Raw genomic sequence first — 55,977 nt, forward strand, 5'->3', positions numbered from 1 at the left:
GGGTCGAAATCGCGCGATTCGACCCAGCAAGTCCGGACTCGATCGCGGGAGGGCCCGGATGCGGCGGCGGTTAGCGCGGCTCGAACGGGAACACGCCCTGCGGGTCCCAATCGGAGCGCACCCGGGCGAGACGGTCGAACACGGCCGGCGGCCAGGTCTTCTCGAATGCGGCCTTGTCGGCGAGCCCTGCCGACCAGTTGACGTTGGTGACGGTCGAGATCCGGTCGGACACCACCTCGGCGATCTGCGCGGCGCGTGCCGGTGCGAGCTCGGCGAACGTTCCGGGATCCGCGGCGAGCGTGGACAGCGTGTGCGTGCTGTCCCGGCCGCCGACCGCGGTGCCGTCGGCGGTGTCGCGCGTGGTCGCACCGCCGAGCTGGCGGATCTCCACCGCGAGGAAGGGTGAATCGGAGCCGGGCTTGATCAGGTCGAACAGGGCGTCTCCCGCCTGCTGGTCGAACGAGTCGAGCATCAGGCCGCGGATCCAGCTCGGGGCGCCCTGCTCGGGGTCGTTGTGGATCGTCGCGACGGCCGTGGCCGGCATCTCGCCGACGAAGTCGAGGTACACCGGCGCCGCTGCTCGCACCGGCGCGAACAGACGCTCGCCCTCCGCGGCGGCTCCCGGATACGCGAAGCGCACGCTGAACACGAAGCGTCCGCGCAGTGGCGGCGGCGGACCCTCCATGTCGGGAATCTGGAGGAACACGGCCGAGGTGGTCGCCTCATCCGGAAGCGCGGCCGACCAGTCGATCCACGCCTGAAAGGCCGGCTCGACCGCATCGCCCTCGAAGAAGACGCTGCCGGCGTAGAGCGTGCGGAGCGGCACGAGCTCGAGCGTCATCTCCGTGACGACACCCAGCCCGCCCTTGCCGCCGCGAAGCGCCCAGAACAGCTCCGGGTTGGTCGTGTCGTCGGCGGTGACGAGCTCGCCGTCGGCCGTGACCACGCGGAAGCCGCGCACCCAGTCGGCGGTGAAGCCGTGACTGCGCGCGAGCGGCCCGAGGCCACCGCCGAGCGTGTAGCCGACGGCCCCGACGCTGGTGGACGATCCGGTGATCGGTGCGAGGCCGAACTCAGCGGCGGCGGCGATGACCGGAGCCCAGCGCACGCCGGCGCCGATGCGGGCGAGCCGGGCATCCGGGTCGATCTCGAGCGAATCGAGAGCACGAGTCGAGATGATGAGTCCGTCGGTGATCGGCGTCTCGGAGCCGTGTCCGGTGGCCTGGATGCGCACGCCGAGCCCGTTCTCGCGGGCGAAACGCAGCGCCTCGGCGACGTCGGCTTCGGACGCGACCGCGACAACGACCTCCGGATCGTGCCGGATGGCCGGATTGAAGCAGGCCACTTCGGCCGCGAGCCCTTCGTCTCCCCGCAGGTAGACCGTGCCCCCGATGGCGTCGCGCACAGGCGCGACCGATTCTTCTGTCAGTGATTTCCCCATGGGGCGAGAGTAGAGGAGGCGACCGACATGGGGAAGAGGTCGGGGGATGCACGGCGGCCTGACGTAGCATTCCAGCATGACCACCGCGACGCCGCCTGCTTCCGGCCTGCGGGCGACGGACGCTCAGCGTGCTCCGGCTGCTCCGGCTGCTCCGGCTGCGTCCACCGTCTACGCGCCGAGCGAGCCGGTGGACGTGCGGGCGACGCTCGGCATCCTCGGTCGCGGTCCCTACGATCCGACGACCGTCTGGGACGCGACGGGCGTGTGGCGCACGTTCCGCACGCCGGCGGGATCGGCGACGGTGCGCATCCGGCACCCCGCAGCCGACGGTTCCATCGCGGCTGCCGCGTGGGGCGACGGCGCGGAGTGGGCGATCGAGGCGGTCCCGGGGCTGCTCGGCCGCGGCGACGACTGGGGCACGCTCGACGTGCGCGGCACCCCGCTGCTGCACGACAGCCGGCGACGCAACCCCGGCCTGCGGCTCACCCGGACCGGACGGCTGCTGGAGGCGCTCATCCCGGCGATCATCGAGCAGCGCGTGACCAGCCTCGAGGCGTACAACTCGTGGGCGCGGCTGATCCGCTGGTACGGGGAGGGGGCGCCCGGCCCCGGCCCCGTGGAGTTGCGCGTGGTGCCGACCGTGGAGCAGTGGCGGGGCATCCCGTCGTGGGAATGGCATCGAGCCGGCGTCGACCCGGGCCGCGCGCGAACGGTCAGGTCGGCGCTCGCCGTGGCGGGTTCCCTGGAGCGTGCGACGGATCGCGCCGAGACGCTGACGGATGCCGCCCGCGCGCTCCGAACGGTGACCGGGATCGGGGTGTGGACGGCCGCCGAGACGCTGCAGCGCTCCCACGCGGACTCGGATGCGGTGAGCGTCGGCGACTACCACCTCGCGCACTATGTGGGGGAGGCACTCATCGGCCGACGCGTCGACGACGACGGGATGCTCGAACTGCTCGAGCCCTGGAGGGGGCAGCGGCAGCGGGTGATCCGGCTGATCCTCGCGAGCGGGCACCGCTTCCAGCGGCGCGGCCCCCGGCTTGCCGTGCAGGATCACCGCTGGCACTGACGCCGAGGAAGCGGGTCAGCCCGTGGTGCCGTTGCCTCGGTCGACGGCGTGCACGGCAGCCTGCTCGGCGCGGAGGTCGTGGTTGACTTCGCGGCAGAGGTTCTCGTAGTGCTCGAGCATCGCCGGGTAGTAGTCGTTCCAGTCGGGCATCGGCCGCCCGGCCCGAGCGGCGATCAAGCGGTCGAGGTAGTAGTCCCAGCCGACGCCGACGTCGGCCTCCTCGGTCAGGGAGCGCAGCCGCTGGGCGAAGGTGAGCGTCGTGTGGCCGCTGGACTCGGTGAGATGCCAGTACATCCGCCAGGAGTCGCCGGCGGGACCGACGTCGGCGGCGAACTTGTGCGGCGCCACGCATTCGAGGATGGAGACGTTCTCCCAGGGGGCGTCGTCGCCTTCGGCGGTCATCCGGAATCTCACAGCGCCCGTCTCGGGGCGTCCCGTGTACTCGCCGACCCATTCGGCGAGCCGGGGCGATCGTGAGAAATACGCCCAGACGTCTTCGATCGGAGCCTTGAAGATCCTGTCGAGGACCACGTAGACCCCGTCGTCTTTGCGAACGAGTCGACCTGTCGGTTGCGGCATCATGTTGAACCTCCCGCTGAATCCTCACACTAGTCACGTCGCCGTCATTCCGGCAGAGGCGGGCGTGCGATTCCTCTCAGATCGGCTCGGAGGCGCTCACCGGGGATTCAGGATTCGAGCACGGCCATGGCCGCGTTGTGACCGCCCAGCCCGCTGACCGCGCCGCCCCGGCGTGCCCCGGCTCCGCAGAGCAGGATGCGCGGGTGCCGGGTGGCGACACCCCAGCGCTGGGCGGGCGTGGCGAGCTCGTCGTCGTCTTCGGCGAACGGCCATGACAGCGGGCCGTGGAAGATGTTGCCGCCGGGCATGTTGAGCGCCCGCTCGAGGTCGCGTGTCGTCTTCGTCTCGATGCACGGGTCGCCGTTGGCGTCGGTGAGGAGGAGGTCTTCGATCGGTTCGGCGAGCACCGAGTTGAGCGAGGCGAGCACGGCGGCCTGCAGGCGGTCGCGGGTGGCGTCGTTGTTCTCGTCGTTGAGCCAGCGGTCGGGGGTGTGCAGGCCGAAGACGGTGATCGTCTGGGCGCCGGTGGCGGCGAGCTCGGGGTCCAGGATGCTCGGATCGGTGAGCGAGTGGCAGTAGATCTCGCACGGGATGAGCTCCGGCATCACGCCGCGCACGGCGCCCGCGTACGCCTCCTCGAGTTGCGTGTACGTCTCGTTGATGTGGAAGGTGCCGCCGAAGGCCGCGGCAGGATCGACGGTGGAGTCGCGCAGGCGGGGGAGCCGCTTCAGCAGGAGGTTGACCTTGACCTGGGCGCCCTCGGCCCGCGGGCGGCCGGGTTCGAGCGCGTCGCCGATCAGGCCGTCGAGGACGTCGGGGGCGACATTGGCGAGCACATGCCGGCCGACGACGCGGCGGTCGTGCTTCTTGCGGCGGTAGTCGACGGTGCCGTCAGGGAAGACGGAGGTGACCTCGGCGCCGGTCACGATGCGGGCGCCGGCCTCCCGTGCGACACGGGCGAGCTCGGTGGTGACGGAGCCCATGCCTCCGACCGGCACGTCCCAGTCGCCGGTCCCGCCACCGATCACGTGGTAGAGGAAGCAGCGGTTCTGCGCCAGACCGGGGTCGTCGAGGCTCGCGAACGTGCCGATCAGAGCATCCGTCGCCGCCACACCGCGGACGAGGTCGTCGGCGAGCCGGGTCTCGATGAACTCGCCGATGGGACGCTCGATGATCGCATCCCACAGCTCGTCGTCGCCGATGAGGGCCCTCGCCTCGCTGCGGGTGAGGAGGGGCTCCGTGACCGTCGGCCAGAGGGCGCTTGCCAGCTCGCCCGTCGACTCGTAGAAGGCGGTGAACGCGTCCGCGTCGTCGGCCGCGCCGATGCGGGCGAAGGATGCGGCCGTGGCGTCGGCGTCGTTGTTGTCGATGAGGAGCGCGGCGGCGTCGGCGGCTCCCGGCACCGGCGTATAGGAGGAGTAGCGCCGGCGGGCGAGGGAGAGGCGCAGCCCCAGGTCGTCGATGATGCGCTGCGGCAGCAGGCTCACCAGGTAGGAGTAGCGCGAGAGCCAGGCGTCGACGCCGTCGAAGGCCTGGGCGCTGACGGCGGCCCCACCCACGACGGACAGTCTCTCGAGGACGATCACGCTGAGCCCGGCCTTGGCCAGATAGGCGGCGGCGGTCAGTCCGTTGTGGCCGCCTCCCACGATGACCACGTCGTGCGTGGGCTCCGGAGCGGCCTCGTCGGTGAGGGGAGCTGTGGCGTCGTTCATGCCTCAGAGCCTAGTAGCGCGGGGAGGTGCGCTTCGGTCCGCGGTCTCGTCCGCGCTCCCGCCCGCGCTCAGAGGAGGGGGACGGCCCGGGACAGCGCGTCACGGCACGCGACCACGCCCGGACGGCTCGCCGACGAGCGCCGGGCCGAGGTGAAGACGGTGCGCCGCGGGGAGCCCGGCAGCTCGATCAGCCGCACGCTCGGCTGCTCGCCCGCCCACACGAGGTCGGGCAGGAGACCCACGGCGTTACCGGACCGGATGAGACGGATGTGCGCGATCAGGTCGGCCGTCTCGTAGCGGACATCCGGTTCGAAGCCGGCCTCGCGGCAGCGCTGCACGGCCCAGGTGCGGGCGGCGGTGCCCTGCGGCTCCATGACCCACGGGAGGCCGGCGGTCTCGGCCAGCGAGGTCGCGCGCACCCGGGCATCCGGAGCCTCAGGGGTGGCGAGCCGGATGGCGTCGGTGGCGAGCTCGACCCGGTCGAGGCCGGCGCGCAGGCCCCGTGTGCTGCCCGGGTACTGCTCGGCGATGACCAGGTCGAAGTCGCGGGCGGCCACTTCGAACAGGCCGCGCTCCGGCTCGCGCTCGGTGATCTCGACGCGGAGGTCGGGGTATTCGCCGGCCAGGATGCTCAGCGCGCGTGGCACGATGGCGTGCGCGGCCGACTGGAAGACGGCGACGCGGACCACTCCCGTCACGGTGGTCGGCGAGGCGGCGAGATCGGACTCGGCCAGATCGAGCAGGTCGAGGATGTCGGCGGTGTGCCGCACGAGGATCTCGGCCTGCGACGTGAGCTGGACGCGTCGCCCGACCTTCTGGAGGAGCTGGACGCCGGTCTCCTTCTCGAGCGCGGCGAGCTGCTGCGAGACGGAGGACGGACTGTAGGAGAGCGCCTGGGCGACTCCGGTCACGGTGCCGCGTGCCTGGAGCTCGAGGAGGAGGCGGAGTTTGCGCACGTCGAGCATCCGGACCTCTTTCATTCGGTTGTGCCGAACGATATCGTTCGGAAACATTCGCTTCTGCTTATTCGACTTTAGCCGCACACTGTTCTCCACAGGCCGAGTTCTCCCCATATCCGGCCGCCCCCAGGCATCCCCGAAGAGCGAGGAATACAGTCGTGAGCATGGTCAATCCCACGGATGGCGTCGAGACGCGCCCGTCGCAGGTCGCGGCAGAGGCAGTCGAGCTGGTTCGCACCTGGCTGGCAGAGAGCACCTCGCCGAACGCAGACGGCTCGAAGCCGCGGCAGGACCCGGCGGCCGAGCGGCTCGCCGGCGTGCTGAAAGACCCGAACGGCCTCGACTTCGCGGTGGGGTTCGTCGACGGCGTCGCTCGCCCGCAAGACCTCTTCGTGGCCGGCTACAACCTGCAGCGGGTCGCCAAGAAGATCCCCGGCTTCCTGCCCTGGTACATGCGCTTCGCGATCTGGCTCGGTGGGGTGTTCGGCCCGGTGCTCCCGTGGATCGTCATCCCCGTCGCGCGTCGCGTGCTGCGCGGCATGGTCGGGCACCTCGTCGTCGACGCGACGCCTCAGAAGCTCGGACCTGCCATCGAGCACCTGCGACGTCCGACCGACACCCAGGGGCAGGGAGCACGGCTCAATCTCAACCTCCTGGGCGAGGCCGTGCTCGGCGAGAAGGAGGCCGCACGGCGGCTGGAAGGCACCCGCAGCCTGCTCGCCCGGGATGACGTGGACTACGTCTCGATCAAGGTGTCGTCCATCGCGTCCCAGCTGTCGATGTGGTCGTTCGACGAGACCGTGGCGCGGGTCGTCGAGCGACTGACCCCGCTCTACGAGCTCGCCGCGTCGTCGCCCAAGCCGAAGTTCATCAACCTCGACATGGAGGAGTACCGCGACCTCAACCTGACGATGGCGGTGTTCGCGGGCATCCTGAACAAGCCGCAGTTCGCCGGCCTCGAGGCGGGAATCGTGCTGCAGGCCTACCTCCCGGATGCACTGGACGCGCTCCAGACGCTCACCGAGTGGGCGACGGCACGGCGCATGCAGGGCGGAGCGCCGATCAAGGTGCGCGTCGTGAAGGGCGCGAACCTGGCCATGGAGCGGGTGGATGCGGCGATCCACGACTGGCCGCTGGCCACCTACGGGAGCAAGCAGGACTCCGACACCAACTACAAGCGCGTGCTCGACTGGGCGCTGACGCCCGAGCACACCGACGCCGTGAAGATCGGTGTCGCCGGTCACAACCTCTTCGACGTGGCCTACGCGTGGCTGCTCGCGTCGCGCCGTGGGGTCACGGGGCGCGTCGACTTCGAGGTGCTCCTGGGCATGGCGACGGCCCAGGCCGAAGCCGTCAAGAAGACCGTCGGCAGCCTGCTCCTCTACACGCCGGTCGTGAACCCCGCCGAGTTCGACGTGGCGATCTCGTACCTGATCCGCCGGCTCGAAGAGAACGCGAGCGAAGAGAACTTCATGTCGGCGGTCTTCGAGCTCGAGTCGAACCCCGCGCTGTTCGAGCGCGAGAAGCAGCGTTTCCTCGCGTCGATCGCGGCCCTCGAGGCCGAACAGGGTCCGCGCGGAGCCGCTCCGTTGCCGAACCGGCGTCAGGATCGCGCGCGTGAGTGGGAAGACCTCGACGCTGAGGCCCTCGCACACCCGGAGGTCCCGTCGGAGCCTGTGAGCGTCGACGTCGAAGGCCTGACGAGTGCGGTTCTTGGCCTAAAGCGCGGGTCCAGCGGAGACGGCGAGGTCGACGACTCCGCTGAGCATGCCGCGTCGGCGCCGTTCCACAACGCGGCGGACACTGATCCCTCGCTCGCCGCGAACCGAGCCTGGGGTCGCAAGATCCTTGCGCGATCGGCGACCTCCGAACTCGGAAACACCACGATCGCGCGAGCCTCCGTGACCGACACCGCTCAGCTCGAATTGGTCATCAGCACGGTTCGGGCGAACGGCGAGGCGTGGGGGCGACGCAGCGGATTCGAGCGTGCGGCGGTCCTCGACCGCGCCGGGCTCGCCCTCGCGGCCAACCGCGATCGGCTCATCGAGATCATGGCGGCCGAGACGGGCAAGACGATCGCCGAGGCCGACCCGGAGGTGAGTGAGGCGATCGACTTCGCCCACTACTACGCGGCTCGTGCGCGCGAGCTCGACTCGGTGCAGGGAGCGCGCTTCGTGCCCTCGTCCCTGACGGTCGTGACACCGCCGTGGAACTTCCCGGTGGCCATCCCGGCCGGTTCGGTGCTGTCGGCGCTCGCCGCCGGTAGCGGAGTGATCATCAAGCCGGCACCGCAGGCGAAACGATCCGGCGCGGTCATGGTGGAGGCGCTCTGGGAGGCGGGGATCCCGCGCGAACTCCTGGCGCTCGTCGACGTCGCCGAGAACGACCTCGGTCAGCGCCTCGTCTCCGACCCGCGCGTCGACCGGGTGATCCTCACGGGCGCGTACGAGACCGCCAAGCTGTTCCGTTCCTGGCGGCCCGACCTGCCATTGCTCGCAGAGACCAGCGGCAAGAACGCGATCATCGTCACGCCGAGCGCCGACTACGACCTCGCGGTCGCTGACATCGTCAAGAGCGCGTTCGGCCATGCCGGGCAGAAATGCTCCGCGGCGAGCCTGGTGATCCTGGTCGGTTCGGTCGCCCGATCCGATCGCTTCCGCCACCAGCTGGTCGACGCGGTCGCCAGCATGCGGGTGGGCTACCCCGTCGACCCGACGAGCCAGATGGGTCCGCTGATCGAACCCGCCGGAGGCAAGCTCCTCCATGCGCTCACCACGCTGGGAGCATCCGAGGAATGGCTGGTGCAGCCGAAGCAGCTCGATGACACCGGACGCCTCTGGTCGGCGGGCGTGCGAACCGGTGTGCAGCCCGGATCGTACTTCCACCTCACCGAGTTCTTCGGCCCGGTGCTCGGCATCATGACCGCCAAGAACCTCGAAGAGGCCATCCGGTTCCAGAACGCGATCGAGTACGGGCTCACGTCCGGTCTCCACTCGCTCGACGCCGGCGAGCTCGCGCACTGGCTCGACACGGTCGAGGCGGGCAACCTCTACGTGAACCGCGGGATCACCGGCGCCATCGTACAGCGCCAGCCGTTCGGCGGCTGGAAGCGCTCGTCCGTGGGGGCCGGCACGAAGGCCGGCGGCCCCAACTACCTGATGGGGCTGGGCTCCTGGCAGCCCGAGACCGGCAGTTCCAGCGCCAGCCTGCACTTGCGCGGGCTCGACCCCCGGGTGTCCGACCTGATCGAGTCGGGCCAGCCGGCGATGGACCACACGGCCTTCGACCTGGTGCGGCGGTCGGCGCTCAGCGACGCGATCGCGGCAGCGACCGAGTACGGCCTCGTCAAAGACGTCTCCGGCGTCGGCGTCGAGCGCAACCTGTTCCGGTACCGGCCGGTCCCGGTGACCATCCGCCTCAACGAGGGCGCGGAACTGCCGGCTCTGCTGCGCATACTCGCCGCCGCCACGGTCGCGCGTTCGCCGTTCGCCGTCAGCACCTCGATCAAGCTGCCGCGACCGATGCACCAGCTCCTGCGCGAGCGCGAGGTGGAGATCGTCGTGGAGAGCGACGCGCAGTGGCTTGCGCGGGCGGCCTCCGGCGCTCTGCACGCCCACCGCATCAGGCTGATCGGCGGCGACGCATCCGCACTCGCGGCCGCGCTGGGAGGCACGCCCGACGTGGCGATCTACGCCAACCCGGTCACCGCCTCCGGACGTGTCGAGGTGCTACCGTTCGTTCACGAACAGGCCATCTCGATCACGGCCCACCGGTTCGGCAACCCGTCGCGACTCTCGGAAGGCGTCATCTGATGCAGCCAGTGCCCACAGTGATCCCGTCGATCCCGCTCGGCTCCGGAGGCAGCATCCCGCAGCTCGGACTCGGAACCTGGCCGCTCGACGACGCCGAGGTCGAGAAGGCGATCGTGCGGGCCGTCGAACTCGGGTACCGGCATGTCGACACCGCCGCGAAATACGGAAACGAGGTCGGCGTGGGGCGGGGCGTGCGACACAGCGGCATCCCGCGCGAGCAGCTCTTCGTGACCACCAAGCTCGACGGCACCTACCAAGGCGACGATCGCGCCCTCGACGGACTCGGCGACTCGCTCGAGCGGCTCGGCCTCGACTACGTCGACCTGCTCCTGATCCACTGGCCGCTGCCCGGGCGCGACGAATACGTCTCCACCTGGAAGACCTACGAGAAGCTGCTCGCGGCGGGCAAGGCGCGGGCGATCGGCGTCTCCAACTTCAAGCCCGCGCACATCGACCGGCTGATCGCCGAGACGGGCACCACTCCAGCCGTCAATCAGATCCAGCTCAACCCGGCCGTCACCCGCCGTGAGCAGCGCCGCTACGACACCGAGCACGGCATCGTCACCGAGTCGTGGAGCCCGCTCGGCGCCGGCAGCGACCTGCTGCAGTCGCCGGTGCTCGCCCGGATCGCCGAGAAGCACCAGAAGACGCCCGGCCAGGTCGTGCTGCGATGGCACCTCGACAACGGCCTGGTCGCGATCCCCAAGAGCAAGACTCCGGAGCGCCTCGCAGAGAACATCGACGTCTTCGACTTCGCGCTCGACGCCGACGACCACGCCGCGATCGACACCCTCGACCAGGGCCCCGACGCGGGAGTCGACTCCGACCGCTCCGGGCACTGACGGCCCGGTCGGCCGCGCCAACCCGGTCGACCGCGCCAACCCGGTCGGCCGCGCCAACCCGGTCGGCCTACGGTAGGCGCGACTCCAACGCGGCCCGCACCAGCCCGAGCGCCTCCGAAGCGGACAGCCCCAGCGTCGCGGCGCGGTCGGCGAACACGGCCGCGGCCTCGGCGCCCGCGCGCTCCGCATCGGTCGCCGCCGACACGAACGTCCCCGCCCTCCCACGCGTCTCCAGCACGCCCTCGTGCTCCAGTTCCCGGTAGGCACGCGCCACGGTGTTCGCAGCCAGCCCCAGAGCGTCCGCCAGGGAGCGGACCGGCGGCAGACGCATCCCGACCGGCAACGAGCCGTCGCGCACCCCCGCCACGATGCGTCGCTTCAACTGCTCGAAAGGCGGCACCGACGACGACTCGTCGAGGGCAGCACCCAGTTCGTCGGTCATCCGCTCTCTCCAACCTGAGACTCCACCAACGGGAGCACCACGGAGACGATCAGACCCCCGCCTCCGGCGGCGCCGTCCCCATTGCTCAACACCACCGCACCCCCCGCCGACCCCGCCAGCGCGCCGACGATCGCAAGCCCGAGACCGCCGCCGGTCCGCCCGGTGCGCGACGCCTCCGCCCTCGTGAAACGGTCGAGCGCGACGGGGATGAACTCGGCGGGCATACCGGGGCCACTGTCGCGCACGGTGAGCACGACCTCCGACGGCGTGGCCGTCAGCTCGGCCGTGATCGACCCCACGAGCTGTTCGCCCGGCCCCCCGGCTTCGACGATGGCTGTGATCGCGTTGCCGAGCAGGTTGTCGAGGATCCGGCCCACATCGGTCGGCGAGAGGGCGACCAGCACGTCGGCCGCCGTGCGCTCGCGCGGCCGGTAGTCGAAGTCGATCGAGATGTCGCGCTGCTCATCGTCGTCACCGGCGCGTGAGGCGATCAGCCGTGCGCGGTCGATGGCGTCGGCGAGCTCGTCGGTCATCGTCCGCCAATCAGTGCGACCGTTCGACGGACCGGCCTCGATGCGGGACAGCTCGAGCAGATTGCTGGCGAGCTGGCCGAGGCGGAGAGCGGTCGAATGCGACGACCGGATGTCGGCGAGCAGGGCGTTCGCGTCGCCGGCGTCGAGCTCGGCGAGCTCCAGCTGCCCGCGGAGGACGGCCAGCGGCGTACGCAGCTCGTGACTCGCATCCGACACCATCTGGCGCTCGCGGTCGGCCGACGCGCGCAGGCGCCGGATGAGCTCGTTGAGCGTGTTCGCCAGCGCCGCCAGTTCGTCGCGCGCCGGCCCGACAGGGAGAAGCCCGGTCGAGGAGACGTCGGCGATGCGCTCGGCCTGCTCGCGCATCCGGCTCACCGGACGCAGCGCGGCGCGGGTCAGAAGCCACGATGCGGCGCCGAACCCGATCACGAGCACCCCGGCGCCGACCAGCAGGGCGGCGGTGAGGCGGTCGAGGATGAGGTTCGTCGTCTCGGCGTTCCGCGCGGCGATCACGTGGATGTCTCCGGCGGTCGTCGGAACGGTCCGTACCAGAACCAGATACTGGTCGTCGCCGATCTGAACGGTCTTCGGATCGTCGCCGAGCCTCACCAGCCGGGCGATCCTGGCGTCGAGGGACTTCGGCAGCGTCGAGTCGAGCACGACTCCGTCCGCGCCCACGATCGCGAGCTCCTGACCACCGCCCGGCAGCTCGAACGGCCCGGCCGGGTTGTTCTTCAGAGCGGCCGCAGGGGCGGCGACGTCGTTGTTCAGCAGGGTGACGGTGGCGTTGTGGAGGATCGACGCCACGCCCAGTCGCACGACCTCGACGGCGGCCAGCCCGAACAGCGTGGCCACGATGAGGCTGCCGATCGTGATGCGGGCAGTGATCGACAGCCGCCGCAGCCACCTCATCCGGGCATCCGGGACAGGCCGGGCACTGTCGTGCGCGTCCTGGCCGGCCTCGGCCCGCCGGGGCTCACGAGGTCGCAGCCTCGGCGTTCTTGGCGTCGAGCCGGTAGCCGCGACCGCGCTCCGTGACGATGGCGAGCCCGGCACCGGCCAGTTCGAGCTTCTTTCGCAAGTACGACACGTACTGGTCGATCACATTCGTGCCGATGTTCTCGCTCGTTCCCCACACGGTCTCGAGGATGTCGGAGCGGGCGAGCGTCTTGTCGGGATTGGTGGCGAACAGTCGCAGCAGCGTGAACTCGCGACGGCTCAGCGGCATCTCGTGGCCGGCGACCAGGGCGCGGTGCTCGTGCGAGTCGATGGTGAGGCGTCCGACCGTGACCTGGGGGCGGATCCCGCTGGGCTCGCGCCGAAGCAGGGCCCGGATGCGCGCAGCGAGCTCGGCGAAGGCGAACGGCTTGGTCAGGTAGTCGTCGGCGCCGGAGTCGAGCCCGTGCACGCGGTCCTCGATCGCATCCCGTGCCGTCAGCAGCAGGATGGGCATCGGGTTGGCTGCCTCGCGGATGTGACGGCAGAGCTCGAAGCCGCTCATCCCGGGCAGCATCACGTCGATCGCGGCCGCCGAGAAGCTGTCGCCGCGCAAGGCGATGAGCGCATCGACGCCGTTGGTGACCAGGGTCACCTCGTAGCTTTCGGCCGTGAGCCCGCGCTCGACGAGGCCTCCCATGTCCGGATCGTCTTCAACAACGAGCAGCTTCATGGGTTCATCGTGCCACCGTTTGCCGTGCCCGCGCTTGAAAGGCGTGGGCGTCCGCTGAACGGCCGCTGTACGTTCTCGCAGGCTCGGCCTACCGACCGGCTTCGACGACCCCTCGGAGCCCTTCGAGCGTCATCGTCCAGTTGCCGCTCATCCGTTCGGCCTCGGCTCGGTCGGCGCAGCCGTCCTGGGTGATCGTCACGCGGGTTCCCGTGCCGTCCGCGGCCAGCGAGTAGGCGACGTTCTGGTAGCTGGCCGGCTCGTCGGGCTTGCCGCTGAGCGGGCTGTAGTAGCTCGTCACCAGGCGCGTGGGGGGCTCGATCTCGAGGATCACGCCTTTGTCTTCGTAGGGCTTCCCCTCCCATTCGCCGCGGTAGACGATGGGGCTGCCCTGCTTCCAGTCGGTGTCGACCTGGGTTCCGTACAGGTACCGGGCGATGGCGGCCGGGTCGGTGACGGCGTGCCAGACCGCCTCCGGCGTCGCGTCGACGTGGATGCTCGCTTCTGCTGTCTCGGTCATAGGACCATGCTGCGCGCATCCGCCGCCCGCGGCTTGAACAAAAGCGACGCTCAGTCGTGGCCGCGGTGGATGAGACGGGAGAGCACGATGGCGCTGCGCGTGTGGTCGACGTTGGGGGCGAGCCGCACTCTCTCGAGCGCGGCTTCGAGGCTCGGGATGTCGCGGGAGCGGATGTGGACGATGGCGTCGGCGCTTCCGGTGACGGTTCCGGCGTCGACCACCTCGGGCACGGCGGAGAGGATGCGGAGAAGCTCGTCCGGCGCGACGGTCCCGCGGCAGAAGAGCTCGACGTAGGCTTCGGTGCTCATCCCGTCGATGGTCGGATCGACCTGGATCGTGAAGCCGCGGATCACGCCGTCGGCCACGAGCCGGTCGACGCGGCGCTTGACGGCCGAGGCCGACAGGCCCACGACGGAGCCGATGTCGCCGTAGCCCGCACGCGCGTTCTGGCGGAGCAGGTCGAGGATGCTGCGATCGAGGTTGTCCACGCGCGCAAGCATACGGCGGATCATTGCGTCGCCGCGCTGCATTACGCAGAATTCCTGCGTGATGTTTCCGTGCGCCCGTTGAGTAGTGGCGCAGTGCCGCCGTTCTCGGGCTCGCCGGATGCACGCAAGAAATCACCCGCGAAATGACCGGCAGCGACGGAATCGTGCGCGAATCGACGGACATCTGCTGACATTCGTGTGTGACACTATCCCCATGTCGATGATTCACGAGGACGAGGAGTCCCGGCTCGCCCGCCCGGTCCGCACCGCGACTACGCGGTCAGTGCTGATGTGTCGGCCCGAGCACTTCACCGTGGTCTACCGGATCAACCCGTGGATGGACCCGCAACTCCCCACCGACACGAGCCTCGCCGTGCGCCAGTGGGAGGAGCTCTACCGCACCTACCTCGGGCTCGGGTTCGAGGTGCAGCTCATCGATCCCATCGAGGGACTGCCCGACATGGTCTACGCCGCCAACGGCGGATTCGTGATCGACAACATCGCCTACGGTGCGAGCTTCACCTACCCCGAACGTCAGCCGGAAGGCCCCGCCTACATGGGGTGGTTCGGTGACCACGGGTTCGACGTCGCGGTGCCCGAGAGCGTCAACGAGGGAGAGGGCGACTTCCTGCTCGTGGGCGAGACCATCCTCGCCGGCACGGGCTTTCGCAGCACGAGCACCAGCCACGGCGAGCTCGGCCGTCTCTACGGTCGTGAGGTGATCTCCCTCAACCTCGTCGACCCGAGCTTCTACCACCTCGACACCGCCCTCGCCGTGCTCGACAGCACCCCCGGCCAGGAGCACATCGCCTACCTGCCCGGCGCCTTCGACGCCGCGGGCCTCGTCATCCTGCGCGAGCGCTACCCCGACGCCATCATCGTGAACGACGAGGACGCCGCCGTCCTGGGCCTCAACTCGTTCTCCGACGGGCTCAACGTGGTGATCGCCTCACGTGCCGCCGACTTCGGCCGGCAGCTGCGCGAACACGGTTACAACCCGATCGGCGTCGACCTCTCCGAGCTCCTGCTCGGCGGCGGCGGCGTCAAATGCTGCACCCTCGAACTCCGGCGCTGAAAGGACCGCGCATGACGAACGAGACCCTCGACACCGCCGAGACGACGGCGAGCGAGACCGACGCAGAGACCGTCGCCCACCACATCCACCCCCAGCCGGCGGTGACGACGACGCGCCAGTCCGAGCTCATCGAGCGCGAAGAGGAGCACACGGCGCACAACTACCATCCGCTTCCCGTCGTGGTCGCGGAGGGCGACGGCGCCTGGGTCACCGACATCGACGGCCGCCGCTACCTGGACTGCCTCGCCGCGTACTCCGCGGTGAACTTCGGCCACTCCAACCCGGTGCTACTGGATGCGGCGCGCGCACAGCTCGATCGCATCACCCTCACCAGCCGCGCGTTCCACAACGACCAGCTGGGCCCGTTCGTGGAGGCGCTCGCCGCACTGTCCGGCAAAGACATGGTGCTCCCGATGAACACGGGCGCCGAGGCGGTGGAGTCGGGCATCAAGGTCGCGCGGGCCTGGGGCTACCGGGTGAAGGGTGTCGCCGACGACCAGGCCAACATCATCGTGATGGCCGGCAACTTCCACGGCCGGACCACCACCATCGTGAGCTTCTCCGACGACCCGACCGCGCGCGACGGCTTCGGGCCGTTCACTCCCGGCTTCCGCACCGTGCCCTACGGGGATGCGGAGGCACTCGCGGCCGCGATCGACGCGAACACCGTGGCCGTGCTGGTCGAGCCGATCCAGGGCGAATCCGGAATCGTCGTGCCGCCGGCCGACTTCCTCCCGGCGGTGCGGGCGCTCTGCGACGCGAATCGGGTGCTGTTCATCGCCGACGAGATCCAGTCGGGTCTCGGGCGCACCGGCGCGACCTTCGCCTGCGACCTGGTCGGCGTCGTTCCCGACCTCTACCTGCTCGGCAAGGCGCTCGGCGGCGGCATCGTGCCCGTCTCGGCCGTCGTCGGCAACGCGGACGTGCTCGGGGTGCTGCAGCCCGGCGAGCACGGCTCGACCTTCGGCGGCAACCCGCTGGCGGCGGCCGTCGGCCGTGCGGTCGTCGGGATGCTCGCCACAGGGGAGCCGCAGGAGCGTGCCGCCCTGCTGGGCAAGCGCCTGCACACGGGACTCCTGCGCCTGGTCGGCCACGGCGTTCTGGCTGTGCGTGGTGCGGGGCTCTGGGCCGGCATCGACATCGATCCGCAGCTGGCGACCGGTCGCGAGGTGTGCGAACTGCTCATGGAGCGCGGCCTGCTGGCCAAGGACACGCACGGGTCGACCATCCGGCTGGCACCGCCGATCGTGGTCGATCCCGCCGATCTGGATTGGGCGGTCGACCAGTTGGAGGCCGTTCTGCAAGACCTGTCCGCCCGGCTCTGACGCCCGGCGGACAGGGAGCGGATGCGCGGGCCACCCGAAGGCCGCGCATCCGCTGATCTCCTGCCTCGCGCGACCCGGGATCGCATCCGGTCCTTCCCCTGCGGCCGGGCGAGTGGAAGCATGAAGCGCATGAGCAACGCGACGACGCGTGAAAAGGAGTCTCAGCCGCCGGAGAAGGGAAGGACGTTCTTCGGTCAGCCGCGGCCGCTGGCCAGCATCTTCGGCGTCGAGATGTGGGAGCGGTTCTCGTTCTACGGGATGCAGGGCATCCTCCTCATCTACCTCTACTACTCCGCGGCGCGCGGCGGCCTCGGCATCGACCAGGCGACGGCCGCAGGCATCGTCGGCGCCTACGGCGGCGCGGTCTACCTTTCGACGATCGTCGGCGCCTGGCTGGCCGACCGGATGTTCGGGTCGGAACAGGTGCTGTTCTGGAGCGCCGTCGTCATCATGGCGGGGCACCTGGCTCTGGCATTGCTGCCGGGCGTCTCCGGTGTGATCGCGGGCCTGCTGTTCGTCGCGCTCGGCAGCGGCGGCCTCAAGGCGAACGCCACCCGCATCGTCGGCTCCCTCTACGACGAGCACGACAGTCGTCGAGATGCCGGCTTCTCGATCTTCTACCTCGGCATCAATCTCGGCGCCTTCCTCGGGCCTCTCCTCACCGGGCTGCTGCAGACCACCCTCGGCTTCCACTGGGGCTTCGCGCTCGCCGCGGTCGGGATGGCGATCGGACTCATCCAGTACTCGTTCGGACGTAAGCGCCTGCCGGCCGAAGCCCGCGAGGTCCCCAACCCGCTGCCCGCCTCGCGCCGGCCGTTGCTGATCGTGATCGCGCTCGTCGGCGTCGCGCTCGTGGTCGTGCTGGTGCTGCTGCGCGTGATCACGGCGCAGAACCTCGCCCTCATCGTGATCGGCCTCGTCATCGTGGCGGCCATCGCGTACTTCGCCGTCATCCTGAGCTCGAAGCTCCTGAGTGCCGTCGAGCGCAGCCGCATCATCGCGTTCATCCCGTTGTTCATCACGAACGCCGCCTTCTGGTCGCTCTACCAGCAGCAGTTCACGGTGGTCACGATCTACTCGGACGAGCGCCTCGACCGCAATCTCTTCGGCTGGGAGTTCCCGGTCTCGTGGGTGCAGTCGATCAACCCGATCTTCATCATCATCCTGTCGGGCGTCTTCGCGGCGATCTGGACGAAGTGGGGCGACAAGCAGCCGTCCACGCCGCTGAAATTCGCTGCGGGCACGGTCGTGATGGGCCTCGCCTTCTTCCTGTTCCTGTTCTGGGCGGGCGGCGGCAAGAACAGCACGCCGCTGCTGGCGATGGTGGGCATCCTGCTCGTGTTCACGATCGCGGAACTGCTGATCTCACCGGTGGGACTGTCGGCGTCGACCAAGCTCGCGCCGCACGCGTTCGAGGCCCAGATGGTGGCGCTGTACTTCCTGTCGGTGGCCCTGGGCACTGCGATGGCCGGACAGCTCGCGAAGCTGTACACGCCCGAGACGGAGGGCGTCTACTTCGGGATCATCGGCGGTGTGGCGGTCGCGATCGGCGTCGTGCTCGCCCTCATCAGCCCGTGGGTGCTCCGGATGATGCGGGGCGTGCGCTGAGCGGAGGCCGGCGCGCCGAGTTCGGCCCTCGCGTGCATCCGGGGCCCCACGCACGGCAGGATGGGACGCATGGGTGAGCTGCTGGCGGTGTGCCGTGTCGACAAACTGATCCCGGATGCCGGCAACGTCGGTGTGACGGCGATCGACAAGCAGCCCTCCGCCGTGCCGCTGCGCGTTCGGCCGTACGGGGTGCACGGCGATGTGCAGGCCGACCGCAGACATCACGGCGGCCTCACGAAGGCTGTCTACGCCTACGCCGAGGAGGACGCGGGATTCTGGGCGGAGAGCCTCGGCAGGAGCATCCCGCCCGGGCTGTTCGGCGAGAACCTGCGCACGGCAGGGCTCGACGTCAACGGGGCGGAGATCGGCGAACGGTGGCGGGTCGGCGACGGCCTCGTGCTGGAGGTGACCTGTCCGCGGATGCCGTGCGCCGTCTTCCAGCGGCGCATGGGCGAGGCGCACTGGGTCAAGCGGTTCACCGAGGCCGGACTGCCCGGCGCCTACCTGAGGGTCGTGCACTCCGGCTCGATCACGGCGGGGGATCCCATCGAGGTGCTGTCGCGTCCGGGGCACGGGGTCACGATCGCGTCGTGGTTCACGGCTGCCGACAGCGACCAGGCGGATGCCCTGGAGGCGGCCGAGCAACACGGCAGTGTCAGCCTCGTTCCGGAGATGCACGTGGCGATCCGGGACCTGCGTGTGAGGATCGCGTCAGCATCCGGGGCGGTGGCGTCCGAGAATCGTTAGGCCCGCTGCGGGGGCATCCGGACGGGCGTAAGCCTGAGGTCGTGACACTCACACATCTCCTTCCCACTCTCCGACTCACGATGCCCGACCCCCTCGACCGCGACAGCTGGCCCGAGTTCACCACCGCCACCACGACCGATGTCGTCGTCGCCGGTGTCTCCCTGATCCGCCTCGCCGAATGGTGCGGGACGCCGTGCGTGCACACCGCGGCGGCCGTCGTGCCGGGAACCGGCGGCAAGCCGAGCGACTCCGAGCTGGCCGCGGTCGTGGTGCTGCGGGTGGTCGGCGTGACCCCGCGGCACGGCGGCGGGCTCGACGTGCGCCTCGACGGCGAGCTCCACCTGGTCGCGGCGCTGACGGCGCAGGCGCGCCTGATCGGCCGGGCCTCCACGATTCGCGACACCCAGGCTCATGTCGGCGCCTCCGTGATCGACCTTCCCGGCGACCTGCGGGTCGGCGACCTGCTGGCGGTCCCGGTGCGGGGCGTCGCCCGGCTGCACGATGTCGACCCGCGGCGGCGACCGGCCGCCGAAGGGGAGACGCCGCTCGGGTACTGCGGGCGCTGACGGCGGGGGTATCGACAGGGCTGCACAACGGGGTCTCCATTCAGTTGTACCATTGCTGAATGGAACTCCGGCAGCTCGAGCATTTCGTCACCGTCGCAGAAGAGCGGCATTTCACCCGCGCAGCCGAACTGCTGCAGATCTCGCAGTCGGGGCTGTCGGCGTCGATCCGCTCGCTCGAACAGGAGCTCGGAACGTCGCTGTTCATCCGGAGCACCCGGCGCGTCGAACTGACGACGGCCGGGCAGGCGCTGCTCGGCGACTCCGTCCGCACGCTCGCCAGCGCCGCCGCGGCCCGCAATGCCGTGGCCGCGGTGCGCGGGCTGGTGCGCGGCCGCCTCACGATCGGGGCGGAGCCGTGCCTCGGATCCGTCGACCTGCCGTCCGAGCTCGCCTCGTTCCGCACGGCGAACCCGGGAGTCGAAGTGCGCTTGCGGTACTCGGGCTCCCTCGAACTGGTGGAGGCCGTGGCCGGCGGCCGGGTGGACGTCGCGCTCGTCGTCGACACCGGGCACACTCCGGCCGGAGTGCAACTGCGCCGGCTGAGCACTCAGGAGATGCTCGTGCTGTGCCACCCGGAGCACCGGTTCGCGCCGGAGCGGAGCATCCCGCTCGAAGAGTTGCGCGGTGAGCCGCTCATCGGTTTCCAGGAGGGCTGGGGCGCCCAGGCGCTCGCTCGCCGTGCCTTCGCATCGGCCGGGTTCGACTACCGCGCCGCGATGGAGGTGAACGACGTGCATCCGCTGCTCGACCTCGTCGGGTACAACCTGGGCGTTGCGATCGTCCCGGCCAGTTTTGCGAAGAAGCGCCCGGACAAGCTCACGGCGGTCGGGCTGAGCGGCGATGTGCCCGCCTGGAATGTGGCGGTCGCCGTCTCCGACGAGCCGAGCCCGGCGGCGGGCGCCTTCCTGCGCCAGCTGCAGACGGCCTGACGGCGCTGAGCCCGCTCCTGAATTCAGGAGTCTGCGCCAGACGGCGACCGCCCGCTCCTGAATTCAGGAGCGGGCGGTCGGGCGGGCACGGTTTCTCCTGAGAACAGGAGAGGTGCGGCCTGCAGGAGAGGCGCGGCAGGTCAGGCCGCGTCGAGAGCCGCGAACTCCTCCGGGGTGAGCTCGAGATCGACGGCGGTCGCCGAGTCGCGGATCGACTCCGGCCGTGAGGCGCCGGGGATCGGGATGACCCACGGGCTCTTGGCCAGATGCCAGGCGAGGGCCACGACCTGAGGGCTGACTCCGCGAGCATCCGCCACCAGCTGGAACGGCGCGAAACGGTCTCCCAGAGCGCCCGCCGACCGGATGCCGCCGAGCGGGCTCCACGGCAGGAACGCCAGACCGAGCTGGTCGGCGAGCACCAGTTCGGGTTCGCTCGAGCGGAACGCCGGCGAGAACTGGTTCTGCACCGACGCGAGCCGGCCGCCGAGGATCTCCTGCGCCTGCCGGATCTGCTCGGGGTCGGCGTTCGAGATGCCTGCCATGCGGATCACGCCCTCGTCGAGCAGGTCCCGGATGGCGCCGACCGAATCCTCGTACGGAACCGCCGGGTCGGGCCGGTGGAACTGGTAGAGGCCGATCGCGTCGCCGCCGAGACGGGCGAGCGACGCCTTCGCGGCCTCCTTCAGGTATTCGGGACGGCCGTCGACGTACCAGGTGCCGTCGCCGGGGCGGAGGTGCCCGCCCTTGGTGGCGATGAGCACATTCGAGGTGTCGCCGCCCCAGCTGCGAACGGCGCCCGCGATGAGCGACTCGTTGTGGCCGACCTCGTCGGCGTGCAGGTGGTAGGCGTCGGCGGTGTCGAAGAAGGTGATCCCGGCATCCAGGGCGGCGTGGATCGTGGCGATCGAGCGGGCCTCGTCGGGGCGGCCCTCGATCGACATGGGCATACCGCCCAGGCCGATCGCGCTCACCTGGACATCAGCGATCTTGCGTGTCTTCATGTGTGTTGCGTTGTTCCTTTCGGGTTACCAGGCGTAGTCCTCGGGCGCAGTCTTGTGCCCGGGGAAGATCTCGTCGAGTCGGGCGAGGGCCGCGTCGTCGAGGGTGACGTCGAGGGCGCGCACCGCTGCGTCCAACTGCTCGCGCGTGCGCGGGCCGATGATCGGTGCGGTGACGGCCGGCTGGGCGAGCAGCCAGGCCAGCGCGATATCGCCCGGCTCGTGGCCGAGCTCATCGGCGAACGCTTCGTACGCCTCGATGGCGTCGCGGTGGGTGGCGAGCGTCTCGGCCGAGCGCCCCTCGAGGCGGCGCTTGCCCTCGTTCTGCTTGCGGATGACGCCGCCGAGCAGTCCGCCGTGCAGCGGCGACCACGCGATGATTCCGACGCCGTTCGCCTGCGCGGCCGGCAGCACCTCGAGCTCGACCTGGCGGGTGAGCAGGTTGTAGATCGACTGCTCGCTCACCAGACCGGTGTAGTTGCGTCGGCGAGCTTCGGCCTGCGCGGTTGCGATGTGCCAGCCGGCGAAATTGCTCGAGCCCGCGTACAGGATCTTGCCCTGGGTGACCGCGGTCTCCATGGCCTGCCAGATCTCGTCCCACGGCGTCCCGCGGTCGACGTGGTGGAACTGGTAGATGTCGATGTAGTCGGTCTTGAGACGCGTGAGGCTCGCATCCAGGGCACGCCGGATGTTCAGAGCCGACAGCCTGCCCTCGTTGGCCCAGTCGCCCATGTCGCCGTAGAGCTTGGTGGCGAGCACGGTGCGCTCACGCCGCCCCTCGCCTTTCGCGAACCAGTCGCCGACGATCGATTCGGTCGCGCCCTTGCCGCGGTGCTGGCCGTACACGTTGGCCGTGTCGAAATAGTTGATGCCGTAGTCGTGGGCGGCATCCATGATCGCGTGCGAATCCTCGTCGCTGGTCTGGGGGCCGAAGTTCATCGTGCCGAGCGCCAGACGTGAGACTTTGAGGCCGGACCGGCCCAGGTGTGTGTACTCCATGACGCCAGCCTCCGCTCGGACGAGTCAGATGTCCAACAGGAGATGTGAATGCAATTGTGCAGCCGAAGTGCTGAATTGCCGGATGCCCGCGACCTGACGCCTCTGGCGAACTGGGGCCTCCGAATGGTCTGAGAGCAATCTCAGCGTCTGCGAAGCTCTCTCTATGACTGACACGACCACGACGCCGCCCGGCAAGTTCGTCGTCGCGCCCGACCCGGCCCTCGGGGCGGACGAGCTCTACAAGGGAGCGAGCGCGACAGGCAATCTCGTGCTCGCCATTCCGGCCGACGGGAAGGGCCTCATCCGTGTGACCCCGGGCATCTTGGCCAAGGACGTATTCATCGCGACAAACTAGTGAGGCGGATGCGCCGCGAAGCGGACGCCGAGCTCGGTCACGCGGTGCGATCGGTGTTCAGGGCGCATGCGGTCGGTGCGTTCCAGGAGGCTGATGCCGTGCAAGGCGCCCCAGAAGACTTCGGTCGCCGTGCCGTCGCCATCGTCACCGATCGCATCCGACAGCACATCGAACCCGGCCCGAATGTCGGATTCGGTTTCGTCACTCGCGAAGTGCGCAGCGATGGGCTGCTGGAACATTGCTTCGTAAACAGCAGGATGCTCGCTGCCGAAGTCCAGGTAGGCGGACGCCACGGCCTCGATTGCACTGCGGCCGCGCTTTCGGCCGAGCGCAGCGCGACACTGTTGCGCCAGGTCGACGAAGCCCTCGAGTGCGACCGCCAGCATGATCTCCGACTTGCCTCCGGGAAAGTGGCCGTAGAGCACGGGCTGGGTGTAACCGATCGTGTCGGCGAGATGACGCGTCGTCACGGCTGCCCACCCAGCGGCGTCGGCGCGCTCGCGCGCGGCCGCGAGGATGCGACGGCGACGCTCATCGTTTCGCTGCTGACGTGCCGTCTGATCTGCCATCAGTTCTCCTCTTGTGGTCTGTTCCGCCAGGAACTATGGTAGCACTGCTAGTTTTTCTAGCGCCGCTAACTACGAGAGGAACTCTCCATGGCATCCGTTCTCGCGGTCATCACCGCCACCGTCGTCGGCCTCATGGTCGGCGTCGAGTTCTCCGTCGCCTTCGTCATCAACCCCATCATGTTGCGCCTGCCTGCGGCCGCATCACTGATGGGACGAGCCGAAGGCGGGCGCATGCTGGGGCGCGCAATGCCGTTCTGGTACGTCGGGTCCCTCATCCTCACCGCCGCTCTGACGGCTGTCGCATGGGGCACCCCGGCTGCCACGTCGGCACTGATCGCTGGAGTATTGCTGGCCATCAGCGTCATCATGTCCATCGTCCTGCTGGTACCGATCAACAACCGCTCGACGACGTGGACGCCCGAAAATCACCCCGACGACTGGAAGGAGCAACAGCAGCGCTGGGACCGGCTGCACTACGCCCGCGTCGCGATCATCGTTGCCGCCTTCGTGCTCGTCCTGGTCGCGGCCACGACGTTCCAGCTGTGATCGCCCTCCGGCGCGCGAACAACCGCATCTTCCCCCAGCGTCAGCACTCCCTGCCGAATCGGCCCGAGGGCCGGGGTCTTCTGCATTCTGCCGCTCGGCGCCGATCTGGTGGCATCCTGGAGGGACGATGCACCAGCTCACGGATAACGTGTACCAGCTCGACAGGGCGACGGGCGCCAACGCGTACCTTGTCGTCGGCGTTCCGGATGCCGGCGGCTCGGGCGTCGACGGCTCGGATGTCGACGGCTCGGGCGTCGATGGCGGCAACGGCGCCGGCGTCGCGCGGAGCGTGCTGATCGACACCGGACTGGGGTTCGGCGCCGAGGCGGTGCGCGCGGAGCTCGAGGCCGCGCGGGATCTCCCGCCGGTGACGGACATCGTCCTCACGCACTACGACCCCGATCACGCGGGCGCGGCCGCCGCCCTGCAGAAGACACTGGGCGCACGCGTGTGGATCGGCCGGGCGGATGCGCCCATCCTGCGCCAGAAGACGGCGCCGCCGACGCGGTCCCGGCGGATGATGAACCTCTTCGGTCGGCCGCGGCCCCCGGCCGACCTGCTCGAGATCGGGGAGGAGCGCGAGATCATTCCTGGGCTCCTCGCGATCCCGGCACCGGGTCACACGCCCGGTCACACGATCTACACGTGGCGTGGAGTGGTGTTCTGCGGCGATGCGGCGCGGCTCAAGGACGGCCGGCTCATGCAATTCCCGTCGTTCCTGATCAGCGACAAAGCCGAGGCGGTCGAGTCGGAGCTGCTCATTGCGAGCCTGCGGCCGAGGCTCGTCTGCCCGGGTCACGGCAAGCCGGGCATCCTGGCCCGCTGACGCCCTCGCGGCGGTCGTCCTCCGATGGGCGCCGACGCAATCGACTCCGGACTTGCTGGGTCGAATCGCGCGATTTCGACCCAGCAACTCAGGACTCGAGTGCTGCACGCGATTGGGGGCGGCGGCGCGAGGCGGTGCAGACCTAGGCTGAACGGGGACCGAAGGAGGCCGCATGGCTGTCACATCATTGCTCGAGATGCGTTTCGCGCCGGATCACCTCGTCGACGGGCCGGTCGCCCTCCGCGAGATCCTGATGCAGACGCGGGCGCGCGAAGGATGCCTCGGAGTCGAAATCGTCACAGACGTCGCCGACCCCGCCCACACCATCGCCATCGAGCGCTGGGAGTCGATCGAGCACGACGACGCCTATCGCGCGTGGCGGAAGGGGCCCGGCGCCTCGAACCTCTCGGACTACCTGGTCGCGCCGGCGACGCTCACCCGGTGCGAGGACGTGGCCGCGCTCTAGCGGCTGAGCGCTGCCTCGAGCTCCGGATCCGTCGGCTCCACCAGGTGCGAGCCGTCGGGGAAGACCACCACGGGGATGCTGGTGCGTCCGCTGATCGCGAGCGCGCGGTCTGCGGCATCGGGGGTCGCGACCAGGTCGATGTAGTCGTATTCGGCGCCGAGGCGGTCGAGGAGGGCCTTCGAGCGGATGCAGTCCCGGCACCAGTCGGCGCCGAACATCGTGACCTTGTCGAAGGCTGCGGGAGAAGTCGTCATGCTTCGATCGTAGGGCGGCCGGCTGAGAGGTCCGTGCGCCCGTCGACGACGAGGGTCGCCCGGGGGCGCGTCGCCTCGATGAGGAGGGCGTTCGCGCCGTCGACGTTCTGCGCCCAGGCGCGAGCATCCGGAGCAGTGCGGCCGTGCCGCTGGTGCCGTTCGACCAGCCGGCGCATCCGCTCGGTGTCGGAGGTCTCGACGAACCAGCTCTCGTCGAGCAGGTCCCGGATGCCCGCCCAGGGTTCCTGCCCCGCCAGCAGGTAGTTGCCTTCGACGACGACGAGGCGTGCGTGCGACGGCACCGCGATCGCGCCGGCCACTGGCTCGTCGACGGCGCGGTCGAAGCCGGGTGCGTAGACGGTGTGGTCGTCTTCGATGAGGAGCCGGCGCAGGAGCGCGACGAAACCCCAGCCGTCGAAGGTGTCGATCGCACCCTTGCGGTCGTGGCGGCCCAGCTGGTCGAGGGTGGCGTTCGCGAGGTGGAAGCCGTCCATCGGGAGGGCGACGGCGAACGGCTCGTCCCGGCCGTCGAGCGCGTTGACCCGGGCGACCACCTCCGCCGCGAAGGTGGTCTTGCCCGAGCCGGGGCTGCCGGCGATGCCGAGAAGCGCCCGCTCGCCGTCGCGGGAGAGGGCCTGCGCGCGCCGCGCCAGCACCTCGATGTCGCCGTGCAGGCCTGTGCGGTTCACTCTTCCATTCTGGACGGTGCGGCGTCAGAGCGTCGACGTCACCGACCCGGCCGCGAACTCCTCCTCGCTGCCGTCGGTGTGCACGAGGATCCCGGGAAGCGGGCTCTCGATCGCAACAGTCCCTCCCTCGACGCGCACCCGGACCGACCCGTGCGGCGTCGGAACGGAGCCTTCCGCGAACCCGAGCGGGCCGAGAGACGGGGCGACACGCACCGCCGTGAACCCCGCTGCGCCCGGCGTGACGCCGAGCACGTACTGCACCAGGTCCTTGGTGGGCGTGCTGCTCCAGCCGTGCACCGGCGTGCCCCAGCCCCAGCATTCGCCGAAGGTGTCGTAGCCGTCGACGAGGAACTGCGACCAGCGGCGCATGAGCGTGACCAGGTCGCCTGCGCGGCCGGCGGCGGCCACCGCGTCGTGGACCAGGTAGCTGTAAAACGGCTCGGCGATGACCACTTCGCGTTCCGGATCCCAGTCGATGCGCTGGATGCCGTGCATCTGGTCGGCGATCTTCACCTCATCGTACGAGCCGTCCTCGCCGCCGATCCACGAACGCACTACGAGCGTGCCGGGGTCGGTGATCGCCGTGACGATCCGGTCCCAGCGCGCACGCGGGGCGAGCCCGGAGACGATCGCCGTCGCTCCGGCCGCCTGCGAGGCGGCCGGCTGCGCGACGCCGTCGAGGATGTGGTCGATGTACGTTCCGCGGGTCTCGTCCCAGAAGTCCTCGTAGCCGTCGGCGGCCTGGGCGTGCAGCTCGTCCGCCCAGGCGGCGGCGCCGGGGTTTCCGGCGAAGCGGCTGAGCTCGGCGAACTCCCGGAGCCCTCGCGCCCAGAGGGCGGTGAGGAGGCTGCTGCGTCCGGTTACGAACACGCTCGACCAGTCGACGAGGTTCCATTCGGGCACCTCGGCGAGGGTCCCGCGGTCGTCGAGGTACGGCAGGTACCAGCGCAGCACGCGCTCGACCGTCGGCAGCAGTGCGCGGATCTCCTGCTCGTCGCCGAGGTAGCGGTAGAGGTTGTGCACGCCGTGCACCCAGTGCAGCGACCAGTCGGGGATCGTGAAGCCGCCCGAGGACTCGATCTCGCCCACGACGCTCATCGGCAGGATGCCGTCGGGGCGGGGCGAGTTGCCGAGCGCCACGTAGGCGCGGGCGAGCCGCCAGTCGGCGTTGGTGGTGAGGTGCACCAGCTGGTGCACGACACCGTCGCCGACCCAGGCGCGCTGTTCGCGGGTGGGGCAGTCGGTGAAGGCGTCTTGCGCGTTGCACTGCACGGTCCGGATGCCGGCGGCGTAGAGCGCGTCGATCTCGGCGTCGTCCGAGCGGAAGAAGGCTTCGCCCGTGTGCGGGTACAGCCGTTCCTGCACCTCGACGCCGGTGATGACGGCCGAGGCGTCGCCGCCGCTGACCAGCAGGTGCGCGTAGCGGAGCCCGTTGACCTCGATCGCGTCGAACCGGTCGTTCTCGCCGCGGGCGATGTAGCGCGCACCGGTGATCGGGATGGAGAAGCTTTCGCTCTCCTCTTTCGAGTGCGGTCGCTCGCGGTACAGGATGTCGAGCGTCGTCCCGGCGGCCGCCTCGAGCGAGATGTGCACCGTGCCGACGACGACCCGGCCGAAGTCGAGGCTGATGAGCGTCGCGCTGCCGGACCGCGACGGAACGGCGACCGGGAACGCGGTCTCCAGGTCGCCCGAGACGTCGTGCCCGTCGAGCGCGGCCCGCACACGCGGCACCGGATGCTCTCCCGGCTCGAGTGCGAACGGCAGCTCGCTGCTCACCCGCACGATCGCCGGCGCGACGCGCTCCCCGCCGACGGCCGCCGTTCCTCGCGGAAGCAGCGCCCCGTAGGGATCGGTCGGGGGCTGGGTGCGACCGAAACCGCCGATGTGGTTGGCCGGGCGCCGGTGGGCGGTCGGCCAACCGGTGTCGTCGAAGCCGGGGTCGGCCCATCCGTCCGGGAGCTCGCGGGCGTCGACCCGCTCCACCGGGACCCCCTCGAGGCCTTCGAGGGCGGGAGCGGTCCACGCCGAAGCGCGGTGCACCTTCCAGTCGGCGTCGGTGACCAGCCAGTCGTCCCCGAGGCGTGCCTCCAACGCGAGCACGGCATCCAGCCCCAGACCGCCGTTGGCGGCTGCCGGCTGCCAGAACGCCGTCGGGTTGCCGTAGTAGGTGACCAGCACGGCGATCGTGTTGCGGCCCGCCCGCAGGAAAGGCGCGAGATCGTACTCGTCGAAGCGCAGCCGGCGCGGCTGCGAGCGGGCGGGACCGCGCCCGGCCTCGACGCCGTTGACGATCAGGACGTAGCGCGAATCGGCGGTCAGGCGGGCCGGGACCACGGCCGGTATCGCGTCGAGGTCGACCGTGGTCCGGAAGATCGTGCGGTGGAACGGCTCACGTGCCTCCGTGGCGCCGAGGGAGGCGGGGGAGCCACCGGACGGCGCCTCCGCGCCGATCCAGTGCGCGTGCCACCCGATCCCGTCGAACGCGGAGGCGGCGGAAGCGGTGATCGCAGCGTTCCCGCCCGTCGGTTCGATGGTCATGAGGCGTCTGCTTTCAGTTCGGAGAGACCGCGAGCGGTGTTCAGCCCGGCGAGCGACGTCGCGATGTCCGCCCTCACCGAGGGTGAGAGCTGCCGGAAGGTGTCGTCGAGGGGGCGGCCCGCGGTCCAGCGGGTGTGGGTGCGGAACACCCGGGCGAGGTGCTCGTCGTGCACCGCGATCGCCGACCAGACCGCCTCGTACGCGGCCGGGTCGTCGATGATGTCGCTGAGGGGGGTGTCCACGGTGACCGCCCGCGCCGAGCGGATGTCGACCGACGCCGCCACCGTCCACTCGTACGAGCCGGATCCCACCTCGAACGTCTCGTCGGAGCCGGGCAGGGTCACGACCGCGGTGGTGTTGGCGGGGATCTCGGCAGTCACGGTCACGACATCGCCCTCCCGGCGCCAGCCCGCGCTCGCGCGTCCGTACGGCGTCTCGTGCGCCGCCGCGGCGTGGTCGAACCCGGTCAGAGGCTGCGGGGCGATCGCGATCACGCGGTAGCCGGGAGCGGCCGGAGCGAGGCCCGCCACCGTGCGGTGCAGCCAGTCGGCCACCGCGCCCAGGGCGTAGTGGTTGAACGACGTCATCTCGCCCGGGTTGATCGACCCGTCTTCGAGCATGCTGTCCCAGCGTTCCCAGATGGTCGTCGCCCCCATCGTGACGGGGTAGAGCCAGGAGGGGTTCTCGGTCTGCGTCAGCAGGCGCGTGGCCACGTCGAGATGCCCGGTCACGGTCAGCGCGTCGGTGATGAGCGGGGTGCCGACGAAGCCCGTGCCGATGTGGTAGCCGGATGCCCGCACGAGATCGGCGAGGCGGTTGCCCATCGCCTGGCGCTGGTCGTCGTCGGTGGCCAGGTCGAACATGATGGCGGTCGCGTAACCGGTCTGCGCATCCGACATCATGCGGCCGGAGTCGGTGATGTACTCGGCCACGAAGGCGTCGCGGATGGCGTCGGCCTCGGCCTCGTAGCGCGCGGCGTCGTCGGCGTGGCCGAGGAGGGCGGCAGCCCGAGCGGTGAGGTCGACGGACCGGTAGAGGTACGCGCTGGCGACGATGTCGGGGTCGGTCTTCGCGTCGGCGGGGAACTCCGGCGGAGCCGCCGGGTCGAGCCAGTCGCCGAATTGGAAGTGGTCCTCCCAGAGGTGGCGGTCGCCCGCGAGCGCGAGCAGTGCATCCGACCACGCCTTCATGCTCTCGAACTGGTCGCGGAGCACTCCGAGGTCGCCGAACCGCTCGTGGAGGACCCAGGGCACGACCGTGGCCGCGTCGCCCCAGGCGGCGGCCACCATCGGGTGCTCTTCGAGGACCGACGGGATGACGAAGGGGACCGTTCCGCCGGCGTGAGCCTGTTCGCGGGCGAGGTCGATCAGCCAGCCGGTGAGGAACCCGTCGGCGTCGTACAGGAAGCTCGCGGTGGGCGAGAAGACCTGGATGTCGCCGGTCCAGCCGAGTCGTTCGTCGCGCTGCGGGCAGTCGGTCGGCAGGTAGAGGAAGTTGCCGCGCATGCCCCAGACGACGTTCTCGTGCAGGCGGTCGACGAGCTCGTTCGAGCTCTCGAACCAGCCGGTCCGCTCCATGTCGCTGTGGATGACCACGGCCGTGACAGCGGTCGGGTCGAGGTCGCCGGGCAGGCCGTCGATCTGGGCGTAGCGGAAGCCGTGGAACGTGAAGCGCGGCTCCCAGGTCTCCGCCCCGCCGCCGGCGAGCGTGTAATGGTCGGTCGCCGCCGCATTGCGCAGGGGCCGGATGCCGAGCTCGCCGTTCTCGAGGACCTCGGCGTGCCGCAGGGTGATCGTCGTTCCGACGTCGCCGCTCACCGTCACGCGGAGCCGCCCGACGAGGTTCTGCCCGAAGTCGAGGATGGTCCTGCCGCTCGGCGACGTGATGACCGCCTGCACGGGGAGCTCCTCGATCGCACGCACGGCGGGAGAGATGCGCGCCTCGGGCACCGGGTACGGCTCGGTGTCGACCGCGACGGCCGACCAGCCGGCGTCGTCGAAGTCGGGGGAGGACCAGCTCTCGATCACGCGGCGGGCGTCGTAGGACTCGCCCGCGTAGATGCCGCTCGCGGTGATCGGGCCGTCGCCGGTCGCGCGCCAGGAGGCGTCGGTGAGGATGGTCTCGCTCGTCCCGTCGTCGTACTCGATCACGAGCTGGGCCGCGACGGCGGGCTGGTCGCCGTAGATGCGCTCTGCGTTCTCCCGGAAGCCGAAGTTCTCCGTGTACCAGGCGCCGGCGAGGTTCAGGCCGATGGCGTTGCGTCCGGTGCGGAGCAGCTCGGTGACGTCGCTCGTCTCGTGCACGAGGTGGAACTGGTAGCTCGTCCAGCCGGGCTTCAGGATCTGGTCGTCGACCTCGGTGCCGTTGATCTCGGCCTGGTAGGCGCCGTGCGCCGTGGCGTGCAACGTGGCGCGGGAGACCGGCCGGGTGATGTCGAACGTCGTGCGGACCAGCGCCGGCTGAGCATCCGTCGCCGGATCGGCGAGCCCGATCATCGACGCCGCCCACTCGCCATCGCCGAGGAAGCCGGCCACGATCTCGGCGGGCTCGCTCCACTCGGACGCCGAGCCGTCCACCCCGGTCACCCGCACGCGCACGTGGTGGGTGGTGCGCGGCGCCAACGGCTCGAAGGGCCACTCGACCAGGGCCGAGTCGCGGCCATCGACGACAGCGCGGGCATCCCGGTCCAGCTCGATCTCCGCCGACGCCTGGCGCCAGTCCGGCTCGGTGGCGGCGGACTTCCAGGTCAGCCGTGGCGTCGGCGTCGGGACGACCGAGCTGTCGGAACGCAGTTCGGCGCGAACGGAGACGACCCGGACGTTCGCGGGGTGGGCGGTGCTCATGTCTTGCTCCTCATCAGTTGGACTCATCGGTGGCGCGGAGCGCCGGAGGTCAGGAGTATTCGGGGGTCTTGGTGCGGTAGCGCCAGGCGAGCTCGTTGTCGAGCACGAAGGTCGACAGCGTCTCGTCCTTTGGGAGGAGCGCGCCGGTGAACGACTCGAGGCTCGCCAGCAGCGCGTCCGCGGTCGGGGGGCTCGGGTCGGCGAGGACCGCGGCGAGGAGCGCGTCGAAGTCGTCGGGCTTGCGGTCGAGCCCGGCCACCAGCTTCGACAAGTACTTCGGGCCGGGGAAGAGCACGTGGTTCAGGGCGAGCAGCGCGCGCGCCGCCGACGTCGCGAGATGGACCGACGCGTGCCGCAGCAGCAGCTCGTCGCCGCTCTCGGAGGCCTGCTGGAGGAAGTAGCCGCCGTGCAGGCGCGCCTGGGCGAGGAACGATGCGACCCGCGCGTTCCAGTCCTCATCGGCGGGGTCGCCGATCCGGGCGATCCGGGCGGCCAGGTCGTCGACCCGGCTGAAGACGATCCGTGAGGACGCGAATGAGTCGCGCACCGGGTCGTCCCCGCGCTCGGCCGCATCGTCCAGGTAGGAGAGGGTGGCGAGCTTGATGTCGAAGTAGCCTCCGGCGTACCCGATGCCGTCGTCTTCGGTGTACATCAGGCGGCGGCGAGCGAACGCATCCTGCCAGCGGTCCTCGGTGACGACGACGTAGAGATCGACGTCGGAGTCGGGCCGTTCCGTGCCGCGGGCCAGCGATCCGGTCACGACGACGGCGAGGCAGGAGGGCTCCGCCGACTCCCGTTCGACGAACCGGGCGATCGCCGCGTCATGGTGTTTCATCCGGACTCCTCCTGCATCATTGCGCCCTCAACATAACGCAGATCGGCTGAGATTTGAATCGCTTCAATCACAATTGCCGGGAGTCCGGGTGAAATTCACTGTCCGCCGGGGCCCGCTGGGCGTGGGGGATTCACCGGCTCCGAGCATCCGGAGCGGTCGTCGGCCAGGCGGACGACGCCACCGGAATTGATTCGTTTCTACGGGTGCGGCGACGTACCCGCGAGCAGGGAGGCCCGGGCTACGAGGCGCTGCTCGCCCGCACGACGAGCTCCGGCTGATAGCGGATCTGCCGGGGCTCGAGCTCCGGATCGTCGGCCTCCTCGAGGAGGAGCCGCACCGCCGTCTCGCCGATCAGGCGGCTGGGCTGCCGGATGGACGTGAGCGGGACGACCGAGGCACTGGCGAACAGGATGTCGTCGTAGCCGACGAGCGCGATCTCTTCGGGGATCGCGATGTTCCCTTGCATGAAAAGCGTCTGCAGGAGCCCGATGGCGAGCAGATCGTTCGCCGCGAAGATCGCGTCGGGCCGGCTCGCCGCAGGCCGCTCGACGATGGCCTCTCCCGCTCGCCTCCCCTCCTGCACGGTCAACGCGTTGAGCGTGATCGCCTCGAGCGTGACGCCGGGGTGGCCGGCCACGGCCTGACGCGCACCGCGCAGGCGATCGCTCACCTGGCGGATCTCGGACGGCCCGCCGACGAAGGCAATCCGGCGCCGGCCGGATTCGATCAGGTGGGTGACGGCGAGCGACCCGCCTGCGATGTCGTCGACCGAGACCGAGCTGAACGAGAGGTCGTTGCTCACCCGGTCGACCAGGACGGACGGGATGCCGCGGTCGCGCATGCGCCGGAGGCGGGGAACGATGTTGCCGACGGGCGAGATCAGGACGCCCCTCACGCGCAGTTCCTCGAAGAGGTTGAGGTAGCCGGACTCCCGGTCCTTCTTCTCGTCGCTGTTGCCCGCGATCACGGAATAGCCGGCCAGCGTCGCGCCGTCCTCGGCCGCCGTCGTCAGATCGGTGAAGAACGGGTTGCTCCCGCTGAGGGTGATCAGGCCCAGGGCGTGACTGTGCCCCACGCGCAGCTGTCGTGCCGCCTCGTTGCGCACGTACGACAGCTTCTCCATCGCCAGCGTCACGCGCTCGACGGTCTCGGGGGACACGATCTCGGGGCGGTTCAGGACGTTGGAGACGGTGCCGATCGAGACGCGCGCCAGTGCGGCCACATCCTTGACACTCGACGAAACCATGATCGCCCTCTCCGATTCGCATTCTAGGGTGCGGAGCCATTGAATCGATAACTTCCGGCTCAGTCATTTGTGGGGTCGGCCCACATTCGGCTGAAGGCGAATTGAACGATATCCCGCGGGGTGCCCCGCTCAATACCGCAGAAGGACGGGCGAATTCCCGCTGATGCTGAATCGTTACAATTCAGCATTGACGCACGCGCCCGACCCACCTATCTTCAAATGAAGCGTTTCAATGCAAACCCGTATTCCCGGCGGGAGCTGCGGCGCCAATACAAGGAGGTATTCATGTTCTCTCGGAAGACGACGGTTCGCGCCGCCGCCATTCTCGGTGGGGCGGCCTTGATGGGCCTCACCCTCGTCGGATGCTCGACGAGCAGCAGCTCGGGCGGGGCGTCCACGATCCGGCTGATGGCCGGCGGCAACGACCCCGTGGCCACGAAGTTCGCCAACACCCTCGCCGAAGGGTTCCACAAAGCGAACCCGTCGATCACCGTCAAGGTCGACACCCGGCCCACAGGCACCGACGGCGACAACCTGATCAAGACCAAGCTGTCCACCGGAACCATGGACGACGTGTTCCTGTACAACTCGGGCTCGCTCCTGCAGGCGCTCCACCCGGACAGCCAGCTCCAGCCGCTCACCGACGAGGCCTGGGTCAAGGACATCACCCCGGACTTCAAGGCTGCGGTCAGCACCGACAAGGCGACGTACGGAGCTCCGTGGGGCACCACGTTCGACGGCGGCATCATGTACAACAAGAAGGTCTACGAGAAGCTCGGGCTGAGCGTTCCCAAGACCTGGGACGAGTTCATCAGCAACAGCGAGAAGATCAAGGCCGCAGGCATCACCCCGGTGCTCGTCTCCTACGGTGACACCTGGACGAGTCAGCTGTTCGTGCTCGCCGACTTCGCCAACGTGAGTGCGCAGGACTCGCAGTGGGCCGACCAGTACACGGCCAACAAGCGGAAGTACGCCGACGAGCCGGCGCTCGCAGGCTTCACCCACACGCAGGAGATCTTCGACAAGAAGCTGATGAATAAGGACTACGCGTCGATGACCAACGTCGCCGCGCTGAAGGCCCTCGCCACCGGTGCCGGAGCACAGTACCCGATGATCACGGCGGTCATCGGCAACGTTGTGCAGTCCAACCCCGACCAGATCAACGACATCGGCTACTTCGCGGTGCCGACCGAGAGCGGCGACCCGCACGCGACCATCTGGGAGTCCAACGGAGCCTACATTCCGAAGACCACGACCGGTGACAAGCTGACGGCGGCGAAGAAGCTCATCGCCTACCTCAACTCGCCCGCCGGTTGCGACGCACAGAACGCGGTCGGCGTTCCTGCCGGTCCGTTCGCGATCAGCACCTGCAAGGTGCCGAGCAATGCCCCGGCCCTGGTCGCTGACGAGCTGAAGTACCAGCAGGACAACAAGACGGGCCTCGCGCTCGAATTCATCTCGCCGATCAAAGGCCCGAACCTGGAGAAGATCCTGATCCAGGTCGGTTCCGGCATCACCAAGGCCCCCGCCGGTGCTTCGCTCTACGACAACGACGTGAAGGCCCAGGCCCAGCAGCTCGGACTCAAGGGCTGGTAATCCACAACCCGACGAATCGCCCCCGGGCGTAGCGTCACAATGCGGGGCCGACGGCCACCGGTCGCCGGCCCCGCATTTCGTACCACAGCACCGAACTCGACGAGGAGTAGACCAATGTCGACTGCTACACCCGCGACCGCGATACAAGCGGGCGACATCGTGACCGAGATCCATCCGCCGAAGAAGAAGCGGCGGCCGATCAAGTCGTACTACGCGACGTGGTTCTTCATCCCGGCCCTCGTGCTGTATGTGATCTTCTTCGCTCTTCCGACGTTCTCGTCGTTCTACTTCTCGCTGACCCGCTGGTCGCTCTTCGACTCAACCTTCATCGGGTTCGACAACTACGTCCAGTTCTTCAGCGACCCGCAGCTCTACACGAGCTTCATCCACACCCTGATCTACGCCGTCATCACCTCCGGAGCGAAGGTGATCCTCGGATTCCTCCTGGCGCTGCTCCTCACCGCACCGATCATCGGCCGCGGCTACCTCCGCGCCGTCGTCTTCTTCCCGGTGCTGCTCTCGACGATCGGCGTCGGGATCATGTGGAAGGCCCTCCTCGATCCGTTCCACGGCATGGTCAACGCGGTCCTCGGATTCTTCGGGCTGCCCCAGCCGGGCTGGCTGACGGACCCGAACCTGGCGCTCTACAGCATCGCCGGCATCGACATCTGGAAGGGCATCGGCATCGCGACGCTGATCTTCATGGCCGGCATCGTCGCCATCCCCAACGAGTACTTCGAGGCGGCCAGGATCGACGGCGCCGGCGGTCTCAAGATCCTGCGGCAGATCACGATCCCCCTGACCCGCGGAGCGACAGCGACCGTCATCATCCTCTCCCTCATCGGCGGCCTCCGGTCGTTCGACATCATCTGGGCCACGACCGGTGGCGGGCCGGGCTTCACGAGCGACGTGCTCGCCTCCGTGATCTACAAGCAGTACCAGGCCGGATTCTTCGGCTTGTCCACTGCCGGCAACGTGGTGCTGTTCCTCCTGGTCACGGTGATCATGGTCCCGCTCTCGTACTTCCTCAACAGAAAGCAGGTGGAACTGTGACCCGCGAACGCCGCCGCGCCTGGATCGTCGGTTCGATTGCGATCCTCGTCTCCGCTGTCGTCTTCCTCGTCCCGTTCGCTTTCGTCCTGCTTCAGGCCGCGAAAACGCCGTCCGAGGCATCCGATCTCGCCTTCACGTGGCCGACCCAGTGGCAGTTCTTCCAGAACTTCTGGGACACGCTCAACTCGAACGACGGCGTCATCTGGCGCGCGATCATCAACAGCACGGTGCTGACCATCGGTTCGGTCGTGCTGATGGTGGCCATCGGCGCGATGGCCGGCTACGTCCTCGCCCGCAAGCGCAGCAAGTGGGGCCCGGTCGTCAACTTCTTCGTGCTGGCCGGACTGATCGTGCCGCCGGCGGTGGTCCCGACCATCTGGGTGCTGCAAGGCCTCAAGCTCTTCGGGACGATGCCCGGCATGATCCTCATCGAGGCCACCTTCGGGCTCTCGTTCTGCATCCTGCTGTTCCGTGCGTTCGTCGGGAACATCCCGCGCGAGCTCGACGAGGCGGCCGTGCTCGACGGCGCCGGCCCGATCCGGTTGTTCCTCCGTGTCGTGCTGCCGCTGCTCCGGCCCGTGATCGTGACGGTGATCGTCGTGCAGGCGGTCTTCGTGTTCAACGACTTCGCCGGACCTCTCTACTTCCTCCCGGGCGAGCAGGTCACCGTGCAGCTCGCGCTGTTCACGTTCCAGGGCCAGAACCTGAGCTTCTACAACCTGCTGTTCATGGCCATCTTCATCATCACCATCCCGCCGCTCATCGCCTACATCTTCTTCAACCGGCAGATCGTGGGCGGTATTACCAGCGGCGCGGTCAAGGGCTGACGCCCGCGTCAGACTCATCGAAACCGGATACGCGCGCGAACCGCGCTCACCGACCACCTACGACAGAAACGCACTGGAGACATCTCAATGAACTGGCAAGCTCGCATGATCGCCGCCGACGACGACTTCGACGGAGCGCCCCTCCTGCGCCGTGAATTCGCCGTCGACAGCGGGCACGGCGCGGTGAAGAGCGCCACCCTCACGCTCACCGCGCAGGGCGTGATCGAGGCCTCGGTCAACGGTCGCCCCGTCTCGGACGACCTGTTCACGCCGGGCTGGAGCAGCTACGAGTGGCGCCTGCGCTATGCGACCTACGACGTCACCGCCCTGCTGGAGGAGACCAGCGTGATCGGGTTCGCTCTCGGCAACGGCTGGTTCCGCGGCCGGCTCGGCTGGTCGGGCCGCGCGGAGTTCTACGGCACGGAGCTCGGCGCCTTCGCGCAACTCGAGATCACCTTCGAAGACGGCGCCACCCAGCTCGTCGTGACCGACGAGGGCTGGACGGCCGGCCCCAGCGCCGTCCTGGCGAACGACCTGTACGACGGAGAGACCATCGACGCCCGGCGTCGCGACGACTCCTGGCAGCGACAGGGCTTCGCCGGAGAGAACTGGGTCGGCGTGCACGCGCTCGACTTCGACACGGAGATCCTCACCCCGTATGTCGGTCCTCACGTCACCCGGTGGAACGAGCTGCCGGTGCAGGAGATCACCAGCTCCCCGACGGGCAAGACGCTCGTGGACTTCGGTCAGAACCTGGTCGGCTGGGTGCGCCTCAGCGTGCAGGGCCCCGAAGGGGCGGAAGTCTCCATCAAGCACGCAGAGGTCCTGGAGCACGGAGAGCTCGGCACGCGCCCGCTGCGCTCGGCCCTGGCGACCGACCGCTACATCCTCAGCGGCGGCGTGGACGAGTTCGAGCCGACCTTCACCTTCCACGGTTTCCGGTACGCGGAGATCACGGGATGGCCGGGGGAGCTCGACCCGAAAGCCCTCACCGCCGTCGCCGTGGGCTCGGACCTCGAGCGGATCGGCACCTTCCGCACCTCCGACCCGATGCTGAACCAGTTCCACGAGAACGTCGTCTGGGGCATGCGCGGCAACTTCGTCGATGTGCCCACCGACTGCCCGCAGCGCGATGAGCGCCTCGGCTGGACGGGCGACATCGCGGCCTTCGCGCCGACCGCCGCGTTCCTCTACGACGTCGACTCGTTCCTCTCCGACTGGCTGCGCGACGTCGCCGTCGAGCAGGCCCACCACGACGGGATCATCGCCTACGTCGTGCCCGACGTGCTGAAGTACCTCGACCGTCCGGGTGGTTTCCCCGAGACCGAGTCGACCGCGATCTGGAGCGACGCCGGCGTCTGGGTCCCGTGGACCCTCTACCAGGCCTACGGCGACCAGCAGGTGCTCGAGAACCAGTTCGACTCCATGGCCTCCCACGTCCGCCGCGTGCGCTCGCTCCTCTCGCCGAACGGCCTGTGGGACACCGGCTTCCAGTTCGGCGACTGGCTCGACCCGGATGCACCCCCGGAGGACCCGGCCAAGGCGAAGGCCGACACCGGCGTCGTCGCGACGGCCTGCGCCTACCGCTCGGCGACGATCGTGGCCGAGACGGCGAAGATCCTCGGGCGCGCGGCGGAGTACGCCGAGTTCTCCGAGCTGGCGGCGAGCCTCCGTGCCGCGTTCAACGAGCACTACGTCGACAACGGGCGCGTGTTCAGCGACTGCACCACGGTGTACGCCCTCGCGATCGTCTTCGGACTGCTCGACGAGGCCGACGAGGCGGTTGCCGGCGATCGCCTGGCCGAGCTCAGCTCGGAGGCCGGGTACCGGATCTCCACCGGCTTCGCCGGCACCCCGTTCATCACCGACGCCCTCACCCAGACGGGCCACCTCGGCGACGCCTACAAGCTGCTCCTCGAGACCGGATGCCCGTCCTGGCTCTACCCGGTGACGATGGGCGCGACCACCGTGTGGGAGCGCTGGGACTCGATGCTGCCCGACGGCACCATCAACCCGGGTGAGATGACGTCGTTCAACCACTACGCCCTCGGCGCCGTGGCCGACTGGATGCACCGCGTGATCGGCGGCATCTCGCCGCTCGCGCCCGGATACTCGAAGGTGCTCGTCGCCCCTCAGCCCGGCGGCGGCCTCACCGAGGCCGAGACGGAGCTGCAGACCCCGAACGGCCGAATCGCCGTGCGCTGGTCACTCGCGGGCGACCAGCTCACGGTGGAGGCCGAGCTCCCGGCCGGAGTCGAGGGCGTGCTCCGGCTCCCCGGCCAGGACGACCGGCCGCTCGTCGCCGGCACCGTGTCGACGACGGTGCCGCTCCCCACCCCGGTCGGCGCAAGCCGCTAGGAATCGCAAACGCAACCCCGAAATGAATGAGCATTGACATGACTGACCTCACCGCCATCACATCCGCACTCGAGGCACAGGCGATCGAACTGCCGTCGTGGGCGTTCGGCAATTCGGGCACGCGTTTCAAGGTGTTCGGGTCGCCGGGCACGCCGCGCGATCCGTTCGAGAAGATCTCGGATGCCGCCCAGGTGAACAGGTACACCGGGCTCTCGCCGTCGGTCGCTCTGCACATCCCGTGGGACCTCGTCGCCTCGTACGCCGATCTCCGCAAGCACGCGGAGGACAACGGCGTGCGCCTCGGGACGATCAACTCGAACACCTTCCAGGACGACGACTACAAGCTGGGGTCGGTCACGCACTCCGACCCGAAGATCCGCCAGAAGGCGATCGATCACCACTTCCAGTGCATCGACGTGATGAACGAGACCGGCTCGCGCGATCTGAAGATCTGGCTGGCCGACGGCACCAACTACCCGGGCCAGGACGACATCCGCGCCCGCCAGGATCGCCTCGCCGATTCGCTCGCGAAGATCTACGAGCGGGTCGGCGAGGACCAGCGTCTCGTGCTCGAGTACAAGTTCTTCGAGCCGGCGTTCTACCACACCGACGTCCCGGACTGGGGCACCAGCTACGCACACACCGCCGCCCTCGGCGACCGCGCTTTCGTCTGCCTCGACACCGGTCACCACGCGCCGGGCACGAACATCGAGTTCATCGTCGCCCAGCTGCTGCGGCTCGGAAAACTCGGCTCGTTCGACTTCAACTCCCGGTTCTACGCGGACGACGACCTGATCGTCGGCGCGGCCGACCCGTTCCAGCTGTTCCGCATCCTGTACGAGGTGATCCGCGGCGGCGGCTACGCCAACCCCGACGTCGCCTTCATGCTCGACCAGTGCCACAACATCGAGAAGAAGATCCCGGGCCAGATCCGCTCCGTGCTGAACGTGCAGGAGATGACGGCACGCGCCCTCCTGGTCGACACCGAGGCGCTGAAGAAGGCGCAGGCGTGCGGCGACGTGCTCGGCGCCAACGGCATCCTGATGGACGCGTTCTACACGGATGTCCGCCCCGGCCTCGCCGCGTGGCGCGAGTCCCGCGGTCTGCCGGGCGACCCGATGAAGGCGTATGCGGCATCCGGGTACCAGGAGAAGATCGAGGCCGACCGCGTCGGCGGCACGCAGGCCGGATGGGGCGCGTGAGCATGACGAATCCGACAGCTGCCGAGCTGATCGCCCGCTCGAACCGTCTCGGAGCCGACCCGAAGAACACCAACTACGCCGGCGGCAACACCAGTGCCAAGGGCACCGCGACCGACCCGGTGACCGGTGAACCGGTCGAGCTGCTCTGGGTGAAGGGCTCCGGCGGCGACCTCGGAACGCTCACCGAGGCCGGCCTGGCCGTGCTGCGGCTGGACCGCCTGCGCGCGCTCGCCGACGTCTACCCCGGCGTCGACCGCGAAGACGAGATGGTCGCAGCGTTCGACTACACCCTGCACGGCAAGGGCGGCGCGGCGCCGTCGATCGACACCGCCATGCACGGGCTCGTGGATGCGGCGCACGTCGACCACCTGCACCCCGACTCGGGCATCGCGATCGCGACATCCGCCGACGGCGAAGAGCTCACCCGCCGGGCGTTCGGCGACCGGGTCGTGTGGGTGTCGTGGCGGCGTCCGGGCTTCCAGCTCGGGCTCGACATCGCGGCGCTGAAGCGCGAGCATCCGGATGCCGTCGGCGCGATCCTGGGCGGCCACGGCATCACCGCGTGGGGCGACACCAGCGAGGAGGCCGAGGCCAACTCCCTGTGGATCATCGAGACCGCCGCGGCCTACATCGCCGAGCACGGCCGACCGGACCCGCTCGGGGCGCCGATCGAGGGCTACGAGCCGCTCGAGCCGGCCGAGCGCCGGGCGAAGGCGGCCGCTCTGGCCCCGCACCTGCGGGCGATCGCGTCGACCGACCGCGCCCAGGTCGGCCACTTCACGGATGCCGACGTCGTCCTCGACTTCCTGTCCGCCTCGGAGCACCCCCGCCTCGCAGCCCTCGGCACCAGCTGCCCCGACCACTTCTTGCGCACCAAGGTGAAGCCGCTGGTGCTCGACCTGCCGGCCGGCGCCTCCATCGAGGACTCGGTCGCACGGCTCGAGGAACTGCACGAGGCCTACCGTGCCGACTACACCGCCTACTACGAGCGGGGTGCGGCCGCAGCGCGTGAGCGCGGCGAGGAGCCGCCCGCGATCCGTGGCGCCGACCCGGCGATCATCCTCATCCCCGGGGTGGGCATGTTCAGCTACGGCGCGAACAAGCAGACGGCGCGCGTCGCCGGCGAGTTCTACATCAATGCGATCAACGTGATGCGGGGCGCCGAGGCGCTCTCGACCTACGACCCGATCGACGAGGCGGAGAAGTTCCGAATCGAGTACTGGGCGCTCGAAGAGGCCAAGCTGCAGCGGATGCCCAAGCCGAAGCCGCTCGCGTCGCGGGTCGCTCTCGTGACGGGTGCGGCATCCGGGATCGGCAAGGCGATCGCGACGCGACTCGCCGCCGAGGGGGCGTGCGTCGTGATCGCCGACCTCGACCTGGAGAAGGCGCAGGCGGCGGCCGCGGAGCTCGGCAGTGCCGACGTCGCGATCGGCATCGTCGCGAACGTCACCGACGAGTCCGCGGTGCAGCAGGCCGTGGACGCGGCCCTGCTCGCCTTCGGCGGACTCGACCTGGTCGTCAACAATGCCGGACTCTCGCTGTCGAAGTCGCTGCTGGAGACCACGGTCGCCGACTGGGACCTGCAGCACAACGTCATGGCGAAGGGCTCGTTCCTCGTCTCGCGTGCGGCGGCCCGGGTGCTCATCGACCAGAAGCTGGGCGGCGACATCGTCTACATCTCGTCGAAGAACTCCGTCTTCGCCGGGCCCAACAACATCGCGTACTCGGCGACGAAAGCCGACCAGGCCCACCAGGTGCGGCTGCTGGCCGCCGAGCTCGGCGAACACGGTGTGCGCGTGAACGGCATCAACCCGGATGGCGTGGTACGCGGATCCGGGATCTTCGCCGGCGGCTGGGGCGCCAAGCGCGCCGCGGTCTACGGCGTGCCCGAGGAGGAGCTCGGCCAGTACTACGCCCAGCGCACCCTGCTCAAGCGCGAAGTGCTCCCGGAGCACGTGGCGAACGCCGTGTTCGTGCTCTGCTCCTCCGACCTCGACCACACCACCGGGCTGCACATCCCGGTCGACGCCGGCGTCGCCGCCGCGTTCCTGCGATGACCACGGGAAGCGTCGCGGCCGTCGACCTCGGAGCCACCAGTGGCCGGGTGATGATCGGGCAGGTCGGCCCGAACACACTCGAGATCGCCGAGGCCGCGCGCTTCCCGAACACCCCGGTCCGCCTCTGGGAAGGCGACCGGTCTGCACTCCACTGGGACGTTGTCGAGCTGTACCGCCAGGTCACGGACGGCCTCGGTAAGGCGCTCCGCGCCGAGCCCGGGATCCTCAGCGTGGGCGTCGACGCATGGGCGGTCGACTACGGGCTGCTCCGCTCGGGCGTGCTGCAGGGCATCCCGTACCACTACCGCGACGAGCGGGGGAGCAGCGGACCCGCGCTCACCCACTCCCGGATGCCCGCCGACGAGCTGTACCGCCAGAACGGGCTGCAGTTCCTCCCGTTCAACACGCTCTACCAGCTCGCGGTCGACCGGGTGGACGGCCGGCTCGCCGACGCCGACACGATGCTGCTCATCCCCGACCTGTTCACCTACTGGCTGAGCGGCTCGGCGGTCGCCGAACGCACCAACGCGTCGACCACCGGCCTGCTCACCGTCGACGGCGAATGGAACGCCCCGCTGATCGACACGCTGGAGCTGCCCCGGGGGATCTTCCCGGCGGTCGTCGACGCCGGCACGACGGTCGGCTCCCTGCTGCCGGGCCTGCGGGCCGACTTCCAGGTCGGGGGCGCCGGCCCGAGCGTGACGACCGTGGGATCCCACGACACGGCGTCGGCCGTGGTCGCCGTGCCGATGCGCGCGGAGAACGCCGCCTACATCTCGTGCGGGACCTGGGGTCTCGTCGGCGTCGAGGTGGAACGGCCGGTGCTGTCCGAGGCGGCCCGCCTGGCGAACTTCACCAACGAAGGCGGCGTCGACGGACGCGTGCGCTTCCTGCACAACGTGATGGGGCTCTGGCTGCTCAGCGAGTCCATTCGCACCTGGAAGTCGAACGGGCTCGCGGTCGACCTCGTCGCCCTGCTCGACCGGGCCGAGGCATTCACGGGACCGGTGCCCGTCTTCGACGCGAACGACCCCCGCTTCCTCGCGCCGGGAGACCTGCCGGCGCGCATCGCCGCGTGGTGCGAGGAGCACGGGATGCTCGCACCGCGCAACCCCGTCGAATACGTGCGGAGCATCGTGGAGAGCCTCGCCGAGGCGTTCGCCGCCGCCGTGCGGACCGCGGGCGACCTCGCCGGGCGCCGGATCGACACCGTGCACGTGGTCGGCGGCGGCGCCCGCAACCGACTGCTCTGCCAGCTCGTCGCCGACCGCACGGGACTGCCGGTCCTCGCGGGACCCGTCGAGGCGACGGCGATCGGCAATGTCCTGGTGCAGGGGCGCGCCCGGGGGCTCGTCACCAGCGACCTCGAATCACTTCGCGCGCTCGTCTCGCGCGAGCATCCGCCGGCCCGCTACGAGCCGAGAACGGTCAGGGCCGGTCAGGCCAGCTGATCCTCGAGGTGGAAGATCTCCTCGAGGAGGAGGAAGCCCTCATCGGGGGCGGCGTCGCCGAGACCGACGAAGAACTGCGCCATCTCGGCCTGCCAGCGGGCGTTGACGTCGGTGAGCGCCATCAGCTCCTGCGCCCGCGCGATCGAGGGGGTCTCGACGTAGCCGATCAGGAGTCCGTCGCTGCGCAGGAAGAGCGAGTAGTTGTTCCAGCCGCTCGCCTTGAGGGCGCTGAGCATCTCGGGCCAGACCGCCGCATGACGGCTCCGGTACTCGTCGAGCCGGTCGGGTCGCACCTGAAGTTGAAAGCACGCGCGCTGCATGTGTGGGGCTCCGCTCTTTCGCGTCATGGTCGTGAAACGTTTTAATGCTCCTGGAAGTACAGTACAGTTTCATCACAGCGCAGGGAGGGAGCCACGTGCCATCGGTCAGCGTTCGCGACGTCGCGGCTCTCGCCGGCGTCTCGGTCGGAACGGTCTCGAACGTTCTCAACCGTCCCGACAAGGTGGCCCCTTCCACCGTCGGCCGGGTTCAGGTCGCCATCCAGAAGCTCGGGTTCGTGCGCAACGACGCCGCCCGCCAGCTGCGGGCAGGCCGGAGCCGAGCGATCGGGCTCGTCGTCCTCGACGTCGGCAACCCGTTCTTCACAGAGCTGGCCCGGGGTGCGGAGGACCACGCGTCCGACCTGGGCTATTCGATCATCCTGGGCAACAGCGACGAGAAGGCGGACCGCGAATCCGCGTACCTCGACCTGTTCGAAGAGCAGCGCGTGCACGGAGTCCTGATCTCTCCGTACGGCGATGTCGTGCCCCGGCTGCGGCGGCTGCGCGATCGGGGCATCCGGGCCGTGCTGGTCGACCGGATGAGCGCGGACACGTCGTTCAGCTCCGTGTCGGTCGACGACGTCGCGGGAGGCGCGATGGCCGTCGAGCACCTCCTCGCCCTCGGGCGCCGGCGCATCGCGTTCGTCGGCGGCCCGTTCGAGATTCGACAGGTCGCCGACCGTCTCGAAGGCGCCCGTCAGGCGGTCGCGCAGCAGGAGGGCGCCACGCTCGAGGTGATCCCGTCGGCCGCGCTCAGCGTGCTGGAGGGCCGCGACGCGGGAGCGAGCATCGTCGCGCGTCCGTCCCACGAGCGACCGGATGCGCTCTTCGCGGCGAACGACCTGATCGCGACGGGCCTGCTGCAGGCCCTGATCATGCAGGGCACCGTCGCCGTGCCGGATGAGATCGCGCTGATCGGCTACGACGACATCGACTTCGCGAGCGCGGCCGTCGTACCGTTCTCCTCGATCCGGCAGCCCAGCCGTCTCATGGGCGAGACCGCTGTGCAGATCCTGCTCGACGAGGCGGACGACCCCGAGCTGGCTCCGCGCCAGGTGGTCTACCAGCCCGAGCTCGTCGTGCGTGCTAGCACCGGCTCCGCGTGACGGAGCGCCCGCGATGGCGACGCTGAGAGCGAGCGCGACGGTGAGGCGGCTCGCGACCGGCGCGATCTGGTCGGAGGGACCGGTCTGGCTGCCGGAGATCGGCGCCGTGCGCTGGAGCGACATCCCGAACGACCGGATACTCCAGTACGAGCTCGAGACCGGCGGGCTGTCGGTGTACAGCGCCGCTGCGGAGTTCACCAACGGGCGCACGCTCGACGCATCCGGCGCGGTCATCCAGTGCTCGCACGGCCGCCGCGCGGTCGAGCGGGACGTCGACGGGGTCGTCACCACGATCGTCGATCGGTGGAACGGGGTCCGGTTCAACTCGCCCAACGACGTCGTCGTTGCACGCGACGGCGCGATCTGGTTCACCGACCCGCCCTACGGGATCGACCTGCCGCGCGAAGGCCACCCGGGGGAGCGCGAGTACGGCGGCTGCTACGTGTTCCGCTACGAGCCGGCGACCGGCGAGGTCGTGCCGGTGATCACCGACATGGAGAAGCCGAACGGGCTGGCCTTCTCGCCCGACGAGAGCATCCTGTACGTGTCGGACACTTCGTGGGCGCCGGGTGCGAACGAGTCCGGCAACCATCACATCCAGGCGTACGACGTGGTCGGCGGAGCGCACTGCGAGCGGGGCCGGACGATCGCGGTGATCGAGCCGGGCGTCCCGGACGGGTTCCGCGTCGACGTCGAAGGCCGGATCTGGACGTCGAGCGCCGACTCGGTCCAGGTGCTGTCGGCGACAGGCGAGCTGCTCGACCGCATCCCGGTGCCGGAGGTGGTGGCCAACGTCTGCTTCGGCGGCCCCGGTGGCAGCACCCTCTTCATCGCGGCGTCGAGCAGCCTGTACGCGGTCGAGACGACGACGCGCGGGGCCGGCTCCTAGCGGCGGCGGGCGCCTCAGGACACCCGCGCGGCCGTCGCCTCGGTGTCGGCGAGCTCCTCGCGCACCTCTTCGCGCGCGTCGACGGTGAACCTCGGCCGCCAGGCGCTGAACCGGATGCGGAGGTTGCGGTACTTCACGAGGTACACGACACCCACCAGTGCCGCCGCGAAACCGGATGCTGCGCCCACACCCAGCGCCCAGCGGGCTCCGAAGGTGTCGGCCACCCAGCCGACGATCGGGGCGCCGACCGGTGTTCCGCCCATGAAGATCGCCATGTAGATGGCCATCACGCGGCCCCGGAGCTTCGGGTCGGTCGTCATCTGCACGGTGCCGTTCGCCGTCGTCATCAGGGTCTGCGACGAGACGCCGATGATGATCAGGGCGATGGCGAAGAGCCAGTATTCCGGCATGACCGCTGCGATCGCGCATCCGGCACCGAAGAATGCGGCACCGGCGAACAGCAGCGCGACGCGGGGCCGTTCGCGGCGGGCCGACAGGAGCGCCCCCACCACCGAGCCGATCGCCATGATCGACGAGAGCAGGCCGAACTCGCCGGCGCCCTTGTGGAACACGCTCACCGACATCGTCGAGATGAAGATCGGGAAGTTGAGGCCGAAGGTTCCAATGAGGAAGACCATCACCAGGATCACCATGATGTCGGGGCGACGGCGCACGTAGCGGAAGCCCTCGATGAGCCCGCCTCGCTGCTTCGAGGAGCGCTCCGAGCGGTAGAGCTTCTCGACCCGCAGGAACTTGAGCGAGAGCAGCACGGCCCCGAACGTCGCGGCGTTGATGAGGAACACCCAGCCGGCGCCGACCACGGCGGTGAGCAGCCCTGCGACCGCGGGGCCGATGAGGCGGGCCGTGTTGAAGGACGCCGAGTTGAGGGCCACCGCGTTCGACAGGTTGGGGCCGGTGACGAGTTCGGAGACGAAGGTCTGGCGGGCGGGGGCGTCGAAGGCTGCGACGCAGCCGAGCAGCAGCGCGAACACGTAGACGTGCCAGAGCTCCACGACCCCGGTGACCGTGAGGATCCCGAGGCCCAGCCCGAGCGCGCCCATTGCGGCCTGCGTCGCCATGAGCAGCTTGCGCCGGTCGAGGCGGTCGGCGGCCCAGCCGGTGACCGGGAGGAGGAGCAGCTGCGGACCGAACTGCAGGGCCATCACGAAACCGACGGCGGCGGCGTTGTTGTGGGTGAGCTGGGTGAGGACGATCCAGTCCTGGGCCGTGCGCTGCATCCAGGTGCCGACGTTGGAGACGATCGCCCCCGCGGCCCAGATGCGGTAGTTCACGCCGGCCAGCGACCGGAACATCGCACTCACGAATCGGCCAGCTCTCGCAGGATGACGGCGGCGTCGGCGAGGGTGGCGCGCTGCTCAGGGGTGAGCGTGCGCAGCCGCTTGTGCAGCCAGGCGTCGCGCCGGCGGCGGGTCTCGGTGACGAGGGCGAGGCCGGACTCGGTCACGGTGACCACGACCTTGCGACCGTCGTCGGCATCCGGAGTGCGCCGGACATAACCGGCGTCCTCCAGGTGGTTGACCGTGCGGTTCATCGACGGCGGCTTCACGCGCTCGCGCTCGCTGAGCTCCCCGATGGTGAGGGCGCCTTCGCGCACCAGGAAGGCGAGGGCCGAGGTCTGGGCGTCGCTGAGCTCGTCGTCGGCCTTCTCTGCCCGGAGCCTCCGCGACAGGCGCGCGACACCGATGCGCAGCGCCGTGCTGAGGTCGTGGGTGCTGAGTCGTGCCGTCATAGATACTTAGCCTAACAAATTAGCCCCGCTAAACAATTCCCGTTCGCTCGGCGCGTGCACCAGAATGGGCCCGTGCCCACCTACGACGACGCCCACGGCATCGCGATCACCTACGACATCTGGCCGGTCGAGCATCCGCGAGCCGTGGTGCAGATCGCCCACGGGGTCGGAGAGCACGCCGGCCGCTACCGGGCGCTCGCCGAGCACCTCAACGCCGACGGCTACACGGTCTACGCCGACGACCACCGCGGGCACGGCCGCACCGGCATGCAGCAATGGGGTGACGCCGCGAAGCTCGGGCGGCTCGGCGTCGGCGGCCTGCGCGCGGCGATCGAGGCGATCCACGCGTTCAGCGGGGCCATCAGGGACGAGCATCCGGATGTGCCCCTCGTCTTCTTCGGCCACAGCTGGGGTTCGCTGATGGTCCAGATGATCCTCAACAAGTACTCCGACGAGTACGACGCTGCAGTGCTGTCGGGCACCGCATACCGGATGCTCGGCTCGATGGACAGCGGCTACAACCTCAACAAGCGGTACGCCCACCTCGGAACGACCGGCGCCGAATGGCTCAGCCGCGACCCCGCCGTCGCGCAAGCGTTCGTCGACGACGAGCTCACGACCCTGACGCCCCTGCCCAAACTCTTCGGGCCGATCGACGCCGCCCGGCTGCTCGGCCGCCCGGCCCGCTCGCTCGCCCGCGACCTCCCGCTGCTCATCCAGGTGGGCGGCGACGACCCGCTCGGCGGTGCGCCGAGTGCACGGCGCCTGGAGCGGGCCTACCGGGAGCGCTCCGGCCTCACGGATGTGACGACGATCGTGTATCCGGAGGCGCGCCACGAGGTCTACAACGAGCTCAACCGTGAAGAGGTGATGTCCGACCTGACCACCTGGCTGGACGAGCGGATCGCGGTCCGCGGCTGACGCGCCCCGCCTCCCCGATCGCCGTCTTTCGCGACAGGTGGGCGCGTTTCTCCACAGGTAGGTGCGTTTCGCGACAGGTGGGCGCGTTCTCCACAGGCCCGCGCGCCCCGAGCGCCGTGACTTGTTCCAAAGTGTCGTTATAAGGGCCGATCCGGCTCCCATAACGACACTTTGGAACAACTCACCGAGGGGTCGACTGACGTCGGACGTCACCGCTCGACGGGTGCGCCCTTCAGCTCGATGCTGATCTGGTCGGCGTCGAGGTTCGCCAGTGCGCTGTTGAGGAGCTCGGCGCTGAAGGTTCCGTCGTCGCGGGCGTCGAGCAGTGCGGTGCGCTGGGCCTCGATGATCGCGATCGTGCGCTTCTTCAGGGCGGCGAAGCTCTGCGGTGCGGGCAGGGCGGCGTCCGCGGCCGTGTCGGTGGGCGTCTCGACGATCGGGGGGCCGGCGGCGGTGATGTCGCGTTCGATCGTCGTGAGCATCGCGAGCAGCCGGCCGCGTTCCTCGATCTCGGCCTGAAGATCCGGGCCCGCCGGCTTGATCCACGCGACGAAGAGGGCGAGCGTCCCGCCCTGGGTCAGGAGCGAGAACGCCGCCACCATGAACGCGACCAGGATGAGGAACGACCGATCCGGGGCATTGTTCGGAAAGGTCTGCGCAGCGGCCACCGTCACGGCCCCGCGCATCCCGGCCCAGACCAGCACGCCGCCCTCGCGCCAGCCGAGCGGGGCCGCCAGAAAGTAGTCGATGTCGGCGAGCACACGGCGCGTTCGTGTCTTCGCGCGTTCGATCCGCTCGGGAGTCGGCGCCGGCCGTCGGGGGTCTGTCGGCTCGTCACGGCCGGGTGGCGGCTGCGGACTGTCGAGGCGCTGCTGCATCACGTCCAGCCGCGGCTTCACCTTCGCACCCCGCCGCGCGCGACGCTGGAGCCCGGCGAGCAGTGGGGCGATGTAGGCAGCGCGCACCACGAGCGTCAGGAGAAGTGCGCCCAGGGCCACGACCGTCGCCGGGCCGAGGCCGTCGTACTTGTACTGCACGTCGGTGACGATGGCGAAGAGCTCCAGCCCCATCAGCAGGAAGATCGCGCCCTCGAGCACGAGTTCGACCGTGTGCCAGTTCTGGGTGTCGGACAGACGGTGCGCCGGCGGCAGGCGACGGGCCGCTCCGTGCCCGGTCACCAGGCCGGCGACGACCGCGGCGACGAGCCCGGATGCCCCCAGGAGCTCGGCGGGGATCGAGGCCAGGAACGGCACCGTGAACGAGATCACGGTGTTGACCGTCGCGTCTGAGACTTTCGACCGCACCCACAGGTTGAGGTGACCGATCACGAAGCCGAGCACTCCGGCCACGGCGACCGCGTACGCGAAGTCGCCGAGGACGCCCCAGAACGAGATGGTGGCGGCGGTCCCGGCGATCGCGGTGCGCAGCAGCACGAGCGCTGTCGCGTCGTTGAGCAGGCTCTCGCCCTCGAGCACAGCGACGACGCGACCGGAGATGCCGGCGCGTTTCACGATGGACGTGGCCACCGCATCCGTCGGGCTCACGATCGCGCCGAGCGCGATGCCCCACCAGATGCCGAGCCCGGGGATGACCCAGGCAAAGAACAGCCCGAGCACCACCGACGAGACGACGACGAGCACCACCGACAGCCCGCCGATGGCGTTGAACTCGCGACGGAAGCTCATCGCGGGCATCGACACCGACGCCGAGTAGAGCAGCGGCGGCAGGATGCCCGCGAGAATCAGTTCCGGCGAGATGTGCACAGCAGGGACGAACGGCAGGAGGCTGATCGCGATGCCCGTGACGACCAGGATGAGCGGGGCCGCGATGCGCAGTCGCGGCGCCAAAGCGGCGGCGGCGGCGACCACCAGCAGGCCGGCGACGGCGACGATCAACGCTTCCATCGGTTCTCCCCTCGTCCGATGGGGTCAAATCTACCGGGGCCGCAAAGACTGCAGGCGTGAAGTCTTAGGCTGAGAGCATGCACGGTGAATACAAGGTCCCCGGCGGCAAGCTCGTCGTGGTCGACCTCGACGTGGTCGACGGCAAACTGGCGAACTTCCATCTCGCGGGCGACTTCTTCCTCGAACCCGACTCCGCCCTCGAATCGATCGACAAGGCCGTCAACGGCCTCGCCGCCACCGCCGACGCGGCCACCATCGCGGCCGCCGTCCGTGGCGCGCTCCCCGAAGGCGCCACCCTGCTCGGCTTCTCGCCCGAGGGCGTCGCCGTGGCCATCCGCCGTTCCCTGGCGAAAGCCACGAGCTGGCGCGACTACGACTGGCAGCTCGTGCACTCGAAGGCCGTACCGCCGGTGCTGCAGATGGCTCTGGATGAGGTGCTCGCCACCGAGGTCGGCGAAGGCACGCGCAAGCCCACCCTCCGCATCTGGGAGTGGAACGAGCCGGCCGTGGTCATCGGCAGCTTCCAGTCGCGCAAGAACGAGGTCGACGCCGCGAACGCCGAGAGGTACGGCTTCGACGTCGTGCGCCGCATCTCCGGCGGCGGGGCGATGTTCATGGAGGCCGGCTCCGTGATCACGTACTCCATCTACGCGCCTGCGGACCTCGTGCAGGGCATGAGCTTCGCCGACAGCTACGCGTTCCTCGACGAGTGGGCGATCATCGCGCTCAAGTCGCTCGGAATCGACGCCTACTATCAGCCACTCAACGACATCACGAGCCCCAAGGGGAAGATCGGCGGCGCCGCCCAGAAGCGGCTCGGCTCGGGCGCGGTGCTGCACCACGTCACCATGAGTTACGACATGGACGGCCAGAAGATGACCGAGGTGCTGCGCATCGGCCGCGAGAAGATCAGCGACAAAGGCATCACGAGCGCGGCCAAGCGGGTCGACCCCATCCGGTCGCAGACGGGCCTGTCGCGGGCCGAGGTCATCGACCGGATGAAGGAGACGTTCACGCAGCTCTACGGGGCGACTCCGGGCGACATCACGCCGGAGGAGTACGCCGCGGCCGAGAAGCTGGTGCAGGAGAAGTTCGGCACCGAGGAGTGGCTCAACCGCGTGCCGTGACGTGTGTGCCTATGCGTCGCGGTCGCGTGCGCCCGCGTCGCGCTCCTGCGGCTCGCGGGCATCCCGCCACATCGTCGTGATGGGGGCGTCGTCGAGCACGGCACGGAACGCTCCGATCGGCCGGAACCCGGCGCGCTCGTAGCGATGGTCGTTCGCCGGGTTGGTGGACTCCAGGTAGGCGGGGAGCCCGTCCGCGTCGAGAGCCGCCAGGTTCTCGGCGAGGAGCTGTTGCCCGATGCCGCGACCGCGATGATCCGGATGCGTGGCGAGCAGGCTGAGGTACATATGCGGTGGTGTGGGCGGATGGTTCGCCTCGAACCGCTCCCACAGCTCGAGGCAGGCCCGCGTCTGCGCCGGCCCCAGGCTCGCCAGGAGGAGCTCCTCGGCCTGGTGCTCCTGTTCGCCGGACAGCTCGCTGCCGCCCGGCGGAATCCACACCGCGACGGTGGTGGCATCGTAGGCCATGCGCACGGTCGAGTAGCGCAGCGCGCCCTCGACGTAGAGCCGCCAGAAGCGCGCACAGTGGTCGGTGCTCCCGTCCGGGCGCCGCAACGCGGGACCCCAGACCGGGTCGTCGCGGAACGCCAGCGTGATCGTCTCGGTGACGGCGTCGACATCCGCGGCGGCCGCAGGCCTCGTCCTCATGGCGAAAACTGTACGCCGTCGATAACCTGAAGCCGTGCTGCCGTACCCGCACGGACGTCACAACCGAACCGGTCTGCCGGAGGCGGAGGAAGAACGATGAGCGAGGCACCGCCCGGGCCCACGGGCTCCACGGCGTGGGCACGCAGCATCGCGTCGCAGTTCGGCGTGTTCTTCCGCACCGAGACCGCCAGTTCGGGCATCCTGCTGGCCGCCATCGTCCTGGCCGTGCTGTGGGCGAGCTTCGGTAGCGCCTCCTACGAGGACTTCTGGTCGACCACCTTCGATGTGCGGCTCGGGCCGTGGGGCATCTCGCTCGATCTGCGCGAGTGGGTCAGCCAAGGCCTGATGACCTTCTTCTTCCTCGTCGTCGGACTCGAGGCTCGGCGCGAGATCGACCTGGGCGACCTCCGCGACCGGAGCAAGCTGCTCATCCCGTTCGCCGCGGGCCTGGCGGGGATGCTCCTCCCGGTCCTCATCTTCCTGGCGATCAATGCCGGCGGCTCCGGGGCATCCGGATGGGGTGTAGCGATGTCGACGGACACCGCGCTCGCCCTCGGCCTGGTCGCCATCCTCGGCCGTGGACTGCCGGAGCGACTGCGCGGCTTCATGGTGACGCTGTTCATCGTCGACGACCTCGTGGCGCTGCTGGTGATCGCGGTGGTGTACAGCTCGGACATCCAGTTCGTCCCGCTGCTGGTCGCGGTGCTGGCGTGGGCGCTGTTCCCGATCATGATCCGCTGGACGAAAGCGCCCACTTCCTTCTATGTGGCGGCCGGCTTCCTCTGCTGGGGGGCGCTGCTGCTCAGCGGCATCGACCCGGTGGTCGCCGGCCTGGCGATCGGCCTGGTCGCGCCCGCGTACTCGCCGGGCCGCAACACGCTCGAGGAGGCCAGCGGGCTGTTCCGGATGTTCCGCGAGCAGCCGACCCCGCAGCTGGCCCGCACGGCCGGCGCCGGACTCATCAACGCGATCTCGCCGAACGAGCGGCTCCAGTCCCGCTATCTCCCGTGGACGAGCTACGTGATCGTCCCGCTCTTCGCGCTAGCCAACGCCGGCATCGCCATCGATCCCGCGTTCCTCGCGACGGCCTACACAGCACCCATCACGCTGGGTGTCATCGTGGGTTACGTCGTGGGCAAGCCGGTCGCGATCTACGGGGTGGCGCGTCTGATCACGGCGATCACGAAAGGTCGCATCAAGCCGCCCGTCGGCTGGGCGGCCGTGGCCGGGAGCGGCACCATCGCAGGCGTCGGCTTCACCGTGGCGGTGCTCATCGCCAACCTCGCGTTCACCGGCGAGCAACTGGATCAGGCCAAGCTCGGAGTCCTCACCGCGGCGCTGCTGTCGGCGATCATCACGTTCGTGCTGTTCCGCATCACGGCAGCGCTCTCGGCACCTCGCCGGACACGCGCTCTGTTCGGCGAGACCGAGCAGCTCGTCGACCTGGCGGACCCGGTGGACCGGCGGCGCGACCACATCCGGGGCCCGGAGGACGCGACGGTCACCATCGTCGAGTACGGCGACTTCGAGTGCCCCTACTGCGGCCGGGCCGAGCCGGAGGTGCGCGCGCTGCTCTCCGACTCGGAGCTGCGCTTCGTCTGGCGGCACCTTCCGCTGGTGGATGTGCATCCGCACGCCCGGATGGCCGCGGAGGCTGCCGAAGCGGCGTCGGTGCAGGGTGCGTTCTGGGAGATGCACGACGTGCTGCTGGCCAACCAGGATTGCCTGGAACCGGAAGACCTCAGGCGCTACGCCGGTGAGCTCGGCCTCGACGTCGAACGCTTCGAATCCGACATCGAGAGCGCCCGGTATCTGGAACGGATCACCGAGGACACGACGTCGGCCGACCTGAGCGGGGTCTCGGGCACGCCAACGTTCTTCATCAACGGACGCCGCCACTACGGCCCCTACGATGTGAACTCATTGCGGGTGGCGGTGCAGGCCGAGCGCGACCTGGCCTTCAGCGCACGCTGACGAAAGGAGGACCCCGTGGCGCGAAGCATCCACCGGGTCGCCGTGCTCGTCCTCGAGGGAGCCAAGCCGCTCGATGTCGGGATCCCCGCCCAGGTGTTCACCCGGCGGCCGAGCATGCCGTACGAGGTGCGGGTGTGCGGGGCCGCGGCGGGGCTGGTCACCGGAGGCGACGGGCTCGCGTACCACGTCGCCGACGGGCTCGAAGCGCTCGCGTGGGCCGACACCGTGTTCATCCCCGGCTACCGCGAGCCGGGCCGGGAGGATCCGCCACCCGCGGTCGTCGACGCGCTGCTCGCCGCACACGAGCGCGGCGCGCGCCTCGCGGCCATCTCGACCGGCGCGTTCGCGCTCGCCGCGACAGGCCTGCTCGACGGCAAGCGCGCGACCACCCACTGGCATTACACCAAGCTGCTGCAGGCGAAGCATCCGCGCATCCGGGTCGACGAGAACGTTCTCTTCGTCGACGAGGGGAAGGTGCTCACCTCCGCGGGTGCGGCATCCGGGGTCGACCTGTGCCTGCACCTCGTGCGCCGCGATCACGGCGTCGGGCTCTCGAACCAGGTGGCACGGCGGCTCGTCGCGGCGCCGTATCGCAGCGGCGGCCAGGCGCAGTTCGTGCCGCGCTCCGTGCCCGAGCCGCTCGGCGAGTTCTTCGCCGCGACCCGTCACTGGGCGCTCGAGCGGCTCGAGACCCCGCTGACGGTGGCGGAGCTCGCGTCGCACGCGAGCGTCTCGACGCGCACATTCTCGCGGCGGTTCGTCGAGGACACCGGCTACACGCCCATGCAGTGGATCCTCCGCGCCCGGATCGACCTCGCGCGCGAGCTGCTCGAACGCAGCGACCTCGGAGTCGAGCAGATCGCCGACCGCGTCGGGCTCGGCACGGGCGCCAACCTCCGCCTGCACTTCCAGCGGGTGCTCGGCACGTCGCCCAGCGAGTACCGGCACACGTTCGCGCAGCCGGCGGCGTAGGCCGGGCCCGCGCTGCCAGCGGGTTGGCGAGAATCTTGCGGTGACTGTCGCTACGGCCACTGCCGCTGCGGGTGATCTTCGGCGAGCGTAGAAACGACGAAAGGAACCACCGAACATGACCCGCATCGCAGTCAACGGATTCGGCCGCATCGGCCGCAACATGCTCCGCGCCCTCATCGAGCGCGACACCGACCTCGAGGTCGTCGCCATCAACGACCTCACCGAGCCCGCGACGCTCGCCCACCTCCTGCGCTACGACAGCTCGCTCGGCCGCTTCGACCGCTCCGTCGAGGTCGACGGCGACACGCTCGTCGTCGACGGCCGGCGCATCCGGGTGCTCGCCGAGCG

At 69.6% G+C, this 55,977-nt stretch carries 50 protein-coding genes (1 of these 50 only partly in view); 27 read left to right on the forward strand and 23 right to left on the reverse strand.

Annotation, left to right across the window (positions count from 1 at the left end; genetic code table 11):
• Positions 1-70: 70 nt before the first annotated feature.
• Positions 71-1,441 (reverse strand): FAD-binding oxidoreductase, encoded by a 1,371-nt coding sequence (locus tag ACFVV5_RS18165; RefSeq protein ID WP_387246931.1) that lies wholly within the window; start codon positions 1,439-1,441, stop codon positions 71-73.
• Between the two features lie 76 nt (positions 1,442-1,517).
• On the opposite strand from ACFVV5_RS18165, the gene ACFVV5_RS18170 reads away from it, so the two are divergent.
• Positions 1,518-2,510 (forward strand): DNA-3-methyladenine glycosylase family protein, encoded by a 993-nt coding sequence (locus tag ACFVV5_RS18170; protein ID WP_387246933.1) that lies wholly within the window; start codon positions 1,518-1,520, stop codon positions 2,508-2,510.
• A 15-nt stretch (positions 2,511-2,525) separates the two neighbouring features.
• Here the strand turns inward: ACFVV5_RS18170 and ACFVV5_RS18175 are convergent, their stop codons facing one another.
• The 3 genes from ACFVV5_RS18175 to ACFVV5_RS18185 form a co-directional block, all read right to left on the reverse strand.
• Positions 2,526-3,089: an SRPBCC family protein gene (locus ACFVV5_RS18175; protein ID WP_387246935.1), complete on the reverse strand. Its 564-nt coding sequence runs from the start codon at positions 3,087-3,089 to the stop codon at positions 2,526-2,528.
• Positions 3,090-3,196: 107 nt separating this feature from the next.
• Positions 3,197-4,801, reverse strand: coding sequence for a phytoene desaturase family protein (locus ACFVV5_RS18180; RefSeq protein WP_387246937.1), 1,605 nt, complete (start codon positions 4,799-4,801; stop codon positions 3,197-3,199).
• A 68-nt stretch (positions 4,802-4,869) separates the two neighbouring features.
• Positions 4,870-5,766, reverse strand: a complete 897-nt coding sequence (locus ACFVV5_RS18185) for a LysR family transcriptional regulator (protein WP_387247039.1) — start codon at positions 5,764-5,766, stop codon at positions 4,870-4,872.
• Positions 5,767-5,924: 158 nt separating this feature from the next.
• Between ACFVV5_RS18185 and ACFVV5_RS18190 the strand changes: the two genes are divergently transcribed.
• Positions 5,925-9,572: a proline dehydrogenase family protein gene (locus ACFVV5_RS18190; RefSeq protein WP_387246939.1), complete on the forward strand. Its 3,648-nt coding sequence runs from the start codon at positions 5,925-5,927 to the stop codon at positions 9,570-9,572.
• Positions 9,572-10,414 (forward strand): aldo/keto reductase, encoded by an 843-nt coding sequence (locus tag ACFVV5_RS18195; RefSeq protein ID WP_387246941.1) that lies wholly within the window; start codon positions 9,572-9,574, stop codon positions 10,412-10,414. Before ACFVV5_RS18190 ends, ACFVV5_RS18195 begins: the two co-directional genes overlap by 1 nt.
• Before the next feature lie 67 nt (positions 10,415-10,481).
• Here ACFVV5_RS18195 and ACFVV5_RS18200 read toward each other — a convergent pair whose 3' ends face one another.
• The 5 genes from ACFVV5_RS18200 to ACFVV5_RS18220 all read right to left on the reverse strand — a co-directional run bounded on the left by ACFVV5_RS18200 (position 10,482) and on the right by ACFVV5_RS18220 (position 14,063).
• The gene (locus ACFVV5_RS18200; protein ID WP_387246943.1) at positions 10,482-10,856 is read right to left on the reverse strand and encodes a GntR family transcriptional regulator; all 375 of its coding nucleotides are present in this window, start codon (positions 10,854-10,856) and stop codon (positions 10,482-10,484) included.
• The gene (locus ACFVV5_RS18205) at positions 10,853-12,301 is read right to left on the reverse strand and encodes a sensor histidine kinase (RefSeq protein WP_387246945.1); all 1,449 of its coding nucleotides are present in this window, start codon (positions 12,299-12,301) and stop codon (positions 10,853-10,855) included. Before ACFVV5_RS18205 ends, ACFVV5_RS18200 begins: the two co-directional genes overlap by 4 nt.
• Positions 12,302-12,365: 64 nt before the next feature.
• Entirely contained in the window at positions 12,366-13,058 is a 693-nt protein-coding gene (locus ACFVV5_RS18210; protein ID WP_387246947.1) for a response regulator transcription factor, read from the reverse strand.
• Between the two features lie 88 nt (positions 13,059-13,146).
• Positions 13,147-13,575, reverse strand: coding sequence for an SRPBCC family protein (locus tag ACFVV5_RS18215; protein ID WP_387246949.1), 429 nt, complete (start codon positions 13,573-13,575; stop codon positions 13,147-13,149).
• A 50-nt stretch (positions 13,576-13,625) separates the two neighbouring features.
• Positions 13,626-14,063, reverse strand: a complete 438-nt coding sequence (locus ACFVV5_RS18220) for an Lrp/AsnC family transcriptional regulator (RefSeq protein ID WP_271176720.1) — start codon at positions 14,061-14,063, stop codon at positions 13,626-13,628.
• Positions 14,064-14,283: 220 nt separating this feature from the next.
• Between ACFVV5_RS18220 and ddaH the strand changes: the two genes are divergently transcribed.
• From ddaH to ACFVV5_RS18250, 6 genes are all read left to right on the forward strand, one after another.
• On the forward strand, positions 14,284-15,138 hold the full coding sequence (gene ddaH / locus ACFVV5_RS18225) for a dimethylargininase (RefSeq protein ID WP_387247041.1): 855 nt from the start codon (positions 14,284-14,286) through the stop codon (positions 15,136-15,138).
• 11 nt (positions 15,139-15,149) lie between these two features.
• Positions 15,150-16,463, forward strand: a complete 1,314-nt coding sequence (gene rocD, locus ACFVV5_RS18230) for an ornithine--oxo-acid transaminase (RefSeq protein ID WP_387246951.1) — start codon at positions 15,150-15,152, stop codon at positions 16,461-16,463.
• Positions 16,464-16,592: 129 nt separating this feature from the next.
• Entirely contained in the window at positions 16,593-18,071 is a 1,479-nt protein-coding gene (locus tag ACFVV5_RS18235; RefSeq protein ID WP_387246953.1) for a peptide MFS transporter, read from the forward strand.
• A 69-nt stretch (positions 18,072-18,140) separates the two neighbouring features.
• Complete coding sequence (locus ACFVV5_RS18240) at positions 18,141-18,818, forward strand: MOSC domain-containing protein (protein WP_387246955.1); 678 nt, start codon at positions 18,141-18,143, stop codon at positions 18,816-18,818.
• A gap of 41 nt (positions 18,819-18,859) precedes the next feature.
• Entirely contained in the window at positions 18,860-19,384 is a 525-nt protein-coding gene (locus tag ACFVV5_RS18245; RefSeq protein ID WP_387246957.1) for a hypothetical protein, read from the forward strand.
• Between the two features lie 59 nt (positions 19,385-19,443).
• Complete coding sequence (locus ACFVV5_RS18250) at positions 19,444-20,313, forward strand: LysR family transcriptional regulator (protein ID WP_387246959.1); 870 nt, start codon at positions 19,444-19,446, stop codon at positions 20,311-20,313.
• A 140-nt stretch (positions 20,314-20,453) separates the two neighbouring features.
• Here the strand turns inward: ACFVV5_RS18250 and ACFVV5_RS18255 are convergent, their stop codons facing one another.
• Both ACFVV5_RS18255 and ACFVV5_RS18260 read right to left on the reverse strand, forming a co-directional pair.
• Positions 20,454-21,314, reverse strand: coding sequence for an aldo/keto reductase (locus ACFVV5_RS18255; RefSeq protein ID WP_387246961.1), 861 nt, complete (start codon positions 21,312-21,314; stop codon positions 20,454-20,456).
• Positions 21,315-21,338: 24 nt separating this feature from the next.
• Positions 21,339-22,310 (reverse strand): aldo/keto reductase, encoded by a 972-nt coding sequence (locus tag ACFVV5_RS18260; RefSeq protein WP_387246963.1) that lies wholly within the window; start codon positions 22,308-22,310, stop codon positions 21,339-21,341.
• A gap of 163 nt (positions 22,311-22,473) precedes the next feature.
• On the opposite strand from ACFVV5_RS18260, the gene ACFVV5_RS18265 reads away from it, so the two are divergent.
• Positions 22,474-22,665, forward strand: coding sequence for a hypothetical protein (locus tag ACFVV5_RS18265; protein ID WP_387246965.1), 192 nt, complete (start codon positions 22,474-22,476; stop codon positions 22,663-22,665).
• Here ACFVV5_RS18265 and ACFVV5_RS18270 read toward each other — a convergent pair.
• Entirely contained in the window at positions 22,662-23,234 is a 573-nt protein-coding gene (locus ACFVV5_RS18270) for a TetR/AcrR family transcriptional regulator (RefSeq protein WP_387246967.1), read from the reverse strand. The two genes, ACFVV5_RS18265 and ACFVV5_RS18270, sit on opposite strands and share 4 nt — an antisense overlap.
• Before the next feature lie 87 nt (positions 23,235-23,321).
• Here ACFVV5_RS18270 and ACFVV5_RS18275 point away from each other — a divergent pair, with 87 nt between their 5' ends.
• From ACFVV5_RS18275 to ACFVV5_RS18285, 3 genes are all read left to right on the forward strand, one after another.
• Positions 23,322-23,780, forward strand: coding sequence for an anthrone oxygenase family protein (locus ACFVV5_RS18275; protein ID WP_387246969.1), 459 nt, complete (start codon positions 23,322-23,324; stop codon positions 23,778-23,780).
• Positions 23,781-23,907: 127 nt separating this feature from the next.
• Complete coding sequence (locus tag ACFVV5_RS18280; protein WP_387246971.1) at positions 23,908-24,606, forward strand: MBL fold metallo-hydrolase; 699 nt, start codon at positions 23,908-23,910, stop codon at positions 24,604-24,606.
• Positions 24,607-24,778: 172 nt separating this feature from the next.
• Entirely contained in the window at positions 24,779-25,072 is a 294-nt protein-coding gene (locus ACFVV5_RS18285; protein ID WP_387246973.1) for a putative quinol monooxygenase, read from the forward strand.
• Here ACFVV5_RS18285 and ACFVV5_RS18290 read toward each other — a convergent pair.
• The 6 genes from ACFVV5_RS18290 to ACFVV5_RS18315 all read right to left on the reverse strand — a co-directional run bounded on the left by ACFVV5_RS18290 (position 25,069) and on the right by ACFVV5_RS18315 (position 33,477).
• Positions 25,069-25,326, reverse strand: coding sequence for a glutaredoxin family protein (locus ACFVV5_RS18290; protein WP_387246975.1), 258 nt, complete (start codon positions 25,324-25,326; stop codon positions 25,069-25,071). The two genes, ACFVV5_RS18285 and ACFVV5_RS18290, sit on opposite strands and share 4 nt — an antisense overlap.
• Positions 25,323-26,015, reverse strand: a complete 693-nt coding sequence (locus tag ACFVV5_RS18295; protein WP_387246977.1) for a nucleoside/nucleotide kinase family protein — start codon at positions 26,013-26,015, stop codon at positions 25,323-25,325. The genes ACFVV5_RS18290 and ACFVV5_RS18295 overlap by 4 nt, the downstream gene beginning before the upstream one ends.
• 24 nt (positions 26,016-26,039) lie before the next feature.
• The gene (locus tag ACFVV5_RS18300; RefSeq protein ID WP_387246979.1) at positions 26,040-28,553 is read right to left on the reverse strand and encodes an alpha-L-rhamnosidase N-terminal domain-containing protein; all 2,514 of its coding nucleotides are present in this window, start codon (positions 28,551-28,553) and stop codon (positions 26,040-26,042) included.
• On the reverse strand, positions 28,550-31,396 hold the full coding sequence (locus ACFVV5_RS18305) for a glycoside hydrolase family 78 protein (protein ID WP_387246981.1): 2,847 nt from the start codon (positions 31,394-31,396) through the stop codon (positions 28,550-28,552). The genes ACFVV5_RS18300 and ACFVV5_RS18305 overlap by 4 nt, the downstream gene beginning before the upstream one ends.
• A 49-nt stretch (positions 31,397-31,445) precedes the next feature.
• Positions 31,446-32,231 carry a nucleotidyltransferase domain-containing protein gene (locus ACFVV5_RS18310; RefSeq protein ID WP_387246983.1) on the reverse strand — a complete coding sequence of 262 codons (786 nt, stop codon included), beginning with the start codon at positions 32,229-32,231 and terminating at the stop codon, positions 31,446-31,448.
• Between the two features lie 238 nt (positions 32,232-32,469).
• Positions 32,470-33,477 (reverse strand): LacI family DNA-binding transcriptional regulator, encoded by a 1,008-nt coding sequence (locus tag ACFVV5_RS18315; RefSeq protein WP_387246985.1) that lies wholly within the window; start codon positions 33,475-33,477, stop codon positions 32,470-32,472.
• A gap of 285 nt (positions 33,478-33,762) precedes the next feature.
• Here ACFVV5_RS18315 and ACFVV5_RS18320 point away from each other — a divergent pair, with 285 nt between their 5' ends.
• From ACFVV5_RS18320 to ACFVV5_RS18350, 7 genes are all read left to right on the forward strand, one after another.
• Positions 33,763-35,073: an ABC transporter substrate-binding protein gene (locus ACFVV5_RS18320; protein ID WP_387246987.1), complete on the forward strand. Its 1,311-nt coding sequence runs from the start codon at positions 33,763-33,765 to the stop codon at positions 35,071-35,073.
• A gap of 114 nt (positions 35,074-35,187) precedes the next feature.
• Positions 35,188-36,126 (forward strand): carbohydrate ABC transporter permease, encoded by a 939-nt coding sequence (locus ACFVV5_RS18325; RefSeq protein ID WP_387246989.1) that lies wholly within the window; start codon positions 35,188-35,190, stop codon positions 36,124-36,126.
• The gene (locus tag ACFVV5_RS18330) at positions 36,123-36,953 is read left to right on the forward strand and encodes a carbohydrate ABC transporter permease (protein ID WP_387246991.1); all 831 of its coding nucleotides are present in this window, start codon (positions 36,123-36,125) and stop codon (positions 36,951-36,953) included. The genes ACFVV5_RS18325 and ACFVV5_RS18330 overlap by 4 nt, the downstream gene beginning before the upstream one ends.
• Positions 36,954-37,040: 87 nt before the next feature.
• On the forward strand, positions 37,041-39,311 hold the full coding sequence (locus tag ACFVV5_RS18335; protein WP_387246992.1) for a family 78 glycoside hydrolase catalytic domain: 2,271 nt from the start codon (positions 37,041-37,043) through the stop codon (positions 39,309-39,311).
• A 38-nt stretch (positions 39,312-39,349) separates the two neighbouring features.
• On the forward strand, positions 39,350-40,513 hold the full coding sequence (gene rhaI, locus ACFVV5_RS18340; protein ID WP_387246994.1) for an L-rhamnose isomerase: 1,164 nt from the start codon (positions 39,350-39,352) through the stop codon (positions 40,511-40,513).
• 2 nt (positions 40,514-40,515) lie between these two features.
• On the forward strand, positions 40,516-42,570 hold the full coding sequence (locus ACFVV5_RS18345; protein WP_387246996.1) for a bifunctional aldolase/short-chain dehydrogenase: 2,055 nt from the start codon (positions 40,516-40,518) through the stop codon (positions 42,568-42,570).
• Entirely contained in the window at positions 42,567-44,021 is a 1,455-nt protein-coding gene (locus ACFVV5_RS18350; protein WP_387246998.1) for a rhamnulokinase family protein, read from the forward strand. The genes ACFVV5_RS18345 and ACFVV5_RS18350 overlap by 4 nt, the downstream gene beginning before the upstream one ends.
• On the opposite strand, the gene ACFVV5_RS18355 is transcribed toward ACFVV5_RS18350, so the two are convergent.
• Entirely contained in the window at positions 44,009-44,368 is a 360-nt protein-coding gene (locus ACFVV5_RS18355; protein ID WP_387247000.1) for an L-rhamnose mutarotase, read from the reverse strand. The genes ACFVV5_RS18350 and ACFVV5_RS18355 overlap by 13 nt on opposite strands.
• 68 nt (positions 44,369-44,436) lie before the next feature.
• Here ACFVV5_RS18355 and ACFVV5_RS18360 point away from each other — a divergent pair, with 68 nt between their 5' ends.
• Complete coding sequence (locus ACFVV5_RS18360) at positions 44,437-45,447, forward strand: LacI family DNA-binding transcriptional regulator (RefSeq protein WP_387247002.1); 1,011 nt, start codon at positions 44,437-44,439, stop codon at positions 45,445-45,447.
• Between the two features lie 13 nt (positions 45,448-45,460).
• Positions 45,461-46,336 carry an SMP-30/gluconolactonase/LRE family protein gene (locus ACFVV5_RS18365; protein ID WP_387247004.1) on the forward strand — a complete coding sequence of 292 codons (876 nt, stop codon included), beginning with the start codon at positions 45,461-45,463 and terminating at the stop codon, positions 46,334-46,336.
• Positions 46,337-46,350: 14 nt separating this feature from the next.
• Here ACFVV5_RS18365 and ACFVV5_RS18370 read toward each other — a convergent pair whose 3' ends face one another.
• Together ACFVV5_RS18370 and ACFVV5_RS18375 are read right to left on the reverse strand one after the other, a co-directional pair.
• A complete protein-coding gene (locus tag ACFVV5_RS18370; protein WP_387247043.1) occupies positions 46,351-47,649 on the reverse strand; it encodes an MFS transporter in 1,299 nt (432 codons plus the stop codon).
• Between the two features lie 5 nt (positions 47,650-47,654).
• Complete coding sequence (locus ACFVV5_RS18375) at positions 47,655-48,086, reverse strand: MarR family winged helix-turn-helix transcriptional regulator (protein WP_387247006.1); 432 nt, start codon at positions 48,084-48,086, stop codon at positions 47,655-47,657.
• 72 nt (positions 48,087-48,158) lie between these two features.
• Between ACFVV5_RS18375 and ACFVV5_RS18380 the strand changes: the two genes are divergently transcribed.
• Entirely contained in the window at positions 48,159-49,007 is an 849-nt protein-coding gene (locus tag ACFVV5_RS18380; RefSeq protein WP_387247008.1) for an alpha/beta fold hydrolase, read from the forward strand.
• A 209-nt stretch (positions 49,008-49,216) separates the two neighbouring features.
• On the opposite strand, the gene ACFVV5_RS18385 is transcribed toward ACFVV5_RS18380, so the two are convergent.
• A complete protein-coding gene (locus ACFVV5_RS18385; protein ID WP_387247010.1) occupies positions 49,217-50,911 on the reverse strand; it encodes a cation:proton antiporter in 1,695 nt (564 codons plus the stop codon).
• 77 nt (positions 50,912-50,988) lie between these two features.
• On the opposite strand from ACFVV5_RS18385, the gene ACFVV5_RS18390 reads away from it, so the two are divergent.
• Positions 50,989-52,038 (forward strand): biotin/lipoate A/B protein ligase family protein, encoded by a 1,050-nt coding sequence (locus ACFVV5_RS18390; RefSeq protein WP_387247012.1) that lies wholly within the window; start codon positions 50,989-50,991, stop codon positions 52,036-52,038.
• A gap of 9 nt (positions 52,039-52,047) precedes the next feature.
• Here ACFVV5_RS18390 and ACFVV5_RS18395 read toward each other — a convergent pair whose 3' ends face one another.
• A complete protein-coding gene (locus ACFVV5_RS18395) occupies positions 52,048-52,683 on the reverse strand; it encodes a GNAT family N-acetyltransferase (RefSeq protein ID WP_387247014.1) in 636 nt (211 codons plus the stop codon).
• A gap of 96 nt (positions 52,684-52,779) precedes the next feature.
• Here ACFVV5_RS18395 and ACFVV5_RS18400 point away from each other — a divergent pair, with 96 nt between their 5' ends.
• From ACFVV5_RS18400 to gap, 3 genes are all read left to right on the forward strand, one after another.
• Positions 52,780-54,657: a Na+/H+ antiporter NhaA gene (locus tag ACFVV5_RS18400; RefSeq protein ID WP_387247016.1), complete on the forward strand. Its 1,878-nt coding sequence runs from the start codon at positions 52,780-52,782 to the stop codon at positions 54,655-54,657.
• Between the two features lie 15 nt (positions 54,658-54,672).
• Positions 54,673-55,629, forward strand: a complete 957-nt coding sequence (locus ACFVV5_RS18405) for a GlxA family transcriptional regulator (protein ID WP_387247018.1) — start codon at positions 54,673-54,675, stop codon at positions 55,627-55,629.
• A gap of 115 nt (positions 55,630-55,744) precedes the next feature.
• Positions 55,745-55,977, forward strand: partial view of a type I glyceraldehyde-3-phosphate dehydrogenase gene (gene gap / locus ACFVV5_RS18410; RefSeq protein WP_387247020.1) — the beginning only. It continues 766 nt past the right edge of the window; the window shows 233 of its 999 coding nt (coding positions 1-233); its start codon is at positions 55,745-55,747; its stop codon lies beyond the right edge, outside the window.

This window comes from Leifsonia sp. NPDC058248 (assembly GCF_042881905.1).
In the GTDB taxonomy this organism is placed as follows: Bacteria; Actinomycetota; Actinomycetes; order Actinomycetales; family Microbacteriaceae; genus Leifsonia.

What these genes read in the sequence shown, in the direction of transcription:
- ACFVV5_RS18165 (WP_387246931.1), bottom strand. Translation starts at nt 1,441, where the DNA reads ATGGGGAAATCACTGACAGAAGAATCGGTCGCGCCTGTGCGCGACGCC.
- ACFVV5_RS18170 (WP_387246933.1), top strand. Translation starts at nt 1,518, where the DNA reads ATGACCACCGCGACGCCGCCTGCTTCCGGCCTGCGGGCGACGGACGCT.
- ACFVV5_RS18175 (WP_387246935.1), bottom strand. Translation starts at nt 3,089, where the DNA reads ATGCCGCAACCGACAGGTCGACTCGTTCGCAAAGACGACGGGGTCTAC.
- ACFVV5_RS18180 (WP_387246937.1), bottom strand. Translation starts at nt 4,801, where the DNA reads ATGAACGACGCCACAGCTCCCCTCACCGACGAGGCCGCTCCGGAGCCC.
- ACFVV5_RS18185 (WP_387247039.1), bottom strand. Translation starts at nt 5,766, where the DNA reads ATGCTCGACGTGCGCAAACTCCGCCTCCTCCTCGAGCTCCAGGCACGC.
- ACFVV5_RS18190 (WP_387246939.1), top strand. Translation starts at nt 5,925, where the DNA reads ATGGTCAATCCCACGGATGGCGTCGAGACGCGCCCGTCGCAGGTCGCG.
- ACFVV5_RS18195 (WP_387246941.1), top strand. Translation starts at nt 9,572, where the DNA reads ATGCAGCCAGTGCCCACAGTGATCCCGTCGATCCCGCTCGGCTCCGGA.
- ACFVV5_RS18200 (WP_387246943.1), bottom strand. Translation starts at nt 10,856, where the DNA reads ATGACCGACGAACTGGGTGCTGCCCTCGACGAGTCGTCGTCGGTGCCG.
- ACFVV5_RS18205 (WP_387246945.1), bottom strand. Translation starts at nt 12,301, where the DNA reads ATGAGGTGGCTGCGGCGGCTGTCGATCACTGCCCGCATCACGATCGGC.
- ACFVV5_RS18210 (WP_387246947.1), bottom strand. Translation starts at nt 13,058, where the DNA reads ATGAAGCTGCTCGTTGTTGAAGACGATCCGGACATGGGAGGCCTCGTC.
- ACFVV5_RS18215 (WP_387246949.1), bottom strand. Translation starts at nt 13,575, where the DNA reads ATGACCGAGACAGCAGAAGCGAGCATCCACGTCGACGCGACGCCGGAG.
- ddaH (WP_387247041.1), top strand. Translation starts at nt 14,284, where the DNA reads ATGATTCACGAGGACGAGGAGTCCCGGCTCGCCCGCCCGGTCCGCACC.
- rocD (WP_387246951.1), top strand. Translation starts at nt 15,150, where the DNA reads ATGACGAACGAGACCCTCGACACCGCCGAGACGACGGCGAGCGAGACC.
- ACFVV5_RS18235 (WP_387246953.1), top strand. Translation starts at nt 16,593, where the DNA reads ATGAGCAACGCGACGACGCGTGAAAAGGAGTCTCAGCCGCCGGAGAAG.
- ACFVV5_RS18240 (WP_387246955.1), top strand. Translation starts at nt 18,141, where the DNA reads ATGGGTGAGCTGCTGGCGGTGTGCCGTGTCGACAAACTGATCCCGGAT.
- ACFVV5_RS18250 (WP_387246959.1), top strand. Translation starts at nt 19,444, where the DNA reads ATGGAACTCCGGCAGCTCGAGCATTTCGTCACCGTCGCAGAAGAGCGG.
- ACFVV5_RS18255 (WP_387246961.1), bottom strand. Translation starts at nt 21,314, where the DNA reads ATGAAGACACGCAAGATCGCTGATGTCCAGGTGAGCGCGATCGGCCTG.
- ACFVV5_RS18260 (WP_387246963.1), bottom strand. Translation starts at nt 22,310, where the DNA reads ATGGAGTACACACACCTGGGCCGGTCCGGCCTCAAAGTCTCACGTCTG.
- ACFVV5_RS18265 (WP_387246965.1), top strand. Translation starts at nt 22,474, where the DNA reads ATGACTGACACGACCACGACGCCGCCCGGCAAGTTCGTCGTCGCGCCC.
- ACFVV5_RS18270 (WP_387246967.1), bottom strand. Translation starts at nt 23,234, where the DNA reads ATGGCAGATCAGACGGCACGTCAGCAGCGAAACGATGAGCGTCGCCGT.
- ACFVV5_RS18275 (WP_387246969.1), top strand. Translation starts at nt 23,322, where the DNA reads ATGGCATCCGTTCTCGCGGTCATCACCGCCACCGTCGTCGGCCTCATG.
- ACFVV5_RS18280 (WP_387246971.1), top strand. Translation starts at nt 23,908, where the DNA reads ATGCACCAGCTCACGGATAACGTGTACCAGCTCGACAGGGCGACGGGC.
- ACFVV5_RS18285 (WP_387246973.1), top strand. Translation starts at nt 24,779, where the DNA reads ATGGCTGTCACATCATTGCTCGAGATGCGTTTCGCGCCGGATCACCTC.
- ACFVV5_RS18290 (WP_387246975.1), bottom strand. Translation starts at nt 25,326, where the DNA reads ATGACGACTTCTCCCGCAGCCTTCGACAAGGTCACGATGTTCGGCGCC.
- ACFVV5_RS18300 (WP_387246979.1), bottom strand. Translation starts at nt 28,553, where the DNA reads ATGACCATCGAACCGACGGGCGGGAACGCTGCGATCACCGCTTCCGCC.
- ACFVV5_RS18305 (WP_387246981.1), bottom strand. Translation starts at nt 31,396, where the DNA reads ATGAGCACCGCCCACCCCGCGAACGTCCGGGTCGTCTCCGTTCGCGCC.
- ACFVV5_RS18310 (WP_387246983.1), bottom strand. Translation starts at nt 32,231, where the DNA reads ATGAAACACCATGACGCGGCGATCGCCCGGTTCGTCGAACGGGAGTCG.
- ACFVV5_RS18315 (WP_387246985.1), bottom strand. Translation starts at nt 33,477, where the DNA reads ATGGTTTCGTCGAGTGTCAAGGATGTGGCCGCACTGGCGCGCGTCTCG.
- ACFVV5_RS18320 (WP_387246987.1), top strand. Translation starts at nt 33,763, where the DNA reads ATGTTCTCTCGGAAGACGACGGTTCGCGCCGCCGCCATTCTCGGTGGG.
- ACFVV5_RS18325 (WP_387246989.1), top strand. Translation starts at nt 35,188, where the DNA reads ATGTCGACTGCTACACCCGCGACCGCGATACAAGCGGGCGACATCGTG.
- ACFVV5_RS18335 (WP_387246992.1), top strand. Translation starts at nt 37,041, where the DNA reads ATGAACTGGCAAGCTCGCATGATCGCCGCCGACGACGACTTCGACGGA.
- rhaI (WP_387246994.1), top strand. Translation starts at nt 39,350, where the DNA reads ATGACTGACCTCACCGCCATCACATCCGCACTCGAGGCACAGGCGATC.
- ACFVV5_RS18345 (WP_387246996.1), top strand. Translation starts at nt 40,516, where the DNA reads ATGACGAATCCGACAGCTGCCGAGCTGATCGCCCGCTCGAACCGTCTC.
- ACFVV5_RS18350 (WP_387246998.1), top strand. Translation starts at nt 42,567, where the DNA reads ATGACCACGGGAAGCGTCGCGGCCGTCGACCTCGGAGCCACCAGTGGC.
- ACFVV5_RS18355 (WP_387247000.1), bottom strand. Translation starts at nt 44,368, where the DNA reads ATGACGCGAAAGAGCGGAGCCCCACACATGCAGCGCGCGTGCTTTCAA.
- ACFVV5_RS18365 (WP_387247004.1), top strand. Translation starts at nt 45,461, where the DNA reads ATGGCGACGCTGAGAGCGAGCGCGACGGTGAGGCGGCTCGCGACCGGC.
- ACFVV5_RS18370 (WP_387247043.1), bottom strand. Translation starts at nt 47,649, where the DNA reads ATGTTCCGGTCGCTGGCCGGCGTGAACTACCGCATCTGGGCCGCGGGG.
- ACFVV5_RS18375 (WP_387247006.1), bottom strand. Translation starts at nt 48,086, where the DNA reads ATGACGGCACGACTCAGCACCCACGACCTCAGCACGGCGCTGCGCATC.
- ACFVV5_RS18385 (WP_387247010.1), bottom strand. Translation starts at nt 50,911, where the DNA reads ATGGAAGCGTTGATCGTCGCCGTCGCCGGCCTGCTGGTGGTCGCCGCC.
- ACFVV5_RS18390 (WP_387247012.1), top strand. Translation starts at nt 50,989, where the DNA reads ATGCACGGTGAATACAAGGTCCCCGGCGGCAAGCTCGTCGTGGTCGAC.
- ACFVV5_RS18395 (WP_387247014.1), bottom strand. Translation starts at nt 52,683, where the DNA reads ATGAGGACGAGGCCTGCGGCCGCCGCGGATGTCGACGCCGTCACCGAG.
- ACFVV5_RS18400 (WP_387247016.1), top strand. Translation starts at nt 52,780, where the DNA reads ATGAGCGAGGCACCGCCCGGGCCCACGGGCTCCACGGCGTGGGCACGC.